Annotated in this window: 52 protein-coding genes and 1 other RNA gene (1 of these 53 cut by a window edge); 35 read left to right on the plus strand and 18 right to left on the minus strand. The window is 68.3% G+C overall.

Going from position 1 to position 56,344, the window contains the following annotated elements:
- The first annotated feature begins 95 nt into the window (after positions 1 to 95).
- Positions 96 to 2,516, plus strand: a complete 2,421-nt coding sequence (locus tag EDC25_RS02925) for a S8 family peptidase (protein ID WP_132577218.1) — start codon at positions 96 to 98, stop codon at positions 2,514 to 2,516.
- Between the two features lie 579 nt (positions 2,517 to 3,095).
- Positions 3,096 to 4,307, plus strand: a complete 1,212-nt coding sequence (locus EDC25_RS02930; protein ID WP_123522768.1) for a pyridoxal-dependent decarboxylase, exosortase A system-associated — start codon at positions 3,096 to 3,098, stop codon at positions 4,305 to 4,307.
- 200 nt (positions 4,308 to 4,507) lie between these two features.
- Here the strand turns inward: EDC25_RS02930 and EDC25_RS02935 are convergent, their stop codons facing one another.
- From EDC25_RS02935 to gloA, 3 genes are read right to left on the minus strand one after another with little or no spacing between them, the layout of a single operon-like run.
- Positions 4,508 to 5,524: an NAD-dependent epimerase gene (locus tag EDC25_RS02935; RefSeq protein ID WP_164484124.1), complete on the minus strand. Its 1,017-nt coding sequence runs from the start codon at positions 5,522 to 5,524 to the stop codon at positions 4,508 to 4,510.
- Positions 5,521 to 6,810, minus strand: coding sequence for a nucleotide sugar dehydrogenase (locus EDC25_RS02940; protein ID WP_279432523.1), 1,290 nt, complete (start codon positions 6,808 to 6,810; stop codon positions 5,521 to 5,523). The genes EDC25_RS02935 and EDC25_RS02940 overlap by 4 nt, the downstream gene beginning before the upstream one ends.
- Positions 6,811 to 6,868: 58 nt before the next feature.
- Entirely contained in the window at positions 6,869 to 7,399 is a 531-nt protein-coding gene (gene gloA / locus EDC25_RS02945) for a lactoylglutathione lyase (RefSeq protein WP_123522761.1), read from the minus strand.
- Between the two features lie 91 nt (positions 7,400 to 7,490).
- On the opposite strand from gloA, the gene pepQ reads away from it, so the two are divergent.
- Entirely contained in the window at positions 7,491 to 8,825 is a 1,335-nt protein-coding gene (gene pepQ / locus EDC25_RS02950) for a Xaa-Pro dipeptidase (RefSeq protein WP_123522760.1), read from the plus strand.
- A gap of 248 nt (positions 8,826 to 9,073) precedes the next feature.
- Here pepQ and EDC25_RS02955 read toward each other — a convergent pair whose 3' ends face one another.
- The gene (locus EDC25_RS02955; RefSeq protein WP_123522759.1) at positions 9,074 to 10,384 is read right to left on the minus strand and encodes an aminopeptidase P N-terminal domain-containing protein; all 1,311 of its coding nucleotides are present in this window, start codon (positions 10,382 to 10,384) and stop codon (positions 9,074 to 9,076) included.
- 3 nt (positions 10,385 to 10,387) lie between these two features.
- Positions 10,388 to 10,939, minus strand: coding sequence for a UPF0149 family protein (locus EDC25_RS02960; protein WP_164484123.1), 552 nt, complete (start codon positions 10,937 to 10,939; stop codon positions 10,388 to 10,390).
- A gap of 150 nt (positions 10,940 to 11,089) precedes the next feature.
- Between EDC25_RS02960 and EDC25_RS02965 the strand changes: the two genes are divergently transcribed.
- From EDC25_RS02965 to EDC25_RS03025, 13 genes are all read left to right on the plus strand, one after another.
- Positions 11,090 to 12,451, plus strand: a complete 1,362-nt coding sequence (locus EDC25_RS02965) for a putative bifunctional diguanylate cyclase/phosphodiesterase (RefSeq protein ID WP_123522757.1) — start codon at positions 11,090 to 11,092, stop codon at positions 12,449 to 12,451.
- 52 nt (positions 12,452 to 12,503) lie between these two features.
- Positions 12,504 to 12,728, plus strand: coding sequence for a TIGR02449 family protein (locus tag EDC25_RS02970; RefSeq protein ID WP_123522756.1), 225 nt, complete (start codon positions 12,504 to 12,506; stop codon positions 12,726 to 12,728).
- Positions 12,725 to 13,027, plus strand: a complete 303-nt coding sequence (locus EDC25_RS02975) for a cell division protein ZapA (protein ID WP_123522755.1) — start codon at positions 12,725 to 12,727, stop codon at positions 13,025 to 13,027. The genes EDC25_RS02970 and EDC25_RS02975 overlap by 4 nt, the downstream gene beginning before the upstream one ends.
- A 101-nt stretch (positions 13,028 to 13,128) precedes the next feature.
- Positions 13,129 to 13,316: non-coding RNA, 6S RNA (ssrS, locus tag EDC25_RS02980), on the plus strand.
- Positions 13,313 to 13,900 (plus strand): 5-formyltetrahydrofolate cyclo-ligase, encoded by a 588-nt coding sequence (locus tag EDC25_RS02985; RefSeq protein ID WP_132577219.1) that lies wholly within the window; start codon positions 13,313 to 13,315, stop codon positions 13,898 to 13,900. Before ssrS ends, EDC25_RS02985 begins: the two co-directional genes overlap by 4 nt.
- 34 nt (positions 13,901 to 13,934) lie before the next feature.
- Complete coding sequence (locus tag EDC25_RS02990; RefSeq protein ID WP_132577220.1) at positions 13,935 to 14,417, plus strand: EVE domain-containing protein; 483 nt, start codon at positions 13,935 to 13,937, stop codon at positions 14,415 to 14,417.
- Positions 14,414 to 15,061, plus strand: a complete 648-nt coding sequence (gene rpiA, locus EDC25_RS02995) for a ribose-5-phosphate isomerase RpiA (RefSeq protein ID WP_123522753.1) — start codon at positions 14,414 to 14,416, stop codon at positions 15,059 to 15,061. Before EDC25_RS02990 ends, rpiA begins: the two co-directional genes overlap by 4 nt.
- Positions 15,062 to 15,288: 227 nt before the next feature.
- Complete coding sequence (gene def / locus EDC25_RS03000; RefSeq protein ID WP_123522752.1) at positions 15,289 to 15,810, plus strand: peptide deformylase; 522 nt, start codon at positions 15,289 to 15,291, stop codon at positions 15,808 to 15,810.
- Between the two features lie 12 nt (positions 15,811 to 15,822).
- Positions 15,823 to 16,758, plus strand: a complete 936-nt coding sequence (fmt, locus tag EDC25_RS03005) for a methionyl-tRNA formyltransferase (RefSeq protein ID WP_240639693.1) — start codon at positions 15,823 to 15,825, stop codon at positions 16,756 to 16,758.
- Positions 16,755 to 18,074, plus strand: a complete 1,320-nt coding sequence (gene rsmB, locus EDC25_RS03010; RefSeq protein WP_123522750.1) for a 16S rRNA (cytosine(967)-C(5))-methyltransferase RsmB — start codon at positions 16,755 to 16,757, stop codon at positions 18,072 to 18,074. Before fmt ends, rsmB begins: the two co-directional genes overlap by 4 nt.
- Before the next feature lie 71 nt (positions 18,075 to 18,145).
- The gene (locus tag EDC25_RS03015) at positions 18,146 to 18,649 is read left to right on the plus strand and encodes a DUF4390 domain-containing protein (protein ID WP_164484122.1); all 504 of its coding nucleotides are present in this window, start codon (positions 18,146 to 18,148) and stop codon (positions 18,647 to 18,649) included.
- The gene (locus tag EDC25_RS03020; protein ID WP_123522748.1) at positions 18,628 to 20,784 is read left to right on the plus strand and encodes a sensor histidine kinase; all 2,157 of its coding nucleotides are present in this window, start codon (positions 18,628 to 18,630) and stop codon (positions 20,782 to 20,784) included. The genes EDC25_RS03015 and EDC25_RS03020 overlap by 22 nt, the downstream gene beginning before the upstream one ends.
- Before the next feature lie 66 nt (positions 20,785 to 20,850).
- On the plus strand, positions 20,851 to 21,714 hold the full coding sequence (locus EDC25_RS03025) for a 2OG-Fe(II) oxygenase (protein WP_123522747.1): 864 nt from the start codon (positions 20,851 to 20,853) through the stop codon (positions 21,712 to 21,714).
- Between the two features lie 60 nt (positions 21,715 to 21,774).
- On the opposite strand, the gene EDC25_RS03030 is transcribed toward EDC25_RS03025, so the two are convergent.
- Positions 21,775 to 22,692, minus strand: coding sequence for a glycosyltransferase (locus EDC25_RS03030; RefSeq protein ID WP_123522746.1), 918 nt, complete (start codon positions 22,690 to 22,692; stop codon positions 21,775 to 21,777).
- Between the two features lie 58 nt (positions 22,693 to 22,750).
- Here EDC25_RS03030 and EDC25_RS03035 point away from each other — a divergent pair, with 58 nt between their 5' ends.
- The 3 genes from EDC25_RS03035 (at position 22,751) to EDC25_RS03045 (ending at position 26,240) form a co-directional block, all read left to right on the plus strand.
- On the plus strand, positions 22,751 to 23,578 hold the full coding sequence (locus EDC25_RS03035) for a glycosyltransferase family 2 protein (RefSeq protein WP_123522745.1): 828 nt from the start codon (positions 22,751 to 22,753) through the stop codon (positions 23,576 to 23,578).
- The gene (locus EDC25_RS03040; RefSeq protein ID WP_123522744.1) at positions 23,575 to 24,669 is read left to right on the plus strand and encodes a hypothetical protein; all 1,095 of its coding nucleotides are present in this window, start codon (positions 23,575 to 23,577) and stop codon (positions 24,667 to 24,669) included. The genes EDC25_RS03035 and EDC25_RS03040 overlap by 4 nt, the downstream gene beginning before the upstream one ends.
- A gap of 182 nt (positions 24,670 to 24,851) precedes the next feature.
- A complete protein-coding gene (locus tag EDC25_RS03045) occupies positions 24,852 to 26,240 on the plus strand; it encodes a sigma-54-dependent transcriptional regulator (protein ID WP_123522743.1) in 1,389 nt (462 codons plus the stop codon).
- Positions 26,241 to 26,271: 31 nt separating this feature from the next.
- On the opposite strand, the gene EDC25_RS03050 is transcribed toward EDC25_RS03045, so the two are convergent.
- Positions 26,272 to 27,198: a lysophospholipid acyltransferase family protein gene (locus EDC25_RS03050; protein ID WP_123522742.1), complete on the minus strand. Its 927-nt coding sequence runs from the start codon at positions 27,196 to 27,198 to the stop codon at positions 26,272 to 26,274.
- A gap of 34 nt (positions 27,199 to 27,232) precedes the next feature.
- On the opposite strand from EDC25_RS03050, the gene dtd reads away from it, so the two are divergent.
- From dtd to EDC25_RS03065, 3 genes are all read left to right on the plus strand, one after another.
- The gene (gene dtd / locus EDC25_RS03055) at positions 27,233 to 27,670 is read left to right on the plus strand and encodes a D-aminoacyl-tRNA deacylase (protein WP_123522741.1); all 438 of its coding nucleotides are present in this window, start codon (positions 27,233 to 27,235) and stop codon (positions 27,668 to 27,670) included.
- Between the two features lie 236 nt (positions 27,671 to 27,906).
- On the plus strand, positions 27,907 to 29,751 hold the full coding sequence (gene rpoD, locus EDC25_RS03060) for an RNA polymerase sigma factor RpoD (RefSeq protein WP_123522740.1): 1,845 nt from the start codon (positions 27,907 to 27,909) through the stop codon (positions 29,749 to 29,751).
- A gap of 297 nt (positions 29,752 to 30,048) precedes the next feature.
- Positions 30,049 to 30,672 carry a superoxide dismutase family protein gene (locus EDC25_RS03065; protein WP_123522739.1) on the plus strand — a complete coding sequence of 208 codons (624 nt, stop codon included), beginning with the start codon at positions 30,049 to 30,051 and terminating at the stop codon, positions 30,670 to 30,672.
- Positions 30,673 to 30,719: 47 nt separating this feature from the next.
- On the opposite strand, the gene dinB is transcribed toward EDC25_RS03065, so the two are convergent.
- The 5 genes from dinB to EDC25_RS03090 all read right to left on the minus strand — a co-directional run bounded on the left by dinB (position 30,720) and on the right by EDC25_RS03090 (position 35,875).
- Positions 30,720 to 31,793, minus strand: coding sequence for a DNA polymerase IV (dinB, locus tag EDC25_RS03070; RefSeq protein ID WP_123522738.1), 1,074 nt, complete (start codon positions 31,791 to 31,793; stop codon positions 30,720 to 30,722).
- A gap of 154 nt (positions 31,794 to 31,947) precedes the next feature.
- On the minus strand, positions 31,948 to 32,181 hold the full coding sequence (locus tag EDC25_RS03075; RefSeq protein WP_123522737.1) for a hypothetical protein: 234 nt from the start codon (positions 32,179 to 32,181) through the stop codon (positions 31,948 to 31,950).
- Positions 32,182 to 32,297: 116 nt separating this feature from the next.
- Complete coding sequence (cysK, locus tag EDC25_RS03080; RefSeq protein WP_132577221.1) at positions 32,298 to 33,263, minus strand: cysteine synthase A; 966 nt, start codon at positions 33,261 to 33,263, stop codon at positions 32,298 to 32,300.
- Positions 33,264 to 33,560: 297 nt separating this feature from the next.
- A complete protein-coding gene (locus EDC25_RS03085) occupies positions 33,561 to 34,556 on the minus strand; it encodes a chorismate transformation FkbO/Hyg5 family protein (RefSeq protein ID WP_243695094.1) in 996 nt (331 codons plus the stop codon).
- Positions 34,556 to 35,875: an NAD(P)/FAD-dependent oxidoreductase gene (locus EDC25_RS03090; RefSeq protein WP_123522736.1), complete on the minus strand. Its 1,320-nt coding sequence runs from the start codon at positions 35,873 to 35,875 to the stop codon at positions 34,556 to 34,558. The genes EDC25_RS03085 and EDC25_RS03090 overlap by 1 nt, the downstream gene beginning before the upstream one ends.
- A gap of 118 nt (positions 35,876 to 35,993) precedes the next feature.
- Here EDC25_RS03090 and EDC25_RS03095 point away from each other — a divergent pair, with 118 nt between their 5' ends.
- The 10 genes from EDC25_RS03095 to EDC25_RS03140 all read left to right on the plus strand — a co-directional run bounded on the left by EDC25_RS03095 (position 35,994) and on the right by EDC25_RS03140 (position 44,355).
- A complete protein-coding gene (locus tag EDC25_RS03095) occupies positions 35,994 to 36,263 on the plus strand; it encodes a phosphopantetheine-binding protein (protein ID WP_123522735.1) in 270 nt (89 codons plus the stop codon).
- Positions 36,264 to 36,286: 23 nt separating this feature from the next.
- Positions 36,287 to 36,952 (plus strand): COG4648 family protein, encoded by a 666-nt coding sequence (locus tag EDC25_RS03100; RefSeq protein WP_123522734.1) that lies wholly within the window; start codon positions 36,287 to 36,289, stop codon positions 36,950 to 36,952.
- Entirely contained in the window at positions 36,927 to 37,214 is a 288-nt protein-coding gene (locus EDC25_RS03105) for an ApeI family dehydratase (protein WP_123522733.1), read from the plus strand. The genes EDC25_RS03100 and EDC25_RS03105 overlap by 26 nt, the downstream gene beginning before the upstream one ends.
- Positions 37,211 to 38,182, plus strand: coding sequence for a lysophospholipid acyltransferase family protein (locus EDC25_RS03110; protein WP_123522732.1), 972 nt, complete (start codon positions 37,211 to 37,213; stop codon positions 38,180 to 38,182). The genes EDC25_RS03105 and EDC25_RS03110 overlap by 4 nt, the downstream gene beginning before the upstream one ends.
- Positions 38,109 to 38,726, plus strand: a complete 618-nt coding sequence (locus EDC25_RS03115; protein WP_132577222.1) for a LolA-related protein — start codon at positions 38,109 to 38,111, stop codon at positions 38,724 to 38,726. Before EDC25_RS03110 ends, EDC25_RS03115 begins: the two co-directional genes overlap by 74 nt.
- Positions 38,723 to 41,041: an MMPL family transporter gene (locus EDC25_RS03120; RefSeq protein ID WP_123522730.1), complete on the plus strand. Its 2,319-nt coding sequence runs from the start codon at positions 38,723 to 38,725 to the stop codon at positions 41,039 to 41,041. The genes EDC25_RS03115 and EDC25_RS03120 overlap by 4 nt, the downstream gene beginning before the upstream one ends.
- Positions 41,034 to 41,471, plus strand: a complete 438-nt coding sequence (locus EDC25_RS03125; protein ID WP_123522729.1) for a hotdog family protein — start codon at positions 41,034 to 41,036, stop codon at positions 41,469 to 41,471. Before EDC25_RS03120 ends, EDC25_RS03125 begins: the two co-directional genes overlap by 8 nt.
- Entirely contained in the window at positions 41,458 to 42,201 is a 744-nt protein-coding gene (gene fabG / locus EDC25_RS03130) for a 3-oxoacyl-ACP reductase FabG (RefSeq protein WP_123522728.1), read from the plus strand. The genes EDC25_RS03125 and fabG overlap by 14 nt, the downstream gene beginning before the upstream one ends.
- Before the next feature lie 454 nt (positions 42,202 to 42,655).
- Positions 42,656 to 43,750, plus strand: coding sequence for a hypothetical protein (locus EDC25_RS03135; RefSeq protein ID WP_123522727.1), 1,095 nt, complete (start codon positions 42,656 to 42,658; stop codon positions 43,748 to 43,750).
- Positions 43,751 to 43,851: 101 nt separating this feature from the next.
- Positions 43,852 to 44,355, plus strand: coding sequence for a hypothetical protein (locus tag EDC25_RS03140; protein ID WP_132577223.1), 504 nt, complete (start codon positions 43,852 to 43,854; stop codon positions 44,353 to 44,355).
- Positions 44,356 to 44,467: 112 nt separating this feature from the next.
- Here EDC25_RS03140 and EDC25_RS03145 read toward each other — a convergent pair whose 3' ends face one another.
- Genes EDC25_RS03145 through EDC25_RS03160 form a run of 4 tightly spaced genes read right to left on the minus strand, consistent with a single transcriptional unit; the run spans position 44,468 to position 48,814 of the window.
- A complete protein-coding gene (locus EDC25_RS03145; RefSeq protein WP_123522725.1) occupies positions 44,468 to 46,033 on the minus strand; it encodes an NAD(P)/FAD-dependent oxidoreductase in 1,566 nt (521 codons plus the stop codon).
- Positions 46,030 to 46,818, minus strand: coding sequence for a glycosyltransferase family 2 protein (locus tag EDC25_RS03150; protein ID WP_123522724.1), 789 nt, complete (start codon positions 46,816 to 46,818; stop codon positions 46,030 to 46,032). Before EDC25_RS03150 ends, EDC25_RS03145 begins: the two co-directional genes overlap by 4 nt.
- A complete protein-coding gene (locus EDC25_RS03155) occupies positions 46,815 to 47,615 on the minus strand; it encodes a beta-ketoacyl synthase chain length factor (protein WP_123522723.1) in 801 nt (266 codons plus the stop codon). The genes EDC25_RS03150 and EDC25_RS03155 overlap by 4 nt, the downstream gene beginning before the upstream one ends.
- The gene (locus tag EDC25_RS03160) at positions 47,612 to 48,814 is read right to left on the minus strand and encodes a beta-ketoacyl-[acyl-carrier-protein] synthase family protein (RefSeq protein ID WP_123522722.1); all 1,203 of its coding nucleotides are present in this window, start codon (positions 48,812 to 48,814) and stop codon (positions 47,612 to 47,614) included. The genes EDC25_RS03155 and EDC25_RS03160 overlap by 4 nt, the downstream gene beginning before the upstream one ends.
- Positions 48,815 to 48,904: 90 nt before the next feature.
- Between EDC25_RS03160 and EDC25_RS03165 the strand changes: the two genes are divergently transcribed.
- Positions 48,905 to 49,588 carry a YdcF family protein gene (locus EDC25_RS03165; protein WP_123522721.1) on the plus strand — a complete coding sequence of 228 codons (684 nt, stop codon included), beginning with the start codon at positions 48,905 to 48,907 and terminating at the stop codon, positions 49,586 to 49,588.
- A 151-nt stretch (positions 49,589 to 49,739) separates the two neighbouring features.
- Here EDC25_RS03165 and EDC25_RS03170 read toward each other — a convergent pair whose 3' ends face one another.
- Entirely contained in the window at positions 49,740 to 50,558 is an 819-nt protein-coding gene (locus EDC25_RS03170; RefSeq protein ID WP_123522720.1) for a glutaminyl-peptide cyclotransferase, read from the minus strand.
- Between the two features lie 236 nt (positions 50,559 to 50,794).
- Here EDC25_RS03170 and EDC25_RS03175 point away from each other — a divergent pair, with 236 nt between their 5' ends.
- Together EDC25_RS03175 and EDC25_RS03180 are read left to right on the plus strand one after the other, a co-directional pair.
- Positions 50,795 to 51,649, plus strand: a complete 855-nt coding sequence (locus tag EDC25_RS03175; protein ID WP_132577224.1) for a hypothetical protein — start codon at positions 50,795 to 50,797, stop codon at positions 51,647 to 51,649.
- A gap of 11 nt (positions 51,650 to 51,660) precedes the next feature.
- Complete coding sequence (locus EDC25_RS03180; RefSeq protein WP_123522719.1) at positions 51,661 to 52,896, plus strand: DUF4785 domain-containing protein; 1,236 nt, start codon at positions 51,661 to 51,663, stop codon at positions 52,894 to 52,896.
- Between the two features lie 1,339 nt (positions 52,897 to 54,235).
- On the opposite strand, the gene EDC25_RS03185 is transcribed toward EDC25_RS03180, so the two are convergent.
- A protein-coding gene (locus EDC25_RS03185) for a proprotein convertase P-domain-containing protein (RefSeq protein WP_132577225.1) crosses the window boundary here: on the minus strand, positions 54,236 to 56,344 show its 3' portion. Its footprint extends 1,593 nt past the window's final position; 2,109 of the gene's 3,702 nt are visible here — the last part of the coding sequence; its start codon lies beyond the right edge, outside the window; it ends in the stop codon at positions 54,236 to 54,238.

The following is a 56,344-nucleotide window of genomic DNA, read 5'->3' on the forward strand; positions in this document are numbered from 1 at the left end:
GCCCACCACGCTCGATCGCGACATCGACTCGCTGCTCCCGCTGCGACAACACTGATCGATTCGCCGCAACAAGGTGTCACCGCCGGACGCTTACGTTGATCTCGTTTTTGGTAACGGCTCTTGGTTCGGCGCAGCCCGCCGAACTTCGCCCAAGGCTCCACGTGCTCCTGTCCACCGATCCAGCAGCCCCGACACCGGATCAGGTCGTTAATGGATGGAACTTCGAAACCAAGTCACCAACGCCAGGCTTGGCGGTAGGAAGTCCGGTTGGTGCGTGGTACCTATTGCCGCTGAGGGCATCCGGAGATTTCAAGGATCTGCTCGAACAGCAGCCCAATACGCCCAGGGCAAGACTGGAGCGATACATCGTTGTCGAGTATCCGGATGATCCCAACGCGGCAGCGGGGATGTTGGCGCTTCAAGCTGATCCCAACATCGAGGCCGTATCAGCGCCGATTTCGTTTCAGTTCTCTTCCGCGACGCTGCAAAGTTTCTCGATTGAGCAATCCGTTCCCCTTGGCGGTGGCACCAACTATGGATGGGGTGGCCTCAATCTTGGGAGAGCGTGGAACTACGCGGGCGGGCATTCGCTCATAGGCGTGATTGATACGGGACTACAGACCAATCATCCCGAGTTGCGCTCATTCACGCCATCGGGATCGTTCACGCTCGGAAACTTCCTTCCGGTTTATTCATTGAACATCGGTGCTTGGCCCGACAGCATTGACACCAATGTCGACGAGCGCGCACCGAGTGTCGTTCAATACCCCAATCCATACTGCCCTATGGATGGCAATGGGCAGGCTCCCATCGATTTCGTGGGTCACGGTACTCACGTATCAGGACTGTTGGCGGCCAACGCTTATGACGGTACAACTGTCGCGGGTGTCTGCAAGAACTGCGGTGTTGCAATGTATCGGATCGTTTATGGTGTCTGTGTCGTTGGCTACGGAGTTCTCGCCGATTTCAACTCGGATGCAGGGGCGGCAGCTTTCACGTTCCTGGGAGACACGGGTGCCCAAGTCATCAGCAACAGCTATGGCTTCAATCCATGGGTGGTTGATTGTTGCACTAATTACGGAAAAAACCCGTTCTGCGAAGCTCTGAACTACATACAGCAACGAGAGATCATTGTTGTGGCCGCGTCGGGCAACAACCGGAACTGGCTTGATTTCCCGGCCTCTGATCCGCGAGTGGTGGCAGCTGGCGGTTTTGACGAAACGTTGCAGCTGTGGGACGAAGATCGGGATCCGCCACCCGCTCATCTTGACGACTGCCCGATGCCGGGGTTCAGCGACCAATGCGGCTCCAATCGGACATTCTCGCTGCTGCAACCCAAGCAGGAGGTCGTCGCCGCGGCTCGACAAGTCTATGGGGCCATCTACACGGGGTTCAACTGGAATATGGATTTTGGTTGCGGCGACAGTTTTGGCCCGGGTGGTACCAGCGATGGCTATGGCAACTGCACAGGCACGTCGATGTCGGCGCCACAGATCGCGGGTGTGCTCGGCTTGTTGCGTTCCATCAATTCGCTCGTAGGTGCGGGCGACCCAGAGAACGCCTTAATCTTCGGCGTGCGCGATGTGCTGTCGTCCACGACCTATCAGGCACAAGCTGGGATCAGCTGGGGCTTTGATTTGGGTTATGGCCGACCGGACGTGGAGGCGGCAGCGAAGCGCATGCTCGGCAAGGTCGCAGGCACTGCCAGCCGGAATCGGGTGACACCGCTGTTCAGCGTCTATGGGAGTGGAGCCAAGGATTACGCGTACACGACATCCCCGCATACGGCAGCCGCGCTGCTGATAAATGGCGTGTCCAACTACGTCACGACCGGCACGGCGGTGCAGGGCTATCCGGCGTTCCCACCGGACCCCTACATACTTCCGTCCGATATGCCACGGGCCAACACGTTCATCATGACCACCGAGTACAAGACCCGCGCCAGCTATCCGGACTTGGTGCCGCTGTACTTGCTGGATAGGGAGCGGAACTATCCCATCGGCTGCAATCCGTCCGTTCCGCCCTGCAACACGAACAACCGTGACTACCTGCTGGCGACCGGCATGGGCGAGGTTGAAGCGCTGCACGCGGCGGGCTATCGCTATCGCGGCATCGAGGGCTACGTCTACCAGCGCTGCACGCCGGAGCCTTCCTGCATTCCGCCAGGCGCGGAGAAGCTGTGGCGGAAGTGCAAGACGGCCGATGATGACTGCGCTGTGTTCCTGGAGAGCCAGCGCACCACCTTTGAGAGCCTGGGTTACACCGCGACAGTGCCGGCGGGTTTCCCGCAGCATATCGGCTACGCCTATCCCAACGTGGATACTGACGGCGACGGGCTGATCGACGGCATGGAATACGTGATCGGCACCAGCCACCTGCATGCGGACAGCGATGGGGACGGTTCACCGGACGCGACGGAGTTCCCGTTGGCGGCCGTGTCCAACAGCGACCCGTGCAATGGTCCGTTGGCGGGCCGCTGCCCGGCGGACACGCTGTTCGACAACGGGTTCCAATAGGAAAAAGCCTGACAACGTGCGTCGTTCGTGACGGTCCGGGATCGGACTGGTCGGAGTGACCACCAGTTTCCGGTGCCGTTCGCCTCGGAGGCGACCCCCACCGGCGTCAGGATAGATGCCGCCCGGATCGGATCGTAAGCTGCCCAGTCGGGTGATCCCATATCAAAATCCGAATACCGCAAAGATATCGAGGGCGGGAAGGGTGAACAGGGTGAGGTTGATCGTCGAGGCCTGGCAGCGGAGACGGCTATCGTAGTGGTGTCCGAACAGCCGCGACCATCCACGCGCCAGGATGCCCGTCGCCAGCACCGGGCCCTGGTGAAGATCGCAGCGCCGCCGCGGTCCCCGTCGACCGGCTTGTCGTTGCCACAGTGTTGCGCACCCGCAGGGTGATGACGTGGGTCAGCCCTCGGCGAGCGCTCAGGGGAAAGGCGCGGCAAGCGATGCGGAAGCGACAGCCAATGCGCGTGACGGTGCGGATTGCGGTGCTAACATCCACTGCCGACGGAACAGGGAACTTCGACGATGCCGCCCGGCGCCACGACGGACGAAAGCCAAGCGATGCCGATGGCCGGACCGATGCGCGAATGGCCCCGCGACGACGACGGCGAATGGTTGCTGGGCGGACGGCCGCTGGCGCAGGTCGTCGCCGAAGTCGGTGGCACGCCCTGCTACCTCTACGACCGCGGGCGCATCGACCAGCGCATCGCAGCGCTGCGGGCCGGTCTGCCGGTGCGGGTGCTGCTGCATTACGCCATCAAGGCCAACCCCATGCCGGCGCTGGTCGCGCACATGGCGCGGCGCGTCGATGGGCTGGATGTCGCGTCGGCCGGCGAACTGCGCGTGGCCCTCGATGCGGGTGGCGCACGCGAGCACATCAGTTTCGCCGGGCCGGGCAAGAGCGAGGCCGAGCTGATCCAGGCGCACGCCGCGGACATCCTCGTGAACCTGGAATCCCGGCGCGAGATCGAACTGCTGGCCCGGCTCGGCGAGCGCAGCGGCCGCGCGGCTCGTGTCGCGGTGCGCGTGAACCTGCCCTTCGAACTGCGCGCCTCCGGCATGAAGATGAGCGGCGGCGCCAAGCCCTTCGGCATCGATGCCGAGGAGGTGCCCGAGGTGCTGGCGAGCATCGCCGGCAGCGGGCTGCGCTTCGAAGGCTTCCACTGCTTTGCCGGTTCGCAGAACCTCAAGGCCGAAGCCATCGTCGAAGCGCAGACGCGCAGTTACGACATGGTGCGCGAATGGCGGGATCTGTTTCCGGCACCGCTGCGCACGCTGAATCTGGGTGGCGGATTCGGCATTCCCTACAGTGATCGCGATGCGCCGCTGGATCTCGCGCCGGTCTTCGAGTCGCTGCATGCACTGGCCGAACGCAGTCGCAGTGATTTCGGCGCGGACAGCCGTCTGGTGATCGAGCTGGGGCGCTACCTGGTCGGCGAGGCGGGCCTGTACGTCTGCCGCGTCATCGATCGCAAGGTGTCGCGCGGCCAGGTGTTCCTGGTCACCGATGGCGGCATGCACCAGCATCTGTCGGCGTCAGGCAATTTCGGCCAGGTCATGCGTCGCAACTATCCGATCGCGGTGAACGGCCGTGCCGGCGACACCTCTGTCGAAAGCGCCTCCGTGGTCGGACCGCTGTGCACGCCGCTGGACCTGCTCGGCGACCGCGTCGATCTGCCCGCCGCGCAGCCGGGCGACCTCATCGTGGTGTTCCAGTCCGGCGCCTACGGTCGCAGTGCCAGTCCGCGCGATTTCCTCGGTCATCCCGACGTGCGCGAAGCGCTGGTCTGATCGCCACCGCCCGCATTGGCGGGCGCAAGGCGGATCGTCACGCCTGGCGTCCGCCGACAGCGCGCCGACGCGAGCGGAGTGGGCCGAGGCTGGCCACGCCGCCGCGCACCGCCGCGAACAACGGGGCGGCTGGGTCCGCGCGCGCACGCGAGTGAGGAGCGGCAACCGGAATGCGTTGCCGGGAGCGCTTTGCGGAACCGTCAGACGCCGTAGTAGCCGCGGTACCACTCGATGAATCGCGCGATGCCGGTTTCCAGCGGCGTGTCCGGCGCATAGCCGGTGTCGGCACGAAGGTCCTCGACATCGGCGTGCGTGTCCGGCACGTCGCCCGGCTGCATCGGCAGCAACTGCTTTTCGACGCGGCGGCCAATGCAGTCTTCCATCACTTCGATGTAGCGCAGCAGCTCGACCGGATGGTCGTTGCCGATGTTGTAGACGCGATACGGCGCCGTCGCCGAACGCCCCGGATGCGGAGGTGCCGCAACGCTGGCCGGGTCCGGCGCCGCCGGTCGGTCGAGCACGCGGATCACGCCTTCGACGATGTCGTCGATGTAGGTGAAATCGCGGCTGTGCCGGCCGTGGTTGAACACCTGCAGCGGTTCGCCGGCGAAGATGCGTCGTGCGAACAGGAACGGACTCATGTCCGGCCGGCCCCAGGGCCCGTACACGGTAAAGAAGCGCAGGCCGGTGGTCGGCAGGCCGAACAGGTGGCTGTAGGTGTGCGCCATCAGCTCGTTGGCCTTCTTGGTGGCCGCGTACAGGCTGACCGGATGGTCGACCGCATCGCGCACCGAGAACGGCAGCTTGGCGTTGGCGCCATACACCGAACTCGACGAGGCGTAGACCAGGTGCGCGACCCCGTGGTGGCGGCAGGCTTCCAGCACGTTGATGAAGCCGACCACGTTGGCGTTGACGTAGGCGCGCGGATTCTCGACCGAGTAGCGCACGCCGGCCTGGGCGGCAAGGTTCACGACATGGGTGGGGTGGAACGTCGCGAACGCCTTCTCCAGCGCATCGCGATCCTCAAGCTGCGCCTGCACGAACCTGAAACCGGCCTGATCGCGCAGCGGCTGCAGACGTGCCAGTTTCAGCGCCGGTTCGTAGTAATCGTTGAGGCTGTCGTAGCCGACCACCGCGTCGCCGCGTTCCAGCAGCCGCGCCGACAGGCGCGCACCGATGAAACCCGCGGCGCCGGTGACCAGGATCGTCGTGTTCACAGCCGGTCGTCCACCGCCTCGCGCGGCAGCAGGTGCTTGACGTCGAACAGCACGCTCTGGGCCTTGCCCAGTGCGCGGATGGCATCGACGCCGGCAGCGAGGAATTCGCCGTGGCCGACGGCGAGCACGATGGCGTCATAGCTGCCGGCCGGGGGCGCGTCGATCAGCACGATGCCGTACTTGGCGCGCGCCTCGTCGGCAGCGACCCAGGGATCGTGGACATCGACGTCGGCGCCGTAGCTGCGCAGCTCCTCGACGACATCGACGATGCGCGTATTGCGCAGGTCGGGGCAGTTTTCCTTGAAAGCCAGGCCAAGAACGAGGACGCGCGCGGTGCCGGGATGGATGCCGCGCCGGGTCATCAGCTTGACCACGCGGCCGGCGACGTGCGCACCCATGCCGTCGTTGATGCGCCGTCCGGACAGGATGACTTCCGGGTGGTAGCCGACCTGCTGCGCCTTGTGCGTCAGGTAATACGGGTCGACGCCGATGCAGTGGCCGCCGACGAGGCCGGGACGGAACGGCTGGAAGTTCCACTTCGTCGCCGCCGCGGCGAGCACGTCGCCGGTGTCGATGCCGAGGCGATGGAAGATCAGCGCCAGTTCGTTGACCAGCGCGATGTTGAGGTCGCGCTGCGTGTTCTCGATGACCTTGGCCGCTTCGGCGACGCGGATGCTCGGCGCCAGGTGCGTGCCGGCGCTGATGATGCGCCGGTACAGCGCATCGACGAACGCCGCCGCTTCCGGCGTCGAACCCGACGTCACCTTGAGGATGTTCTCCAGGCGTCGCGCCGGATCGCCGGGATTGATGCGCTCCGGGCTGTAGCCGGCATGGAAGTCGCGGTTGAGGTGAAGGCCCGATTCGCGCTCGATCACCGGCACGCAGTCGTCCTCAGTGGCGCCGGGGTAGACCGTCGACTCGAAGATCACCACGCCGCCTTCATGCAGCGCGCGTCCGACCGTCGCGCTGGCGGCCAGCAGCGGCCCGAGGTCCGGCCGCTTGGCCTCGTCGATCGGGGTCGGCACGGTGACGATGAACACGTTGCAGCCGGCGAGGTCCGCTTCGCGGGCCGTCAGTGCCAGGTCTGTCGCCGACGCCAGTGCGTCGGCTTCGATTTCGCGGGTCTGGTCGTGTCCCGCCTTGAGCGCCTCGACGCGGTCGGCGTCGATGTCGAAGCCGGTGGTTGGCCAATGGCGTGCGAAGGCGACCGCCAGGGGCAGGCCGACATAGCCCAGGCCGATGACGGCGATACGCAGGTTGTCGAAGGTCGGCAGCGGGGCGGGCATCGATCGGTCCGTTGGCGGCAGCCGCCAGTCTAGCGCGTGCCCGCCGCGCGCCAGAACGTCAGCAGTCCAGCGGCGTCGGCTGGATGATCTCGACCCAGTAACCGTCCGGATCCCTGATGAAGGCCAGCTCGCGCATGCGCCCGTCGCGGAGGCGTTTCTGGAACGGCACGCCGAGCTGTTCGAATCGTTCGCAGGCAGCGACCACGTCCGGCACCGACACGCAGATGTGGCCGAAGCCGCGCGGATCGCTGTTGCCGTCGTGGTACACCGGCCCCGGTTCGTCCTCGGTGCCGTGGTTGTGGGTCAGTTCGAGCACGCCGGGCACCGACTTCATCCAGCGGTGGCGGGCCTGGTCGTCGTCGGGAATCTGCGCCGGGTCGTCAACCAGCACCAGGAAGTACAGGCTGAAGCGTGCTTCCGGGAAATGCCGCACTTCCACCAGCGTGAAGCCGAGCACGCGCGAATAGAAGTCCAGCGAGCGCTGGATGTCCTTGACGCGCAGCATGGTGTGGTTGAACACGAAGCCATGGGTGGCGGCATCGCGGCCGGCGGCCAGGCCGGGCGTGGAGGCGAGATCGGAAAGGGCCATGGTTGCATTGGAAAGCGTGGGAGGGGACGCCAAGATACCAGCGCCGGCGGCCCGGCCTGCGGCCGAAGTGACGGGCTGGCACAATGGTGCGATGAACGCCGATGCCCGCCACGCCACGCTCGCCCAGCTTTATCCGGACCACCTGCGCACGCTGACGGCGCGCGCCGATGCCGCCCTGGACGACTCCGGTTTCGACCGCCTGCTGATCGCCTCCGGTCGCCTCCGCTACGCCTTCCACGACGACAATCCCCTGCCGTTCAAGGTGAACCCGTCGTTCAAGGCCTGGCTGCCGCTGTCCGACCTGACCGATTCCTGGCTGGTCTACGAACCCGGGCGTCGCCCGAAGGTCATCTATTGCCAGCCAGCGGACTACTGGCACCTGCCGCCTTCACCGCCGCAGGGCTATTGGACGGCGCACGTCGACGTGGTCGTCGTTCGCACGCCGGAGGAAGCGGCGCGCCACCTGCCGGCGGCGGAACGCAGCGCGATCATCGGTGAACCGGAATGGGCGCTGGGCGATCATGTTCCGAACAACCCGGCGCTGGTCATCGGCCGGCTGGCCTACGCCCGCGCCGCAAAGACCGCCTACGAACTGGAAGCCATGCGCATGGCCAGCCGGCGCGCCGTGCGCGGCCATCGCGCCGCCGAGCAGGCGTTTCGCGAAGGCCGCTCCGAGCGCGCGATCCACGAGGCCTACCTGCACGCCACCGGCCACAGCGACCTGGACCTGCCCTACGGCAACATCGTCGCCCTGAACGAGCACGCGGCGGTGCTGCACTACCAGCACCAGCGCCATGACCTGCCCGATGCACACCGTTCGTTCCTGATCGACGCCGGCGCACAGGCGATCGGCTACGCCAGTGACATCACGCGCACCCATGGCAATGGCGACGCCACCTTCCAGGCGCTGGTCGACGGCGTCGAACGCGTCCAGCAGGCGCTGTGCGACCGGGTCCGGCCGGGTGTCGACTACCGCGACATCCACCTGGCGGCGCATCTCGGACTGGCGGAAGTGCTGCGTGACCTCGGCGTCGTGCGCATGGACGCCGGGCGGATGGTCGAAACCGGCGTCAGTGCGACCTTCTTCCCGCATGGTATCGGCCACCTGCTCGGCCTGCAGGTCCATGACGTCGCCGGTTTCGCGGCCGGCCCCGATGGCGGCAGCATCGACCGTCCGGCGGGGCACCCCTTCCTGCGCCTGACGCGCGTGCTGGAGGCCGATTTCGTGGTGACGATCGAGCCCGGCCTGTACTTCATCCCGATGCTGCTGGACGGGTTGCGTGCGCGACCGGAAGCGGCCGGGGTCGACTGGACGCTGGTCGAACACCTGTCGCGCTTCGGCGGCGTGCGCATCGAGGACAACGTGCGCGCGGTCGCCGGCGCGGGGCCGGAGAACCTCAGCCGCGATGCCTTCGCCGAGGCCTGAGTCGCGGCGTCCGATGGGCATTGGAGGCGCGGCCGAAGCGCGCGCATTCGGCGCTTCCGCGGCACCGTGCCCGCGACGGCGCCCACGTGTTTGCGGAGAACAAAACCCCGGCGGCGACGCCATCGACGAAGCCGGGGCGGTGCGCCCCCTGCGGAGATGTAGGCCCTCGCCGCTGCGACCACGGCGCGGGCGCCGGTCGCTTCAGCGGCGTGGTGCGAAAGACGGCATCCGTGCGCCGGCGGCGAAGCTCAACCGCTGCCGACCAGCGCCTCGATATCGGCGGCGGCGCCCGGCAGCGCCCGCGTCAGCACCTCCGGTCCTTCACGGCCGACCAGCACGTCATCCTCGATGCGGATGCCGATGCCGCGCCACTTGGCCGCCACTGGTGCGTCCGGCGCGATGTACAGGCCCGGCTCGATGGTACAGACCATGCCGGCCTCCAGTTCGCGCCAGTGGCCGTCGATGCGGTAATCGCCGACATCGTGCACGTCCAGGCCGAGCCAGTGCCCGGTCTTGTGCATGTAGTAGGGCCGGTAACGCTCTTCCTTGAGCGCGGTGCGCAGCGGGCCCTCGATCAGGCCCAGCGCGATCAGTCCTTCCGTCAGCACCTTCACGGCCGCATCGTGCATGGCGGAATAGGGCTGGCCGACGCGGGCGCAGTCGATGGCCGCGGACTGGGCGTCGTGGACGACATCGTAGAGCGCGCGCTGCGCCGGCGAGAAGCGGCCATTAATGGGAAACGTGCGCGTGATGTCGGCGGCGTAGTTGCGGAATTCGGCACCGGCGTCGATGAGCAGCAGCTCGCCGTCGCGCAGTTCCGCCGGGCCGGCGCGGTAATGCAGCACGCAGGCGTTGGCGCCGGCACCGACGATGCATTCGTAGGCCGGTACGCCGTCGCCGCGGCGGAATTCGGCCAGCAGTTCGGCTTCGATGTGGTATTCGCGCAGGCCAGGCCGCGTCGCCGCCATCGCGCGCTGGTGCGCACGCACGGAAATGCGCGCCGCTTCGCGCATCAGCTTCAGCTCGGCGCGCGACTTCAGCAGGCGCATCTCGTTGAGCAGGCTGCCGAGCGCGGAGATCTCGTGCGGCGGCACCGCGCCCCGGCGGGCGTCGGCGCGCACGCGGTTGACCCAGCCGATCAGGCGCTGGTCGAACTCGGCGTCGCGGCCAATGTGGAAGTGGATGCGGCTGCGGCCTTCGATGAGGCCGGGCAGGATGTCGTCGATATCGCCGATCGGATAGGCATCGTCGGCCCCGTATTGTTCAACCGCGCCTTCCAGGCCGGCGCGCGGTCCATCCCAGCGTTCGCGGTCCGGATCGCGTTCACGGCAGAACAGCAGCGTCTCGCCGGCGGCGCGGCCGGGCACCAGCACCAGCACCGCGTCCGGTTCCGGAAAACCGCACAGGTAGTGGAAGTCGCTGTTCTGGCGATATGGATACAGCGTGTCGTTGCTGCGCACGCGCTCGGGCGCCGCGGCGACGATGGCGATGGCGTCGGCGCCGATCATCCGCATCAGCTGCCGGCGGCGCCGGGCGAATTCCGCGACCGGCATGTCCATCGATCAGTGCCGCGTCGCGCTGGTGGCCGTTTCGCCGGGCAGGCCTTCCTGTCGCAGCAGGACCACGGCCACGCGCACGTATTCGAGGATCTCGGCGAACGCGTTCTCGTCTTCCTCTTCCTCACCGGCCTCGTAACCGAACTGGGCGATCCGGCCCAGGTCGCGCAGCGCATCCTTGCCGTCGTCGGACAGCCGGCCGGCCACGGCGGGCGCGCCCAGTCCGTAGCCACCGAGGAAACCGCCGCACCATTGCGACAGCGCGTTCACGCGCTGGGCCATGCCGCTGTCGTCGTCGGGCAGCATCAGCGCGAAGCCGAGCTCGGGATCGTCGAGCTGGTGGATCGTCGAGCGGCGCAGCTTTTCCAGGTCGTCACGGCTGCCGCCATCGAGGCCGGCGGGATCGATGCGCAGCTGGTCGAGCCACTGCCCTGGCGTGGGCTGTCCGCCGGCGCAGAGGAAGCCGCACAGGCTGCCGTGCAGCTCCGCCGCCGTGATGCTGAGCGGCGCGACATGGCGCTGCAGCGAGGGGTAGTCGATGTCGAAGGTTGAAGGCACGTCGGTTGCCGTGAAGTTGATGCGGCCAGTTTAGCCGAGGCGGCCCGGCGCCGCGTTCGGGGTGGTCCACTGGCGCAGCGACGCCGGTTCGCGCACACTCCGTCCAGTGCGGTTGCCAGGGGGGCGGCCGCCCGGGCGGAGAACCCAACGATGGCCGTCAACGGCCCGCTCACGCCATGGTCCGATGACGGCGATGCCGAAGGCAGCCGCAATCCGCCTGCACGGGTGGACCAGTTCCGCGCCGCCGTGCTCGCGGAACGCCGCGACTTCCTCGACCAGCTGCAGCAGTGCTGCGAGAGCCAGCGTAGCCGCGGGCATCGCCTGGCCGTGCTCTGCGTGGACCTGGATCGTTTCAAGCAGATCAACGCTGCCTTCGGCCACGACCTCGGCGACGCCGTGCTGCATGGCGTCGGCCGCCGCCTTGCGTCGATCAGCGACGCTGTCATCGCGTCGCACCTGGCCGGTGATGAATTCGTGCTGGTGGTGCCGGTCGCCGATGCAGCCGCCGCGCTTGCGGTCGCCTGCGCCGTCCGTGACGGCCTGGCTGCGCCACTCCGTCTGGACGACGGCCCGATGGTCCGCGTCCACGGCAGTGTCGGCGTTGCGCTGTTTCCCGATCACGGCGACGACGCCGCGGCCCTGTTCCACCGCGCCGACCTCGCGGCCTATCACGCCAAGACCTCGAGCCCGGATCACTGCGTCCTGTTCTCGGCCGCGCTCGAGCAGGGGCCGCGCGAACGCCAGCGGTTGCTGCTGGCGTTGCACCAGGCGCTCGAGCGCGAGGAGTTCACGCTGGTCCTGCAGCCGAAGGTCGCGCTCGCCGACCGCAGTTACGCCGGCGCCGAGGTGCTGGTGCGCTGGTCAAGTCCGCAGCTCGGCGACGTGCCGCCCGATCTGTTCGTGCCGGTGGCCGAGGATGCCGGGCTGATCCAGGGCATCGGCGACTGGGTGCTGGGGGAGGCCACGCGCGGGCTCGGCAATGGCGACATCGCCGGTGACACGCGGCGACGCATGGCCATCAATGTATCGGCGGCGCAGCTGCAGAACGAGCGGTTCCTCGACCGCTTCCGCAGCCGTCTCGACCAGGCCGGCGTGACCGGCGAGGTCATCGAGGTGGAAGTCACCGAGAGTGCGCTGCTCGCCAGCACCGCCGTCGCCGCCGAACGCCTCGAAGCCCTGCGCCAGCTGGGCGTGACGATCACGCTGGACGACTTCGGTACCGGCTATTCCTCGTTCTCCCACCTCAAGCACCTGCCGATCGACGCGCTGAAGATCGCCCCCGAGTTCATCGCCGACATCGACGGCGACGCCGCCGCGGCGCGGCTGCTGGCCGCCATGGTCGCCATGGCGCGCTCGCTGGAGCTGCGCGTCGTCGCCGAAGGCGTCGAGACCGGGGAGCAGGCCCGGTTCCTCACCGGGCTGGGCTGCACCGAAGGCCAGGGCTACCTGTTCGGGCGGCCGATGGCGCCGCCCGATTTCGCCCGCTGGCTGCGCGACCATGACGTGCGTTGACCGCATGGGTACGCGCTGCCTATGCTTGTCCCGATCCTGACCGGGGGTAGTGATGCCGACTGAACACGATGTCCGCGAACTGATCGATCAGCTCAGCGGACGCCTGGACCAGTTGGCCGTCGTCTGCCAGCGCCTGCGCGAAGAGAACCGCGTGCTGCGCGCCAGCCAGGAAGCCTGGACCACCGAGCGCGCCACCCTGCTGGCCAAGAACGAACAGGCACGCACGCGGGTGGAGGCGATGATCGCGCGCCTGAAGCAGATGGAAGGGCATTCATGAGCGAGAGCGCGCCGAACACCGTCAGCGTCAGCATCCTCGACCGCGATTATCTGGTCGCCTGCCCGCCGGGCGAGCGCGAAGCGCTGCTGGCCGCGGCCCGCCTGCTCGACACCCGTCTGCGCGACATGCGCCAGCACAACCGCAGCGCGACGCTGGAACGCCTGGCGATCATGGTCGCCCTGAACCTCGCGCACGAACAGCAGCAGCACAGTGCCCGTGCCGACGCCGTGTCCGGTGACGTCGGCCAGGAACTCGCGCGTCTGTTGCAGCGCGTCGACCGCGTGCTCGGCGACGACTGATCGTCGTTTTTACGGTCGCCCGGCACCTCGGTCGCGTCTTCCTGAACGCGACGAAGATTCCGCTTCCAACCGCGTTGCACTCGGCCTAGAATCGATGCCGGTATCCTCTGCGGTGCTCGGCAACACACTTCATATTGCCTTGACCCGTTAATGTCGGCCCCCGGGACGGCAACTGGAGTCCGGTGTGCAGGTCCGCCCTGGTAGCGGAAAGCCTTAAGGAACCACGAGCCTTCCCCCCTGTGATACAGGGATCAAGGTCGTCGATGTGTACCGGCACGGCGGAGGATGCCCTTTCTCTTGGATGCCAGCCCCGACAAGACGGCTTTGCGGACGCTGGCACGACAGCGCCGGCGCGCACTGGCGGTCACGCAGCGCATACAGGCGCAGGCGGAAGTCGCCTCGATCCTGCAACAACGCATCGCACGGCACGGCTGGCGCCGCATCGCCGGCTATGCCGCGGTCGCTTCCGAACTGGACCTGTCGCCGCTGTACGCGCAACTCGATGTCGAACTGGCCCTGCCGGCCATCGAAGATGCCGGCCTGATGCAGTTCCGGCGCTGGCAACCCGGCGAACCGCTCGTACCCGGACCGTTTGCCATCGCCCAGCCGGACCGCCTGGCCGTGGTCATCGAACCGCATGCCTTCGATGCCGTGCTGCTGCCGCTGCTCGGCTTCGACGGTCGTGGCGTCCGCCTGGGCAGCGGCGCCGGCTACTACGACCGCTGCTTCGCATTCCGCTGCCGCCAGACCGGGCCGGTGCTGATCGGCGTCGCCTTCGCCGTCCAGCAGTTCGACGCCTTGCCGGTGGATCCCTGGGACGTCCGCCTCGACGCCGTCGTCAGCGAGCGCGGCTGGCAGGACATCAGCGGTTAGACTGTCGCGCCCCGAACGCAGCGATGAGCGGCCCATGAGCAGCAAGCGTGCCCAGCGCTACTGGTTGATGAAGACCGAGCCGGACGGCTTTTCCATTGACGACCTGGCCAGGCGTGGCCGTGAACCCTGGGATGGCGTGCGCAACTACCAGGCGCGCAATTTCATGCGCGACGAGATGAAGCCGGGCGATGGCGTGCTGATCTACCACTCCGCCTGCGCGACGCCCGGCGTCGCCGGCATCGCCGAAGTCGCCAGCGACAGCTATCCCGATCCGACCCAGTTCCGGCGCAACAGCAAGTACTTCGACGAGTCCAGCAGGCCGGACGAACCGCGCTGGTGGCTGGTCGACGTCGGCTTCGTCCGCAAGCTCGACCGGCTGATCGGCCTGGACGAGCTGAAGGCGCTGCCGGCGCTGGAGGATTCACCGCTGGTCAGGCGCGGCAACCGCCTGTCCGTCCTGCCGCTGACCGCGGCGCACTGGCGCGCCATCCTCGCGCAGGAGAAGAAGAACCCATGAACGACGCCGAGAACGGAAAGCGCGCCGCCGCCGAGCGCGCACTGGCGCTGGTCGAACCCGGCAGCGTCGTTGGTGTCGGCACCGGTTCGACGGTGCGCTGGTTCATCGAGGGACTGGCCCGCATGCGCCACGACATCGAGGGCGCGGTGTCCAGCTCCGAAGCCAGCACCGCGTTGCTCAGGGAGCGCGGCATCGCGGTGTACGACCTCAACGGCGTCGGCGAAATACCGCTGTACGTCGATGGCGCCGACGAGTGCGACGGCAGCCGCTGCCTGATCAAGGGCGGCGGCGCCGCGCTGACGCGCGAGAAGATCATCGCCGCGGTCGCCCGCGAATTCGTCTGCATCATCGACCCGGCCAAGCGTGTCGATGTGCTCGGCCGTTTCCCGCTGCCGGTCGAGGTCATCCCGATGGCGCGCAGCCATGTCGCCCGCGAACTGCTCGACCTGGGTGGCCAGCCGGTGTGGCGCGAAGGCGTGGTCACCGACAACGGCAACTGGATTCTCGACGTCCACCACCTGCAGATCACCGATCCGGAGGCGCTGGAAACGGCGATCAACCAGATCGTCGGCGTGGTCACTGTCGGCCTGTTCGCGCGGCGCCGCGCCGACCGCGTCCTGATCGGCGCCGACGGCGAGATCTGAGCCGGCAGCGGGCCTGACAGGCGGGCCGGGCCACGGTCACGGGGCCGCACGCCGCGCCACCCGGGCCTGTCGCCACCGACCGCGGCCAGATGGTTCCGGGGCGCCCGTCCAAGGGCACGTCGCGCCTGAACCGCAGGGCGCGCGGGAACCGCCATAAAGGGCCGGGCTGCTAGACTGCCCTTGAATCGACGGCCACCCGCACCAGATTGCCGTCAGGAGACTTGCCCATGGCCCTGCTCGACATCCTCGAATTCCCCGATCCGCGACTGCGCACCAAGGCCAGGGCGGTGGCGCCGGAGCAGATCGACGACGCCTTCCAGGCGCTGGTTGACAACATGTTCGAGACCATGTACGCGGCGCCGGGCGTCGGCCTGGCGGCGACCCAGGTGGACGTGCACAAGCGTTTCATGGTCATCGACGTCAGCGAAGGCAAGGACCATCCGCTGGTGTTCGTCAACCCTGAAATCGTCGACAAGCAGGGCAGCCAGGTCTACCAGGAAGGCTGCCTGTCGGTACCGGGCATCTACGCCGATGTCGAGCGTGCCGACGCCGTCACCGTGCGTGCGCTGGACCGTCACGGGCAGCCGTTCGAACTGACTGCGGACGGCTTGCTGGCCGTCTGCATACAGCACGAGATCGACCATCTCGACGGCAAGGTCTTCATCGATTACCTGTCGCCGCTGAAGCGCGAGATGGTGCGCAAGCGTCTTGCCAAGGCGCAGCGCGAACGCGCACGCAGCGCCGCCTGAGGCTGTCTCCCGATGAGTGGACGCATGCGGCTGGTGTTCGCCGGCACGCCGGATTTCGCCGTGCCCGGCCTCGAGGCCGCGCTGGCCTCCGGCCACGAAGTCGTCGCGGTTTACACCCAGCCGGACCGGCCGGCCGGCCGCGGTCGCCAGCTGGCTGCCTCGCCGGTGAAGCAGCGCGCGCTCGCCGCCGGCGTTCCCGTGCTGCAGCCGCAGACGCTGCGCGACGCGCAGGCGCAGGCGGAACTGGCGGCGCTCGCGCCCGACCTGATGATCGTCATCGCCTACGGCCTGATCCTGCCGAAGAAGGTGCTGGTGATTCCCCGCCACGGCTGCTGGAATGTGCATGCCTCGCTGCTGCCGCGCTGGCGTGGCGCGGCGCCGATCCAGCGCGCGCTGCTCGCCGGTGATCGCGAAACTGGCGTCTGCCTGATGCAGATGGAAGCCGGGCTAGACACCGGGCCGGTGATCCTCGAAGCCGCGACCCCGATCCACGACGACGACACCGGCCAGACGCTGCACGACCGCCTGTCGGCGCTTGGCGCGCAGGTGCTGGGCGATGGCCTGCAGCGACTGGCGAATGGCCTCCTGCCGGCGGCGCAGGCACAGCCGGCCGACGGCGTCACCTACGCGCACAAACTCGAAAAAAGCGAATCGCAGCTGGACTGGTCGCAGCCGGCGGCGGTGCTCGACCGCACCATCCGCGCCTTCGAGCCCTGGCCGGGCACGCAGGCCGACGTCGCCGGCGAGGCACTGCGCATCTGGCAGGCGCGCCCGCTCGATCAACCGCACGCGGCGGCGCCGGGAACCGTCCTGCGCGCTGGTCGCGACGGCATCGACATCGCCTGCGGCGAAGGCGCGCTGCGCCTGCTCGGCGTCCAGCGCGCCGGCGGCCGCCGCATCGGCGTCGCCGATTACCTCAACGGCCGTCCGACGCTGCTGTCGTCATGAGCGCCTCCGGCCCGCTGCGCGCGCAGGCGGCCCGGGTGCTGGCGCAGGTGCTGGCCGGTCGTTCACTGAAAGCGGTCCTCGGTCCAGCCGAAGCGCGCATCGCCGATCCGCGCGATCGCGGACTGCTGCACGCCATCGTCCTCGCCGGCGTTCGCGGCGCCATCCGTTACCGCGCCCTGCTGGCCATGCTGTTGCAGAAGCCCCTGCCGGCGCGCGCCGCGCCCGTCGAAGCGGCACTGGTCGCCGCCTTCGCGCAGATCGAAACCCTGCAGTTGCCCGCCCATGCCGTGGTGGCCGAAACCGTGGCGGCGATCCGCGCGCTGCGCCTTGAAGCCTTCGCCGGACTGGGCAACGCCGTGCTGCGTCGCTGGCTGCGCGAACGCGACGCGCTGGCCGCGCGCCTCGACGACAATGAACAAGCCTTCTGGCGCCATCCGCAGTGGCTGATCGACGCCCTGCGCCACGACTGGCCAGGTGACTGGCAGCGCATCCTCGAGGCAGGCAACGCCGAGGCGCCGATGTGGTTGCGCGTGAACCGCCGGCTGGGCAGCCGTGACGACTGTCTGGCCCGGCTGCAGGCCGCCGGCCTTCCCGCCACCGCGCATCCGCAACTGCCGGACGCGCTGCGAATGGATCCGCCGCAGCCGGTGACGAAACTGCCGGGTTTCGCCGAAGGCCGTTTCAGCGTCCAGGATGCGTCGGCGCAATACGCGGCGCAGCTGCTCGACCCGCAGGCCGGCCAGCGCGTACTGGACGCCTGCGCTGCGCCGGGTGGCAAGACGTCGCACCTGCTGGAGCGGCGGCCCGATGTCGCATCGGTCCTCGCACTCGACAGCGATCCCTCGCGCCTGGCCCGTATCGGCGAGAACCTCGAACGCCTGCAGCTGCGCGACACGAACGTCGAGCTGCGCAGCGGCGATGCCGGCGATCCGTCGGGATGGTGGGACGGCCGGCCGTTCGATCGCATCCTGCTCGACGCGCCGTGTTCGGCGACCGGCATCGGCCGGCGCCAACCCGATGTCCGTCTGCACCGCCGTGCCGACGACATCGCCGACCTGTCGCGGCAGCAGGCGCGCCTGCTCGATGCGCTCTGGCCTTTGCTGGCGCCGGGCGGGCGCCTACTCTATGCCGTCTGTTCCGTCCTGCGCGCCGAAAGCGAAGCCGTGCTCACACCGTTCCTCGCCCGCCATCCCGAAGCCCGCGTCCTGCCGCTCGCGGTCGAGCGCGCGCGCCGGATGGAGGGCGGGGTCGCACAGTGCCTGCCGGAACCGGAAGGCGGCGACGGATTCGCCTACGCACTGCTGGTGCGCGACTGATGCCCACGTCCCGGCGCGATGATGGGCCGGGCACGCGCCGCCGGTGGTTCCGGCCACGGATGCCTGCGCGGATGACAAGCGGCGGACGTATCGGCGCCCTGCTGTTCACCGCGCTGGCGCTGGTGGCCTGCGGCGGATCCGCTTCCGGAGTGCGCATCGTCGATCTCTACCGCACCGCGGACGGCCAGCTGGAACTGAGCCTGCGACTGGACCTGCCGGCGACGATGGTGCAGGGCCTGTTACGCGGCGTGCCGCTGGGTTTCCAGTGCGAGATGCAGGCGGATGGCCGGCGCAGCACGCAACGGCGTGAATTGCGCTTCCTGCCATTGAGCCGGCAATACCAGCTGCGCGAACCGGCGACCGGTTACAGCCGCAGCTACGACAGCCGGTCGGCGGCACTGGCGGCGCTGGAGCGCTGGCCGTTGCCGCTGGACGGCGACCATGAAGGCGCGGTGCGAGTGCGCGTCCACCTCGACCGCGGACGGTTGCCGTCCCCGCTCGCGCTGTCGGCGGTGTTCGACCGCGACTGGCATCTGGACAGTGGGGTGGTGACGTGGCCAGCCGGGCAACGCTGAGTCGCTGGGGCGCCGGCCTGCTGGTCGCGGCGACCATCATCGCGCTGAGCGTGGCAGGCCTGTTCCTGGCCAACGATGCCACCGTCGGTCGCGCCCGCCTGGGTCCGTACTACCCGGCATTGCTGGTGCTGGCCGCCGTGCTGGCGCTGGCGCTCGGGACGATCATCGCGTTGCAGGTCCTGCGCCTGCTGCGTGCGGTGCGGGCGCGACAACCGGGCGCGCGCCTGAATGCGAGGCTGCTCTGGCTGCTGCTCGCCATCGGCGTGCTGCCCTCGCTGATCCTGTTCGTGTTCGCGCTGAATTTCCTGTTCGGCACCGTGGACAGCCGCTTCGCGGCACCCGTGACCAGCGCACTCGACGACGCCCTCGAGGTTGGCCGGCTGTACCTGGAAGAACGGCGCGCCGATGCCGAGGAAGCGACTGCCGGCATTGCCCGGCGACTGTCGCGGCTGCCGCCGGCGGACTGGCAGCAGGAACTGGACAACGTCATCGACGAAGTGGCGGCGCTGCAGGTCGGCGTGCTGGCCGCCGATGGCTCGGTTCGCGCATCGGCCAGCGCCGATCCGGACTGGCTGCGTCCGGAGACGCCGCCTGAGCAGCTGCGCCTGCGGCTCAGCACGGATGGCCACGTCGCCGTCGTCGAGAGCCGCGGGGATGCGCTGGTGCTGCGCGCGCTGGCCCGCGTCGATGTCGGTGCGCTGCTCGCCGTCGGCGATGTCGTGCAGGCGGTGTTTCCGGTGCCACCGCGTTATGCGCCACTCGCGCACCGCATCGACCGCGCCGTTGCCGAGTACCGCCAGCTCGACTTCCTGCGCGGCGCGCTCAAGGTCAGCATGGCGATCATCCTCGGCCTGGTGCTGATGCTGGTGCTGCTGGCCGCGCTGCTGCTGGCGCTGCGTGGATCGCGCCGACTGGTGACGCCGGTGGCGCACCTGGCCGAGGCGACGGCGGCGATCGGCCGCGGGGAATACCGCTCCTTGCCCACACCCTCGCGCGACGACGAACTCGGCGACCTGGTCATCGCCTTCAACCGGATGAGCGGCGAACTGGACCATGCGCGCGCCGACATCCTTGGCAAGCAGGCCTTGCTGGAAGCGCAGCGCGCCTATCTCGACGCCGTTCTCGCACACATTTCAAGCGCGGTGATCGGCCTGGATGGAAGCGGCCGCGTCCGCCTGCTCAACGCCGCGGCGGAGCAGCTGCTCGGCGTGAACGGCCATGACGTGATCGGTGCCGAGCTGGCGGTGCTGGGTGGGCGCTACCCCGCGCTGCAGCCGTTCACCCGGCGCATCGGCGAACGCCGCCGCGACGCCGGCGACTGGCATGAGGAAGTCAGGCTCGACGAAGCCGTGCCGCCACGCGCGCTGCTGCTGCGCGGGCGGGCACTGGTGGAGCCCGATGGCGGGCGCGGCCAGCTCGTCGTGTTCGATGATGCCGGCGCGCTCGGCCGCGGGCAGCGTGAAGCCGCCTGGGCGGAAGTCGCCCGTCGCCTCGCGCATGAAATCAAGAATCCGCTGACGCCGATACAGCTCGCCGCCGAGCGGTTGCGCCGACGCTATCTGGGGCGGCTGCCGCCCGATGATGCCGACGTGCTCGAGCGCGCGACCGGCACCATCGTGTCCCAGGTCGAGTCGCTGAAGACGCTGGTCAATGCCTTTTCCGACTACGCCCGCCCGCAGCCGCCGCGGCGCGTCGGCATCGGTCTGAACGCGCTCGTCGGCGACGTGCTGGCGCTGTACGGCCAGGATGCGCGCCTTCATGTCGAGCTGGCGCTGGCGCCGGGCGAGATCATGGTCGAGGCCGATCCCGACCGCCTGCGCCAGGTGCTGCACAACCTGATCAAGAACGCGATCGAGGCCATGGCGGAACTGCCTGCGCCCCGCCTGTCCGTCGGCACGGCGGTCGTCGCCGTGGACGATGGCCGACAGGCCATGGTGGAAGTGCGCGATCATGGTCCCGGCTTGCCGGCCGACTTCGACATCGCTGCGCTGGAGCCGTACCGCAGTAGCAAACCCCGCGGTTCCGGGCTCGGCCTGGTGATCGTCCAGCGCATCATGGCCGAGCACGGCGGCCGCCTGGAAGCCGGCAATGCCGAGGGCGGCGGCGCCTATCTCCGGCTGTGGCTGCCTGCCTGACCGCGGGATCGTCGCGCGCCGCGCCAGGTCCTACACTTGCCGCCAGGTGATTGGGGACCTTTGAACATGATCCATCTGGGCAGCGTGCTGTCGCCGTCGCATTACGCCGGGCAGCCCTTTCCGCATTTCGTCGTGCCCGATGCGTTGCCGGCATCCGTGTATTCGACACTGGCGGCGGCGCTGCCTGACGACGTGCGCATCCGCCAGGGCGGCGAGCCGGGTGACAACCGGCGCTTCAGCTGGTCGGCGCGGCATACGCTGGTGGACGGCGAGCTTGATCCTGCGTGGCGGTCCTTCATCGCCGCCAATGTGTCGCAGGATTTCCTCGATGCGGTACTTGCCGCATTCGCGCCGGCGATCCGGCAGCGGTATCCGTGGCTGGAAGATCGCCTCGGGCCGATCTCCGGCTGGCGTGCCGGCGTGCGTCGTCGCGATGACTTCAGCACCGCCGACGTCCTGCTCGACGCGCAGGTCTGCCTGAATTCGCCCGTGCTCGCCGGCGCCTCTGCGGTGCGCGGCCCGCACGTCGACAAACCCGACAAGCTGTTCGCCGGGCTGCTCTACATGCGTCCCGACGATGACACCGAGACCGTCGGTGGCGAACTGCAGTTGCAGCGCTACCGCCATTCCTCCGCCCGCTTCGATGGCAGCCAGCTGGATCCCGGTGATGTCGAAACCGTCCGCCAGGTGCCCTACGCCGGCAATACACTGGTGATGTTCCTGAACGGCATCGACGCGATCCATGCGGTGACGCCGCGGCAGCCGGTGGCGCGCAGTCGTTATTTCCTCAACATCGTCGGCGAAGTGCCGGTACCGCTGTTCGACCTGAAGTCCCGCCAGCGTCGTTTCCGACAGCTGCGTCGCCTGGCCACGCGCATCGGTGACGCGCTGCACGGCCGACGCAGGGATTCCGGGCAGTTGCGCGACTGAGGTCCGGATCTCGGCGAACCGCCGCACGCGAATCCCGCGCGCCGGCCGCAGGGCGGCGCCTCAACCGCCGTGACGCAGCCGGTGCCGCAGGCGATACCAGAACGCCAGCCAGGGCCGGCGCCGGATGGCTTCGTCGCGACGGCGCGCCGCATCGGCCTTCTTGCGTTCGGCGAAGCGTCGCAGCAGACGGCCGTTGGGCACGAAACCCTTTGCCCGGTCCCAGGCAAGGAGACTGGCGGGATCGGATTTCGCCGGCCTGTCCGACAGGCCGAGCTCGCGCAGGATCGACGGCCGCAGGTAGCCTTCGGCGATCTCGATGTCCAGCTCGTCAGGGGTGATCTCTCCACTGTCGAGCAGCGCACGCACCTGCTTCACCCAAAGCCCGCCATGTGGATGGCAGGGATACACCCAGGGCTGGGTGCGGATTTCGGTGTAGTGCAGGTTGCAGGTCGTGCCCGGGCGATAGATGTCCAGGTCGTTCCAGCCGTTCGGCAGGCCGTCACCGATCTCCTGCGGCGACAACAGGGGTGTCAGCGCCATCAGCGGGTTGTAGCCGTAGCTGACGCCAAGGCCGCCGACAATCGCGGCGACGTCCCAGTCCAGGCGCGAGCAGTCCAGCATCATCACCGCCGCCTGCTTGCCCTTGCCGGGGTCGGCGCCCTGTTCGATCAGCACCTTCGCCGGTCCGAATGCGATGTCGAACAACGGTGCGATGTCGGCGAACACCAGCATGTCCGAGTCCATGTACAGGGCGCGACCCTGGAAACCGGCCAGGGCCGGGATCGCGAAGCGCGCGAACGAGAACTCGGTGTACGGCGCGAAGCGCGGCTCGGCAACCGGCGGCGCCAGCGAGTTGTCGATGGTGCGGATTTCTACCGGGCGGCTGGCGTACTGGCGGATCGAGGCGGCCAGTACCTTGAACGGCAGTTGCTGGCTGCGGTCGGCACCGCAGAAGATGCGGATCGGGGTCGTGGACATGCGCGGGAGTATATCCGCCGGTCATGCGGCCGTTGGTGGCCGAAGATACAATGCCGCCATGGCGACCAGCGTGATCCTGTCCACCTACAACCAGCCGGAATGGCTGGAGAAATGCCTGCTCGGTTACGCCGCGCAGGACCGCCTCGATTTCGAGGTGGTGATCGCCGACGACGGCTCGCGGGACGATACCCGGGCGCTGCTTGACGCCATGCGTCCGCGACTCCCGTTCGACCTCGTCCATGTCTGGCAGGAGGATGCCGGTTTCCGGAAATGCCGGGCGCTGAACCTGGCCGTCCTCGCGGCATCGGGCGATTACCTGCTGTTCTCCGACGGCGACTGCATCCCGCGGCCCGACTTCGTGTCGGTACACCTGCGCGAACGCGAGCCGGGCCGGTTCCTGTCTGGCGGTTACTGCAAGCTGCCGCGTGCGCTCAGCCTGGCGATCAGCAGCGACGACATCGCCAGCGGCCGCGCCACCGACGCGGCATGGCTGCGTGCCAGCGGCATGAAGCGTCGCACGCTCAAGATCGCCCGCCATCCGCTGTGGCGGCAGCGCGTGCTCAATGCGCTGACACCGACCCGGCCGCGCTGGCATGGCCACAATGCGTCCGCCTGGAAGAGCGACATCGTGCGCGTCAACGGCTTCGACGAACGACTGAGCTACGGCGCCGAAGACCTCGAATTCGGCGACCGCCTGGTGAACGCCGGCGTGCGCGGCAAGCAGATCCGTTTTTCCGCGGTCTGCGTCCACCTCGACCATGACCGCGGCTACGTGCAGCCCGGCATGCGCGACGCCAACGAAGCCCTGCGCGCGGTCACCATCCGCGAACGCCTGGTCTGGGCGGTGCACGGCCTCGACGGCCACCGCGGACCGCCCGTCCGGTGACGGCGCGGCTGTTCATCGCGTCGACCCCGATGATCGCGCTGGCCTGCGCCGGCGCCGCACTGGCCCACCCCGGACGATCCCGTCTGCTGCTCATCGAGGATTTCGATCTGGCGGGGCGGTTGCAGGATCTGCTCGAAGGCTGGCGTGACAATCCCTTCGAAGCGATCATGCGCCTCCCCGGCCGCCACACCGAGCATGTGATGGGTGCGCGCGATGGCGGCAGCGGCGTCCGCCATTTCCTGCACCGCCTGAGGGTGAAGCGCGCGCTTCGCCGGCAGACGCTGACGGAAATCGAAAAGATCGACGCCAGTCTTCGCCCCGACGAGGTGTGGCTGGGCAATGACCGCAAGCCGGAAACGCAGCTGGCCCTGCATCGAGCCAGCCAGCGTGCGCGGCAGCCGGTCGGGCGCTATCTCGACGATGGCCTCTACAGCTACCTCGGCGATGTCCGCCAGCGGCCTCTGGTCCGGCGCATCGATGCCTTCGTCAAGCGCCTGGGGTACGGACGCTGGTGGCAGCGCGCCGACCATGCCGGCACGACGTCCTGGATCCGCGAGGCCTGGCTGGTGTTCATCGACGAGGAGACGCCTTATCCGCCGCACCTGCGTCGCGCCCTGCCGCGGCACTGGTACGACGGCAGGCCCATCTGCCGGCTGGGCCTGCAGGCCGCACGTGCCTTCGGACTCGATCGGCGCGCACTGTCGAAAGTCGGCCTGGTCCTGGTGCTGCCGCATTCCAACCAGCTGCGCGCGAATCACGGGTTGCTCCAGCGCCTGCGCGATCGCGTCCGGGATGAGTGCGGCCGGGGCCGTCAGGTCGCGGTGAAATACCATCCGCGCGAAATCGATCCCGATCCCGCCGGCCTGCTGCGCGACGGCACGGTCCGCGCACTGCCCACGCTGCTGCCCCTGGAGTTGATCCTGCCGTTGTTGCCGCCCGGCGTTGCCCTGCTCGGGGAAGGCTCGACGGCATTGCTGGCGGCGCGCTGGCTGCGGCCCGACCTTGCGGTGGCCGACCTTGGCTTCAGCCAGGACGGTTACGCGGCCAGGGCGCGCGAGCTGTTCGCGCGCCACGGCATCCATCGCGAGTAGCGCGACCGCACACCTGTCCGGGGCCGGCCAACAGTCCGCGGCGTGGCAAGGCGGCGCCGATACAGGTCGAGATCGTCAATTCGAGTACTTGCCCACGTTGGGTATGGAAGGCGCCAGCCTGTGTGGCGGGTCGCCAGCGCGGCCGCTATGCTGCGCTGTCGTTTTTTCGCAACGGAGCGTCCATGTCGCCGGGCTACATCCTGGTTGTCGATGATGAAGCCGATATCCGGCGGCTGATCGAGGAAATCCTCGTTGACGAGGGTTACCGCGTCATCACCGCCGACGGCGCCGATGCGGCGCGCGCCTGTGTGCGCCGTGAGCGCCCCAGCCTGGTGCTGCTGGACATCTGGATGCCCGGCGAGGACGGACTGAGCCTGCTGAAGAGCTGGGCGGAACCGGGGCTGACGTTCCCGGTCGTCATCATGTCCGGGCACGGCACCATCGAGACCGCGGTCGAGGCGACGCGCCTCGGCGCCTGGGACTTCATCGAGAAACCGATTTCGCTGGCCAAGCTCCTGCTCACCATCGAGCGGGCGCTGGAAGCCAGCCAGTTGCGGCAGGAGAACGCCGGCCTGCGTGCCTTGGCCGCGTGGCCCAACGAGCCGGTCGGCGGCAGCGTCGTCATGCAGACGCTGCGCCAGCAGCTGGACAGGCTGTCCGGCCATCCGGCGCCGCTGCTGCTGCAGGGCGAGTCGGGCACCGGCAAGGAAGGCCTGGCCCGCTGGCTGCATGGCCGTGGCCCGCGGCGGGCCGGCCCGTTCGTGGTGGTGACGCCGACCGGGCTGACCGGCGAAGAGCGCCGGGTCGCGCTGCTCGGCAGCGAAAGCGGCGATTCGGTGCAGGCCGGCCTGATCGAACGCGCGCACGGCGGCACACTTTTCCTGGACGAGTTCATCGGGCTGGATGGCGACAGCCAGGCCTTGCTGGCCGATACGCTGGCGCGCGGGGAGCTGGTGCGCGTTGGTGGCAAGGCGCCGGTGCGCTTCGACGTGCGGGTGGTCGCCGCGACCAGCCAGCGCGCCCAGGACTGCCTGGAGCAGGGCTCACTGCGCGAGGACCTGTACTTCCTGCTCAACGTGGTGCCGGTGGCGGTGCCGGCGCTGCGCGAACGCAGCGAGGATCTGCCGGACCTGCTCGCCTACCTTGGCGATTTCTTCGCGCACCGCGACCGCCTGCCGTACCGGCGCTTTGGTGTCGCGGTGCAGAATCGCCTGCGCCAGCACGACTGGCCGGGCAACCTGCGCGAGTTGCGCAACCTGGTGCAGCGCCTGCTGCTGCTGGGGGGCGGCGACGAGATCGGGCTGGGTGAAGTCGAGCCGGCGCTGGCGCGTGTTGCCGACGCGCCACGCAGCGCGCCGGCGGGCGACGGGCCGGTATTCGATTTCGGCAAGCCGCTGCGCGAGGCGCGCGAGGACTTCGAGCGCGTGTACCTGGAACACCGCCTGCGCGAAGCGGGTGGCAGCGTCGGCAAGCTCGCGCGCCTGTGCGGCCTGGAGCGCACGCACCTGTATCGCAAGCTCAAGGACCTGGGTATCCAGGCCGGCCGCGATACGGCCGACGCCGGACCCTAGTCCGGCCGGGTCGTTACCGCTACTGCCGCCGTCAGGCGTTGCGTCGGCGCCGGGTGTTGGCACCGTAGCGCGGCGCCTCGCCCGGAGGTCGCCGGCTGAAGCGCTTGTAGGTCCACGCATACTGCGCCGGCGCCCGGCGCACCATTGCTTCGATGGTCGCGTTCATGGCGGCGGTGGCGCGGACGGGATCCTCCTCGTACAGGCCTTCCGGCGCCGGCACGAACCGGATCCGGAACCCCGCGCTGCCGGGCAGCCTCTCCGCGCAACCGAATACGGCGACGCAGCGCTGCGCGATGCGCGGCGCCAGCGTCATGGTCAGCGCCTCGACGCCGAAGAACGGTGCGAACACGCCTTCGCCGATCTTCGGCTGCTGGTCGGGCAGGATGCCGATCAGGTCGCCGGCCGCCAGTCGCCGGATGAGGGTGCGCGGCGCCTGCTTGTCGGCGCGGATCAGGTCCATGCCCAGGGCGCCGCGACTGCGCACGATGGCGGCTTCGACGGCGGCACTGGACGGCGGCCGGTAGAGCACCGCGCCCGGCCCGGTGCCCGCCAGATAGAGGTTCAGCAGCTCCCAGGCGCCCAGGTGCGGCGCCAGCACCAGCACGCCGCGGCCTTGGGCGCGCGCCTGCACCAGCAGTTCGCCGCCCTCGACCTCGCGGATCCATTGCAGGGCGCGTCGTGGCCGGGTCCAGATCCGGAACGCTTCCAGCATGCTGCGGCCCGATTCTCGCATCGTTTCCTCGGCCAGCGCCCGTCGCTGCGCGTCATCCAGTTCCGGAAAGCACATCTCGAGGTTGCGCAGGGTTATGTGCCAGGCCCGGCCGCGCTGGCGTCCGCCCAGCCATCCGCCCAGCCGGTGCAGCCAGCGCAGCGGCAGGCTGCCGATCAGCCAGAACGCGATGTAGGCGAGGCGACCGCCCAGGCCTGGAGCGGAAGCGGATGGGGATTTCGTGGACACTGTGGGATGCGGAAGCCGTGGAGCGTAAACAGCGATGATCAGCCTGATCCAGCGGGTGGAACAAGCACGGGTGGTGGTGGAAGGCGACACGGTGGGCGAAATCGGCGCCGGCCTGCTGGCGCTGGTGGCGGTGCAGCCTGGCGATGATGAAGATACACCGGCGCGGATGCTGGACCGGCTGCTGCGCTACCGGGTGTTCGCCGACGAGGCCGGCCGCATGAACCGCTCGCTGGCCGATACCGGCGGTGGCCTGCTGCTGGTGTCGCAGTTCACGCTGGCCGCCGATACGCGCAGCGGGCTGCGACCGAGTTTCTCGACGGCGGCACCGCCGGAACAGGCGCAGCGGTTGTTCGAGGTGCTGGTGTCGCAGGCCCGGGCGCGGCATGCGCAGGTGGCGACGGGCCGTTTCGGCGCCGACATGCGCGTCCATCTGGTCAACAGCGGGCCGGTCACGTTCTGGCTGGAAGTCTGAACCGATGGGCCGCTGTCCGGCTTGGTTTCGGGGCCGCCGGGCCCCACTTTGGCCGGTGTCCAGGGCCGCTGGCCGCATTTGTCGGCGTCAAGTGACCTCAACGGCCCTTTTTCTTCGTCTATGAAGATGAATGCCTGCCGTTGCTGGTCCGGATGCCATAGCGGTTGACTGGAAAATACCTGACCGGCCCCATAAACTATGGGGTTCTTTTCGCCCGCCGTTCGCGCGAGGAATTCATGGAGCAGAACGATCAGCCGACCGACTTCAAGTCCTTGATCATCAAGGGCAAGGAGCAGGGCTTCCTGACTTATGCCGAAGTCAACGACCATCTGCCGGATGACATCGTCGATCCCGAGCAGATCGAAGACATCATCGGCATGATCAACGACATGGGCATCGAGGTGCATGAAGAAGCACCCGTCGATGCCCTGCTGACCGGCGGATCCTCGTCGGTTGACGACGACGTCACCGAGGAGGCCGTCCAGGCCCTGTCGGTGACCGACGCCGAGGTGGGTCGCACGACCGACCCGGTGCGCATGTACATGCGCGAGATGGGTACCGTCGAGCTGCTGACGCGCGAAGGCGAAATCGCCATCGCCAAGCGCATCGAGGAAGGCCTGAACCAGGTGCAGAACGCCCTGGCGAACTTCCCGTGGTCGATCCAGTTGCTGCTGGAAGCCTATGACCAGCACCGCGAAGGCCGCCGTCGCATGAGCGAGGTGGTCGCCGGCTTCGCCGACCTGGAAGCGGCTGCCGAGCTGGCCGCCGCTGAAGCCGCAGCCGCCGCGGAGGAGCTGGGCGAAGACGCCGAGGACGTGGTCGAGGAGGACGAGGACGACACCGCCGACGAATCCGAGCCGGTGAGCGGCCCGGATCCCGCCGAGGTCGCCCGTCGCATGGAGCTGCTGCGCGAGCACTACAACAAGTTCCAGGCCGGGCACGCCAAGCACGGCGCCGAGCATCGCGCCACCGTCAAGGCGCGTGACGCCATGGCGGAAGAGTTCCTCAAGCTGAAGCTGCCGGCCGTCATCATCGACGAGCAGGTCAAGAAGCTGCGCGACGTCGTCAACCGCGTCCGTGCCCACGAGCGCCGCATCCACGACATCCTCGTGCATCGCGTGAAGATGCCGCGCAAGGATTTCCTGCGCATCTTCCCGACCAACGAGACCAATCCCGATTTCGTCGACAGCCTGCTGCGCAAGCGCCAGAAGTGGGCGCCGACGCTGCGCGAATACAAGGACGACGTGCTGTCGGAGCAGGACGGCCTGCTGATGACGGAGAAGTCGCTGTACCTGACCATCCCCGAGCTGAAGGAAATCAACCGGGCGATGTCGATCGGCGAAGCGAAGGCGCGCAAGGCCAAGAAGGAAATGGTCGAGGCCAACCTGCGTCTGGTCATCTCCATTGCCAAGAAGTACACCAACCGCGGACTGCAGTTCCTCGACCTGATCCAGGAAGGCAACATCGGCCTGATGAAGGCGGTTGACAAGTTCGAATACCGCCGCGGCTACAAGTTCTCGACCTATGCGACCTGGTGGATCCGCCAGGCCATCACCCGTTCGATCGCCGACCAGGCGCGCACCATCCGCATCCCGGTGCACATGATCGAGACGATCAACAAGCTCAACCGCATTTCCCGCCAGATGTTGCAGGAAATGGGCCGCGAACCGACGCCGGAAGAGCTGGCCGAAAAGATGGAGATGCCGGAGGACAAGATCCGCAAGGTGATGAAGATCGCCAAGGAGCCGATCTCCATGGAGACCCCGATCGGTGACGACGAGGACTCGCACCTGGGCGACTTCATCGAGGACACCAACGTCGAGTCGCCGCTGGAGAATGCCACCGAGACCGGCCTGCGCGAAACCGTGCACGACGTGCTGGGCAGCCTGACGCCGCGCGAGGCCAAGGTGCTGCGCATGCGCTTCGGCATCGACATGAACACCGACCATACCCTCGAAGAGGTCGGCAAGCAGTTCGATGTCACCCGCGAGCGCATCCGCCAGATCGAGGCCAAGGCGCTGCGCAAGCTGCGCCATCCCAGCCGCTCCGAACAGCTGCGCAGCTTCCTTGACGTCGACTGATCCTGTCCAGGAACGGTCCGACACGGAAAACCCCGCCTTGCGCGGGGTTTTCCGTCTGCGGCATCGGCGGCCGTGAGCAAGCGTGGGCATCCGGGTATCCGGTCGCCTGGGCCGCCGCCCACGTTGCCGAACAGCCCCCACGTTGCGGTGGATCGCGTTGCATGTACCGGGTGCGCGTGGCAGGGTAATCGCCAATGATCCGGACGTGTCCCGGGCGGGCCTCCGCGTCGCCGCGTCGTGGCCGTTACGCCTGCCGTTCTGTCAAACTACGATCAAATTCCTACTTGGAGTCATCCGATGCGTATTGCTGTTCTGCTCCCGTTGTCCCTCGCCAGTCTTGGACTTGCCGGGACGTTGTCCGCGCAGCAGGTGCCGGCGGAAAAGCCGCAGATCAACCGCGTCACCGTCGAACTGGCATCGGCCAGCGGGCAGCGCGCGACCGGCACGATCGTCCTGTCGCCGGACAACCACGGCCTGCATCTGACCGGCACCGTGCGTGGCCTGAAGGCGAACAGCGAACACGGCTTCCACGTCCATGAAAACGGCGACTGCAGTGCCGCCGACGCCAGCAGCGCCGGCGCGCACTTCAACCCGGCAGGCAGTGACCACGGCCGCCACGGCCAGGGCGCGCATCACGCCGGCGACCTGCCCAACATCAAGGCCAATGCCCAGGGCGAGGCGACGGTCGACCTTCATGTAACCGGGCTCACGCTGGGTGATGGCGGCCGTTTCGACATCCTCGATCGCGCCCTGGTCGTCCACGCCGACGCCGACGACTACACCTCCCAGCCGGCCGGCAACGCCGGCAGCCGCATCGCCTGTGGCGTGATCACCCGTCCGGAGCCGCCGCAGCTGCCGGCGCCGCCGGCGACCGAAGGCGAGGAAGCAGCGGAAACCACCGCGGACACGCCGGCCAACTGAGGTCGCCGCCCGATCGGGCGCCGGACCGGCAGCAAGCGGCCCGGCGTCTAGGAGGCCGGTTGCGCGAACAGATCCGACTGGGCGATCACTTCGTCCGGGTCGGCGAAATTGGCCAGGCCGACGCCGGCCAGCCGGTAGCGCGTCGATGCCGGCAGGTCCACCCGGTCGCGCAGGTCCAGCGCGATGCGGACCACGGCCTCCAGGCTGACAGGCGGACTCGCCGGCGTCAGGCTGCGCGTCAGGACGCGGAAGTCGGCCGTCTTCAGTTTCAGGACTACCGTGCGTGCGATGCGCGACTCGCGCCGGCCTGCCGTCCAGGTTTTCTCCGCCAGCCGGCGCAGATGCGGCTCCAGCGCCGTCAACGGCAGGTCATCGGCAAACGTGTCTTCGCTGGACACGGACAAGGTCGGCCGTTGCGGTTGTACCGCATTGTGGTCAATGCCGCGTGACAGTTCGTGCAGGCGGCGGCCCCAGCGCCCGAACCGTTGTTGCAGCGCTTCCAGCCCGGCCGCGCGCAACTCTCCCACGGTGCGGATGCCGAGCTTCGCCAGGCGGTCCTGCATCACCTTGCCGACCCCGGGCAGGCGTTCCACCGGCAGCGGGACCAGGAAGCTCTCGACGCGCGCAGGCCGCAGCACGAACAGGCCATCGGGCTTGTTCCAGTCCGAGGCGATCTTGGCGAGGAACTTGTTTGGCGCGACGCCGGCCGAGGCGGTCAGCGACAGTTCCCCGCGCACCGCTGTGCGGATGGCTTCGGCGACGGCCGTCGCCGTCGGCAGGCCGCCACGATGCTGGCTGACATCCAGGTAGGCCTCGTCCAGGGACAGCGGTTCGACCAGTGGCGTGTAACGCTCCATGATCGCGCGTACCTGTCTCGACACCGCCTTGTAGCGCGTGAAATCCGGTGGCACGAACACCGCATCCGGACAGAGCCGTTCGGCGCGCACGGCCGGCATCGCCGAGCGCACGCCGAAGCGCCGCGCTTCATAGCTGGCCGCGCACACCACCGAGCGGCGCCCGCGCCAGGCCACGACCACGGGACGCCCGCGCAGCGCTGGATCATCGCGCTGCTCGACCGAGGCGTAGAACGCATCCATGTCGATGTGGACGATCCGGCGCATTGTTTCCGTGGCGGCAGCTTGCGCCGGTGGAATCACCGGCGCGGCGTCGTTTTACCACGGCCGCGGCGGGGGCTTGAGCCGCGGCGGCCCGATGCGCTGTGCCTGCAGGTGGTTCCACGGACGGATCCGGACACCGGATCCCCGCTGCGCGCGGTCAGTGGCCGGGAAGCAGCGAGGTCCCGCGTTGAACGCGCTGCCTGCGTCCGCGTGTCGCGGCGCGCCGCTGACGTGACGGCCCGCGCGTGGCGATTTCGGATTGCAGCTCGCGCAGCGCCCAGCGCAGGTCGGGATCGTCCGGCGTCATTGCCAGTTCGCGATGCAGGCGGAGGGCGAAGTCCTGCGCCTGCATCCGGCGCAGTTCACTGCGAAGCGTGTCGAGAACATTCATGGCGGCGTCCACGGGCTAACCTGCCCGCGGCAAGCCTGCGCCCGCCGTCGGCCGGCGGCTATCGGAAAATTCCGGTTCCGCCGGCGGAATTCCGCCGCGGGCCGGAGGCGGTCGGCTCAACCGCTCTCCAGCGATGCCAGCCACTCGTCGTCCGAGCCGTCGTTGACGCCCTCGAACAGGAAGGTGGACAGGTAGCGCTCGCCGGTGTCGGGCAGCATCGCCAGCAGGACGGAGCCGGCCTCGGCGCGCTCGGCGATCTGCAGGGCGGCCGCCACGGTGGCCCCGGCGGAGATGCCGACGAACAGGCCTTCCTCGGCAGCGAGGCGACGCGCTGTATCGCGCGCAAGGGTCTCGTCGATGGCCAGGTTCTCGTCGAAGATCGAGCGGTCGAGCACAGCGGGCACGAAATCGGGCGTCCAGCCCTGGATCTTGTGCGGCGACCAGCCCTGGCCGGCCAGCAGCGCGGCCTGGACCGGCTCGCAGGTGGCGATGCGCAGGTCCGGGCGCGCGGCCTTGAGCACGCGGCCGGCACCGCTGAGCGTGCCGCCGGTGCCCCAGCCGCTGATGAACCAGTCAAGGCGCCGGCCGGCGAAATCGCGCAGGATCTCCGGACCGGTGGTCGCGGCGTGGAAGTCCGGGTTGGCCGTGTTCTCGAACTGCCGGGCCAGGAACCAGCCGTGCCTCTTCGCCAGCTCTTCGGCCTTGCGGACCATGCCGGAGCCGCGCTCCGCGGCCGGGGTCAGGATGACGCGGGCGCCATAGGCACGCATCAGCTTGCGACGCTCGATCGAGAAGGATTCCGCCATCGTTGCCACGAAGCGGTAGCCGCGGGCCGCACAGAGCATGGCCAGCGCGATGCCGGTATTGCCGCTGGTCGCTTCGATGACGGTGTCGCCCGGTTTCAGCAGGCCCTTGCGCTCGGCATCGAGGATGATCGCCAGTGCCAGGCGATCCTTGACCGAGGCGCCGGGATTGAAGGATTCGACTTTCGCGTAGAGGTCGACATGCGCGGGGCCGATCCGGTTCAGGCGCACGATCGGGGTATTGCCGATGGTCGAGGTGATATCGTCGTGAAGGCTCATGCGGGGCTCCGTGCAGGCGGGAGGAAAGAGCCCGGATCAGCGATCGGGCCGATGCTGGCCGGGTGTTGCCGTTGGCACGATCAAAGCGTCCGGCAACCGCCACAGCCTAGCGGCAGTCGCGCCCGCCGTGCATGAGGACGCGTCGGGTGTCAAGCGACGTCGGGATGGCCGCCAGCAGCGGGGCGCGTCGCCGGCCCTGGGTGGCGGGTCGGTAGGAAGTCGAATGGTGCCGGCCTTCCGGGGTTCGACCACAGGCCGACACCGCCGGAGGGCGCGAAGCTCAGGCCGCCAAGCGCATCAGGCGCCAGAAAAGCTGCCGTCGATCTCGAGCAGCAGCTCGCTGCGGCAGATGTCACCCTGCAGGAACACCACCTGCTCGGGCAGCAGCCCGGCGCTGTCGAGGACGGCGCGCAACACCGGCGCATCCTCGCGATGGCGGACGTAGGCCTTGAGGCAGGCGCCACGGCCGCGAAGACGGTCGCCCAGTCCTGCCGTCTGCACAAGCGTGTCGAGGTTGCGCAGCGTTTCCGCTGACTGCGCGGCAGCGTCGCCGACATGCGCGGTGGCATGGCCGACGACGCTCGCCGTGCCCGAGATCAGCAGCGTCGGCGGCTGCGTGTCCACACGCATGGCGCGCGCGAAACTCGGCGGCACCGGGCCGTACTGGCGCGGATAGCGGTAGGCACTCACCTGGCGCGGGTTCTCGACCGGATGGGCGGACCGGCGCGCGGCAAGCGCGTAGACGAACAGGTCGCCGTCCTTCACCAGATGGCCGATGGCGGTCGCCGCCGGCAGCCGTTCCGCCGGCCAGGCGCCCATGCCGCGGGTGCGACCGATGGAAAAACGGCGGTAGCGCTCGGCGTCGCCATCACCCTCGTTGATCGCGGCCAGGTAGTTCCAGGCCCGAAGCAGGTGCGGATAGTCGTGCCGGCGCACGCCTTCCAGCAGGCGACGGTAGGCATAGTCGGCCGCACCTTCGGGTCCGTCGTGCCGCGACTCGTCGACGCGCATCGACAGGAACAGGTAACCGCCGCCTTCCGACCACGCCATGTCGCCATCGCGGCCGTGGCTGACCTCGCCCTCGACACGCCACACCTCGCGGGGCGCGACGCTGCCGTCGAGGGTATCCAGCGGCACCACGACTTCACGCGGATCAGCGCCCGCGGCGTGCGATCCGAAGCCGATGACAGCCAGCACGTCATGGCCGGACACGGGCACGGACGCGGGCGCGGTTTCATAGCCGACCTTCAAGGTCGGTGCGCATCCGGATGGGAAAGCCTGCACGACCGCCATCAGTGGCGGTCCTGGGCGGTGTTGCCGCCACTGAACTCGACGCGCGCCTGGCGCCGGCGGTGGCGCAGGTCGCGCACATGTCGCGGCAGGTTCATCAGGCCGGCGACGGCGAAGACCATCTTGAACAGGTGCAGTTTGCGGCGTACGCGGCCGCCATCGTAGACGTCGCCGGCCAGCAGCGAGATCACGCCGCGATCCAGGTCCCAGGGTGGGCTGTCGTGCGCGAACAGCTGGCGCAACGTGTTGGAATTGAAGCGGTAGACGAACCAGGCGAAGGTCCGCAGGCCGCGGTTCACCCGTCGCGCATACGCCCGCTGCAGTGCCGACTCGCGGCCCGGCTCACGCAGCACGGTGTCCACCAGCTTCGCCGCGCGCGCGCCGCTGTCCATCGCCAGGTGCACGCCGGAAGAGAAGATGGGGTCGAGGAAGGCGTAGGCGTCGCCGGCCATGATCCAGTGCCGGCCGCAGGTCGCGGTGCACTGGTAGCTGTAGTTGCCGGTAACGTGGGTCGGCGAGCACCGGGTCGCCGCTCGCATGCGTTGCGCCGCCTCCGGAATCCGCTGCAGCGTCTCGAGCAGGAATTGCCCGGCGTCGCCGCGACGCTGCTTGAGATACTCGGGCCAGCACACGCAGCCCACGCTCATCACGTCATCGGGCAGCGGGATCATCCAGGCCCAGCCGAACTCGAAGCGGTAGATGCTGATGTTGCCGGCATCCTCGCCCTGTCGACGTTCGACGCCGTGGAAGTGCGCGAAGATGGCCGCGCTCTGGTGTTTCGGATTCTTCCGCTTGATCTTCAGGGCGTTGCCCATGAAGGTCTCGCGACCGCTGGCATCGACCAGGTAGCGGGCACGGATTTCCAACGTGCCGTGCTCGCCCGTGGCAAAGGCGCGGACGCCATCGGGCAGCAGCTCGACGTTGTCGATGCGCAGGCCTTCACGACTGTCAGCGCCACTTTCGCGCGCATGCCGGAACAGCATCGCGTCGAAGTCCTCGCGCTTGACCTGGAAGGCATAAGGCGGGGTATCGCCGAGCGCGCGCCGGAAGCGGAACACGTTCGGCTGCGAGCCGGCACCCGGGAAATCGGCGCCCAGTTTCAGTACGCCCAGTTCGCGCACCTTGTCGAGCACGCCGAGCTCCTCAAGCAGCGGCACGTTGGCCGGCAGCAGCGATTCGCCGATGTGGAAGCGCGGGTGCCGGTCCATTTCCGCCTGCAGCACATGCCAGCCGCGACGCGCGAGCAGGGTGGCGGCGGTCGATCCGGCGGGGCCGCCGCCGATCACCAGCACATCGCACTTCTCTTCGACTGCCTCCTGCATTGCCAGTGCTGCCGGGGTCCTTGAGGGGTGCGTATGATACACTTCCAGCGCTGTATCCCGCCTCGCGGACGCCGGGGTCGGAACCCACATCCACGATCCGGAAGGACCCGAGTCAGCCATGAGCCAGACCCTTCAAGCCGAGCAGGAACTTGCCGCACTGATCGTCGAAGCGCTGAACCTGGAGGGCGTCGCGCCGGATTCGATCGACCCGGAAGCGCCGCTGTTCGGTGATGGCCTTGGGCTTGATTCGATCGACGCGCTCGAGCTGGCGCTGGCGATCTCCAAGCGATACGGCTTCCAGCTGCGCTCGGACAATCCGGACAACAAGCAGATCTTCTCCTCGCTGCGCGCGCTCTCCGCGCACGTCGAGCAGCACCGCACCGCCTGACCCCGCACGCCAACGGCATCGCCATGCGTGCCCTGGCGGTCCTCGCACCGGTTCTCTATTTCCTTCTTGCGCATGCCGCCACGCTGACCGGCCTGGCTTCGCTGCGCGCGGCGGCCGTGGCCGTGCTGGTCGTCCTGCTGCTTGCCATGCTGCGCGGGCGCTGGCCCCTGCAGATCGCCTTGCTGGCGGCGCTGGCGGGCTGCCTGTGGCTGGCGCCGCAACCGATGCAGCTGCTCATGTATGCGCCGCCGGTGCTGGTTCCGCTGGTGATGTCGGCGCTGGTGGCGCGCTCGCTGTTGCCCGGACGACAGCCGCTGATCGAGCGCTTCGTCTGGCACATGCACGGCCGCCCGGACCGGCTGAGCAACGAGCACATCCGCTACACGCGCGCGGTCACCGTGTACTGGTGCGGCGTGTTCATCGCGATGGCGACCGTCAACCTCGCGCTGGCGCTGTTCGCGCCGCCGGCGCTGTGGTCCTGGATCGCGAACATCGCCACCTACGCCATGCCGCTGCTGGCCATGCTCGCCGAATACGCCTGGCGCAAGCGCGTGTTTCCGGTGCAGCAGTACCGTGATGTCTTCGATTACCTGGGCCGGATCATCCGTCTGGGCCCGACATTTGCCGGCGAGTTCGTCCGCGATGCCCGCCGCGAGGATGCCCATGCGCCACCATCGCTTCACCCTTGAGCCGGACGCCGCCTGCCTTGCTGGCCATTTCCCGGGACGCCCGATCATTCCTGGCGTCGTGCTCCTGGATGCCGCCATCGCCGCTTTCGACCTGCGCGGCCCGCTACGCATCGTGCAGGCGAAATTCCTGAAACCCTGTGCACCTTCGACGGCCATCGACATGTATCTGGAGGAAGCGCCAGGTGGGCGCCTCGACCTGCGCATGGAGGACGAGGGGCAGACCGTCCTGCTGGCACGCATGCAGTCAGGCGCCGCGGGATGAGTGATCCGCACTGGACCCAGCGCCCGGAAGGCGGCGGACGCTTCGCGATCTGGCTGATCCGCGGCATCGTGCTGCGCCTGGGACGGCCGCTCGGCCGCCTGCTGCTGTATCCGATCACGGCCTACTTCCTGGTGCGGCGCAGCTCGGAGCGGCGCGCGTCGCTGGCCTACCTGCGTCGGGCCCTCGGCCGCAAGCCGACGCTGCTGGATGGTGCGCGGCATGTCCATTGTTTCGCGGCGACGATCCTGGACCGCCCGCTGCTGCTGACCGACCGGCTCGACCGTTTCGATATCCGCGTGCACGGCGTCGAGACCGTGCACGAATGCATGGCGATGGGGAAGGGCGTGCTGCTGCTCGGCGCCCACCTGGGCAGCTTCGAAGTGCTGCGCGTGCTGAGCCTGCAACGACCCGATGCGCGCGTCGCCGTGCTGCTGGAGCGCAGCCAGAACCCGGCGATGACGCAGTTGCTGGAAGAATTGAATCCGCGACTGGCCGCCTCGGTGATCGACCTTGGCATGCCGTCCACCGAACTGATGCTGCGCATCAAGGAAGAAGCCGAGCAGGGCGCCCTGATCGGCGTGCTGGGCGATCGCCGGCGTGCCGGCGAGCCGGGCGTGCCGGTACCGTTCCTGGGCGAACAGGCGTGGTTTCCGGTGGCGCCCTACCTGATGGCCTCCGTGCTCAAGCTGCCGGTCTGCCTGTGCTTCGGCCTGTACCGCGGCGGGCGCCGCTACGACCTGCATTTCGAGCTGTTCGCCGAGCGCATCGACCTGCCGCGCGGCGACCGCCGGGCGGCGTTGCAGGACCATGTTCAGCGCTACGCCAGCCGCTTGCAGCATTATGTCCGCGAGGCACCGTACAACTGGTTCAACTTCTACGATTTCTGGATCGATGATGCGCCCAGTCTTTCTTATCGCCGCACTGCTGTTGCTGTCGACGCCGGCGCCAGCGCCGGCCGCCGACCTTGATGCCCTGCTGGCCGCGCTGCGGCAGCCGCCGCCGCTGAGCCAGCCGTTCCAGGAAGTCCGTTTCCGGCGCGCGCTGAAGGCGCCACTGGTGACGTCCGGCACGCTGGCCTGGCTGGGCGGTCTGGAGTTCGAGCGGCGCATCGAAACGCCCTATCGGGAAACGGGCGTGGTCAGCGGCCGCACGCTGGTCGTGCGTCGCGACCGGGGTGCCGAACGCATCATTCCGCTGGCGCGCGCGCCGGAACTGCAAGTGCTTTTCGGTGGCCTGTCGGCGCTCTTCGGTGGTGATGTCCAGGCGCTGCGCGAGGCCTTCGAGATCGAGCTCGAAGGCGGGGAGACCTGGCGGCTGCTGTTGCGGCCCCGGCAGCCGGCGCTGCAGGCGCGCGTGGCACAACTCGAGCTGCGCGGCAGTGGCGGTGAAGCGCGCTGCCTGGTGCTCCAGCAGGAAGGCGCCGACACGCTGACCGTCTTCACCGACCAGCCATTGGACCTGGCCGCGGGCGACTTCGCGGCCGTCGTCGACGGCCAATGCCCGCAGCCATGAAGGCGCGCGATGCGGCGCTGGCCGCGATCGTCGCGCTGCTGCTGCTGGGTGCGTGGGCGGCGTCGGGACTGCGCCTGGGCAGCGACCTGGCGCGCTTCATGCCGGACGCACGGGATGCCGACCAGCGCCTGCTGCGCGGTGAGCTGGGCAGTGGCCCGGCCAGCCGCATCCTGCTGCTGGCCATCGCTGCCGGCGACGAAGCGCGCGCGGCGGGTCTGAGCCGCGAGCTGGCAGCGCGCCTGCGCACGGATCCGGCTTTCGCCCAGGTGCTCAACGGCGAGATCGACGAAAGCGCCATGCTCGCGACCCTGATGCCGCTGCGTTTCAGCCACAGTCCTGGCATGGACGTGGCGCGGTTCGACGTCGATGGCCTGTACGAGGTACTGCTGGAACGGCTCGCCGATCTGGGCGGTGCCGGCGGCGAGGCCTTCGATACCCTGCTGGCGCACGATCCGCATTTCCTGACCCTGGCGCTTGCGGAAAGCTGGCAGCCGCTGCAGGAGCCGACGCTGCGCGATGGCGTCTGGTTCACCGGCAACGGCGAGGCCCTGCTGCTGGTGCAGACGGAGGCGGCCGGATTCGATCCGCAGGCGCAGGCCGCTGCCATCGCGACCATCCGGTCGACCTTCGAGACATTGGCCGGCAATGACGCGACGCTGCTGCTCACCGGAGCGGGGAGCTTCAGTGCACGCATGAGCGAACGCGTCGCCGCCGAAGCGGGGCTGCTCGGCGGCATCGCGCTGGTGAGCCTGGTCGCCATGCTGCTGCTGGCCTACCGTTCGGCGCTGTTCTTGCTGGCGTCGGCCGTGCCCATGGCCTGTGCGGCCGCCGCCGGGGTGATCGCGTTGCGTCTGGGTTTCGACGAGGCGCACGGCATCACCCTGGCCTTTGCTTTCACGCTGATCGGCGTTGCCCAGGACTATCCCGTCCACCTGTTGAGCCACCTGCACCCCGGTGTCCCGCCAGCGGTGGCGGCACGCCGCCTTTGGCCGGCGCTGCGCCTGGGCGTGGCCAGCACCGCGGTCGCCTACGCCAGCCTGTTTTCCGGCCAGGCCGAAGGCCTGGCGCAACTGGCGGTTTTCACCATTGCCGGCCTCCTCGCCGCCGCCCTCGTCAGCCGCTACCTGCTGCCGCAGGTGCTGCCTATGCCGCGACGCGATGTGCTGCACGGTCCCGGTTTCCGGCGCTGGGCGCAGCGCCTGGACGGCATCGACGGCGGCCTCTGGCCACTGCTGCCGGTGCTGCTGCTGGCCGGGGTGGCACTGATCGCGGGTGGACAGCGCAACTGGTGGAACAACGACCTGTCCAGCCTGACGCCGCTGCCGCAGGAATGGCTGCTCGAAGACATGCGCCTGCGTGCGGAGCTGGCCAGTCCCGACGCCCGCCACCTGCTGCTGCTGAGTGCGGCCGATCGCGAGGGCGTGCTGCGCCTGAGCGAGTCGCTTGCGCCGCGCTTCGACACGCTGGTCGAGGAGGGCGTGCTGGCCGACCACAGCCTGCCGTCGCGCTACCAGCCCAGTCGGCAGGTGCAGTCCTGGCGGCTGTCGAAACTGCCGACGCCCGAGGTCCTGCGCGCGGCCCTGGCTGACGCATCGGAAGCCAGCGGCTTCGATGCCGCGTTCTTCGAGCCGATGGTGCAGGACGTCGCCGCCGCGCAGGCGCCGGATGCTGCGGCGCGCATCGCGGCGGCGCAGGCCGACGGTCCGGCCGGCATGCGACTGGCCGCGATGTTCCGCGAACACCAGGGCCGCAGCGTCGCGCTGGTGCAACTGTCCGGGTTGCAGGATCCGCAGGCGCTGGAGGCGGCGCTCGACGGCCGGCCCGACGCCCGCATCCTCGACCTCAAAGCGGTCGCCGAAGGCATGGTGGCCGATTACCGCAGCCGCGTCGTCTCCGGCCTCGGCATCGCCGCGGCGGCGCTGCTCGTGCTGCTGTGTGCCTGCCTGCGGCCGCGCCGCGCCATTCGCGTTCTGCCGCCGGTTCTACTGGGTCTGGTGGCGACCCTTGCCGTCCTCAGGCTGGCCGGTGTCGAGCTCACCCTGTTCCACCTGATCGCCTTGATGCTCGCTGCGGGCCTGGGCATGGATTACGCGCTGTTCTTCAATCATGCCGACAGCGCCGGGTCGCGGGCGCGGACCCTGCATGCCGTGCTGATCTCGGCGGCGTCGACGCTGCTGGTATTCGGCCTGCTCGGTGCGTCGTCCATTCCCGTGCTGCGCGCGATCGGCTCGACGGTCGCGATCGGCGTGGCGGCGCAATTCCTGCTCGCGCTGTGCATGAGCGGCGCCGCGCAGCGGAGGACAGCCGATGATTGAACGCAGCGAATGGCTCCACCTGATTCCCCACCAGGGACGCATGGCGCTGGTGGACCGTGTCCTGCACTTCGACAACGAAGGTCTCGATGCGGAGAGCGACAACCACCGTGATCCATCGCATCCGCTGCGTCGCGACGGCGTGCTGCGTGCGGTCCACCTGTGCGAATACGGCGCGCAGGCCATGGCGGTGCATGGCGCGCTGGTGGCACGCGCAAGCGGCGCCACGGCCCTGCCCGGCCTGCTGGTCGCCCTGCGCGCCGTGGAACTGGCCGTGGAGCGCATCGACCACCTGCCCGGCACGCTGCAGATCCAGGCGGTGCGCGTGACCACCGATTCCAGCGCCTGGCTGTACCGCTTCAGCGTCAGGCATGAAGGCGAAGAGCTGGCACGGGGCCAGGCCATGGTGATGCTCGACAATGGCGACACATGATCCGAAGCCGCAACGGCGGGCACTTGTAACCGGTGGCAGTGGCGATCTGGGCCAGGCCATCTGCCGCGCGCTTGCGGCGGATGGCTGTGCGGTGATCGTCCATGCCAGTACCCGTCCGGAACGGGCCGAGGCGCTGGCGGCATCAATCGATGAATCGGGTGGTTGCGCTGAGGTCGCCGTGTTCGATGTCACCGACGCCGGGACGGCGCAGGCGGCGATCGACGGCCTGCTCGAAGCAGGGCCAATAGACATCGTGGTGAACAATGCCGGCATCCACGACGACGCGCCCATGGCCGGCATGGGCGATGACCAATGGCGCCGCGTCATCGACGTCAGCCTCAATGGCTTCTTCCACGTCACCCGCCCGCTGTTGCTGCCGATGGCGAGGCGGCGTTTCGGCCGCATCATCAATGTGTCCTCGGTGGCGGCGGTGACGGGCAACCGCGGCCAGGCCAATTACGCCGCCGCGAAAGCCGGCCTGCATGGCGCGACGCTGACGCTGGCGCGTGAAATGGGCAGTCGCGGCATCACCGCCAACGTCGTCGCGCCGGGCATCATCGAGGGTCGCATGACCGCGGGCCTTTTCACGCCTGAACTCGTGCGTCAACTCGTCCCGGCCGCCCGCACGGGGCGCCCGGAGGAGGTTGCGGCGCTGGTCCGTTTCCTTGCCTCGCCGGAGGCGGGCTACATCAACGGGCAGGTCATCGGCGTCAACGGCGGCATGGCCTGAGCCTATCCGGGGGCGGCGCCCGTAGCTGCCGCCGTCACGAAAAGCGTGGACGGGCTCGCCCTTCGCGTCCACGCGCGCGAACGGCCCCGGGATAAACGGCTTCTTGTCCCTTTCCTGCGCGTGTTCGCTGTTCCGCTGGACGCAAACAGACCTTCACGCCCAGAATTCGAAAAAACCGCGGGCGCGTGGGACAACGGCCCTGTTCGAACGTCCCATATTGAATGGGTGCGTTATAATAATTGCAAAAATTACGCACAATAACCTACGTGAATGTTGACAATGTTGCGTGAGCATCTGATAGGGTAAAGCTGTCGTCGTGCAGCGCAATAGAAGTGTGTCCGGCAGCGGCGACGGGATTGGAGCCGGCAGCCGCACCCTGGACGGTCGCCGTCTCCGTGTTGGGCGTGGATCCAACCGCGCCCGCGAACTACGCAGGACTTACGGAGCGACAACAATGAAAAAGAACGCAGAAACGGGTCTGAATGCCCGTGCCAAGCGGAAAGGATGCGGCGTCCTCGCAAGAACCCTGGCTGCAGCTGGCCTGTCGCTCGCGATCGGTGCGGCTTTCGCCGACCCGGTCACGGTTCCGAATGGCGACTTCAGTGACCCCGGAAACACCGGCACGGTCGGTGGTGGGCTCCTCGGGGGTTCCGGCGTGAACGCGCTGATCGGCAATGGCCCCTGGCGCGGCACCTACTGGGGTATCGCCGATCTGCTCGCGCCGCCGTCCCTGGCCATCAACCACAATACCCAGACCGCAACGATTGGCGGCATCGCCGGCGTCAACCTGCTGGGCCTGGTCAACAACGGCGGATACTTCACGCAGACCCTGGCGCAGAACTGGGAGCTCGGACGTTTCTACGTCCTCAGCGCCGACGTCGACGCCGGCGAACTGCTGAACCTCGACCTCCTGGGCGACTCCGGCGTCGGCATCGCCTTCCGCTCCGGCAACGATGTGCTGGCCTCCTCCACGAGCGCACTGGGCCACCTGCTCGACCTCGATCTGGTGGGTAGCGATATGTACCGCGTTCGCCTGGGCTATTTCGCCGATCTCAACGCGACCGGCCCGATCAACATCAAGATGGGCTACGAGCCGCAGGGCGTGGCGTCTGTGGACCTGCTTTCCGACGTGACCTTCCGCAATGTCGGCCTGGAAGTCCGTGACATCGGTGATCCGGCGGCCTTCGAAATCCTGACCCACGGCGACCTGTTGCAGGCCGAGGTCGGCCAGCCGTTCTCGGGCAACCTGATCGTGCTGGTGCGCGACGACGATGGTGACGGAGTCCCGGGCTATACGGTGACCTTCACCGCCCCCACGACCGGCGCCAGCGCGGTCCTGACCTCGCCGACTGGTGGAACCGGTACCACGGTGACCGCCGTCACCGACATCGACGGCCTTGCCATGGTGAGCGCACAGGCCAACAGCGAGGCCGGTTGCTACCGCGTGACGGTCGAAGGCGTTGGCATCCCCGAGGTCGCCACGTTCTACCTGCGCAACTACAGCAATGCGCCGGGCGTGAACTCGATCTTCTGCAACGGCTACCAGTAATTCGATCCTGGACGGCGCCGCCGGAAGCGGCGGCGCGTCCTGCCCGGCACGCCCTTTGTGGCATCATCGACATTCACTCAATGTCGATTCGGGAGGATCGAGTGACCCATTCTGCAGCGAAGCTTGTCGCCGTGGCCCTGCTGGGCCAATGCCTGACCGTGTCGGCGCAACCGGTGGTGATCGCGGATACGGTGCCCTACGCCGAGGACGCCGATGTGCAACGCAAGATCCGCGAGGAGTGCGTCGAGCTGAACCGGGATTTCGCGCAGTACATCCGCGAGTACGCGGCGGACAAGCGCATCGACGTCACGTTCGGCGACAACCGTTCCGGCTCGGGCACCGAGCTGCGCGTGGAGATCACGCATGCCGTCAGCCACGGCAACGCCTGGATAGGCCATCAGAAGGGGGCCGCGGCCCGCGGTGCGCTGTTCCGCGATGGCGAGCGCATCGCCACCGTCAGGGCGCGGCGATTCTCCATGGGCGGCGCCTTCGCCGGCTTCAAGGGTTCCTGCTCTGTGCTCGGCCGGACCGTGAAGGCGATGGGCCGTGACATCGCCTACTGGCTGGAAAATCCGCTCGACGGCGCCGAGCTCGGCGACTACTGAACCCTCATCCGCAACGGGTCACGCGGCCGTCTCGCGGCGGCCGCCGACCCTCCGCGGTGTGCGAGGCAAACGTGTACCCGGGCGAGTGGCCGCGTCCAGGCGGCCGTCCTGCTCATGTGTTCTCGAACAGCTGGCGGTCGAACAGGTCCAGCGCCTGCGCCGGCAAGGGTCCGCGGCCGGCGCGGGCGCGCAGTGTGTCGGCCAGCTGCTGGAGTTGCGCGATGTTCCGGCGCAGGCGGGCGCGGGTCTCCTCGGCGGAGAGGCTGTCGAGCATCTCGCGGTTCAACTGCGCAAACCACTCAAGGCGCCCCTGGTCCAGCATGTGGGCACGATCGGGTTTGTCGCCATCGCGGTGCCAGTCACGCATCAACGCCTGCATCCGCGTGTTCAGCTGCTGCGCCTGTTCCAGCTCCGGCGCCAGCTCGCTGAACAGCGCCAGGTCGGTCAGCCGGCCCTGGAACACGATCTGGCACAGCACGCCCCAGTAATAGCTGTAATCCCAGATCACCTTCATCGGCATCACCACGGGGTCGCCGAACAGCGGGTACTGGTCCTGGTAGAGCGCCAGCGTGTTGCGATAGAAGGAAAAGTACAGCTGCTCATAGATGCGCGCGTGGCCATCGACAGGGTCGCCGGCACGGTCCTGCGCGACCAGTTCGGTGATGTAGGTGTTGGCGATGCAGATGAAGTCGCTGCCCGGCGAATAGAACGGATCCAGGAACAGCCCGGCCTCGCCGGTGAGCGCCCATCGGTCGCCGGAAAACACCTGCTTGCAGCCGTAGGAGAAGTGTCGGAAGAACAGGAAGTCCAGCAGCTTGTCGCGCGTGCGCTCGCAGTGGTCCGCGATCAGCGGCTGGAACTCGCGCAGCCAGTCCAGCGCCTTGTCGAAGGTGTTCATGCGATCCAGCGGATGCATCTTCGCATCGCAGACGATGCCGACCGAATGTGCGCCGGAGGAGAGCGGAATCAGCCAGACCCAGTAGCCCGGACCGACCATGTGGTTGGTGGATCGCCAGCGCTCCGGCGGTGTGCACTGTCCACGCCAGCCGTCATTGCCGGTCCAGTCGTCGATCAGCAGGTGCTCGTCGATGCGCCACCACACGGCATTGGCGTCATGGTCGTTCGGTTGCGCCAGATCCAGCTTGCGCTTGATCAGCCCGGCGCGGCCGGTGGCGTCGATCAGCCAGCGGCAGCGCAGGTGGTGGCGAACGCCGTCATGTTCGTATGTGAGGGCGTGGTCGCCCTCACCGTCGGCCAATTCGAAGCCGCGCACCTTCGCGCGGTCCATGAACTCGATGCCGCGCCGCCGCGCCTCCTCGCCCAGGAAGTTCTCGAAGATGCCGCGGTCGATCTGGTAGCTGGGCGTCGGGAAGATGCTGCGCACGCCCAGTTCGGTGACGGCGTCGATGTCGCGGCGGTATTCCGACCAGAAGAAACGGAAGCCGAACTTGCGGATGTGGTCGCGTTCGAGATGCTGGCGAAGGCCGAGCGTTTCGGAGAAATAGCGGGCGCCGATCTCGACGGTGGATTCACCGACCTTGTGTGCCGCGGCGGGAAGCGGATGTGGCTTGCGTTCCAGGACGAGGATGTCGATGTCGGGGAAGCGCTGGCGAAGCTGGAGCGCGAGGGTCAGGCCGGCGAGGCCGCCCCCCATGATGACGACTTCACGCTGGATCATGTGGGCGGCGCCTGTGGCTGCAGGAAGGGCGGTTGCGGATCGACGATCAGCGCCGGCTCGCGACGCACGCGACGGAAGTTGCCGATCATGAAACCGGCGCGGACGATGCGCCAGACGACCCGTGAAGCGATGCGCGTGAAGTCGGGCAGCGAGCGGAAATGGCTGCGGCGGAATTCACTGTGGTAGCGCGACGCGATCGGAACCGACACCATGCGTGCCTTACGGCGCCGGCTGGCCTCGATGAGGATGTCGGTTTCGAAGACGAATCCTTCGCCGGCGCTGTCCGCCAGTTCCATCACCGCGCGCGGGTAGTAGCGCTGGCCACTCTGGGTATCGACGACGCGCTGGCCGCAGGCCCAGCTGATGCCCCAGTCGGCGAAGTTGTTGGCGCGCCGGCGGTAGGCCGGCTGCTGCTCGCGATTGATCAGGCGTGCGCCGATGACGATATGGCCGGGATACAGGGCGGCCGCCGCCAGCAGGCGCGGGATGTCCGTGGCGACATGCTGGCCATCGCCGTCCATGGTCACCACGGCATCGAATCCCTGCGCGAGTGCATGGCGGAATCCGGCGCGCAGCGCCTCGCCCTTGCCGCGTGGCGTATCGTGCCGGATGACGGTGACGCCGGGCAGGTCGGCAACCTGGTCGGCGGTGCCATCGCTGGAACCGTCATCGACCAGGATCAGGTCCGGCAGTTCGGTCAGCGCCGACTCGACCACGCCGCGAATGGCCGCACGCTCATTCAGGGCAGGAACGAGCACGGCGACGCGCGGCACGGATGGGGTCATGGAGTCAGTTCCAGGTGCAGTTCAAGTCCGCTCGACAGCTGCAGGGAAAAGGTGCCCGGCACGCCACTGGCGACAGAGGCCAGCAAAGGGATCGATCCGGCGGCGATCGGATTGGCGCTGCAAAGGTGGGCAATGCCCGAAGCCGTGCCGGCCATATCGCCGGCGGACGCGACCGCGTTCCGCGGGCGCGCCTCGATGCGCAGGATCGGGCCTTCGGAGGCTGCGGCGTCCAGCACCAGCGCGCAGCCGAACGAGCGCGACACCGAGGCGATGTCGCCGACCGGGCCGGCGCCGGCGCTGTCGTAGGCGGCCAGCACCACCGGTGCGCGTGCGTCGACCGCCTGGCAGGCCGCTTCCAGCAGTCCGGCCGCGAAGGTCTCGCGCGACGCCGCGATCGATGTCGTCGGCGCCATCGCACCGGTGGCGATGCTCCAGTAACCCGAAGGTGCGTTGTGCACGGAGTTGTGGAAGCGGATCGGCGACATCGTCGACGGATCATCGCGCAGCGTCGCGCACATGTAGTCGTTGATCGACAGGTCGCCGTAGATCGAGGCGAAGACACTCGGCAGCGTCGCCGCGTCGACACCGGCCTCCATGCACGCCTGTTCGGCAACGGCCAGCGCCAGGAGCACGCTTTCCGGCGCGCGCCGCCGCTCGTTGGCGGGCATCAGCGTCGGCGCCGGACGGCCATCGCCGGAGGCCGGCCAGTCGCCATTCGCCAGCAGCGTGCGGGCCAGCGACCAGTCGGCGACGCCCGGCGACCACACGCCGATTCCGCGAATGCGCAGCGTCGTCATTCGGCACTCCTCTGGAAGACCAGGCTGGCGTTGTTGCCGCCGAAGCCGAATGAATTGCTGAGCGCCGTGCGGATCGCCGCGTGCCGGCCTTCGCGCAGGAACTGGGGACCGCAGGCCGGATCGGGCTCCTCGCAGTTCAGCGTCGCCGGCAGATAGCCATGCTCCAGCGCCAGCAGGCACAGCGTCGCCTCGATGGCGCCGGCCGCGCCCAGCGTGTGGCCGGTCCAGCCCTTGGTGGAACTGGCCGCCGTCGTTGCCGGGAACCAGCCGGACACCAGCGTCGCCTCGACCTGGTCGTTGAGCCGGCTGGCGGTGCCGTGCAAGTTGATGTAGTCGATGTCCGCCACCGACAGGCCGGCGCGTTGAAGGGCCGCCTCGATGGCACGACGGGCGCCGGCGCCTTCCGGGTGCGGCGCGGACATGTGGTGGGCATCGGCGCTTTCGCCATGGCCGGTCAGCCGCAGGTCGGGTGCGCCGTCGTTGCCGCACTCGACCGTGTCACGGACCAGGATCGCGAACGCGGCGGCTTCACCGATGCTGATGCCATCGCGGCGCTGGTCGAACGGACGGCAGGGCCGCGGCGACGTCAGCTCCAGCGAGGCGAAGCCATGCAGCGTGCTGCCGCACAGTGTGTCGCAGCCGCCGACGAGGACGGCATCGCAGAGATCCTGTTCGATCCAGCGGGCGGCGGCGGCCCAGGCCTCGGCACCGGACGAGCATGCCGTCGAGATCGTCATTACCGGGCCATCCCAACCCGTGGCCCGCTGCACGAAAGCCGAAAGCGAATGCGGCTGGTGGATCTGCCGGCTGCGCGTCGTATCCGGGAACCGGCCACGTCCGTCGAGCTCGAGATAGGCCTGCTCGGTGTCGCCGATGCTCGATGTGCTGGTTCCCAGGGCGATACCGAGTCGGTGTGCCGGCAGTCGCCCGCGCAGGTCGCGCAGGATTTCCAGCAGGCCATCCTGGTTCAGGGCCAGCCAGGCCAGGCGATTGTTGCGGCAGTCCCAGTCGATCCACCGCGGCGGCAGTGCCGCCGATTCGAGCCCGTCGACACGGCCGATGCAGGTGGCCAGCGGCGCACGCGTGAAGTCGTTCTCGCGCAGCCCGGAGCGCCCCTCGGTCAATGCGCGATAATGCGCATCGCGGCCCTGACCCAGGCAGCTGGTCGCTGTGTGCGTAAGAACCTTCAGTGGCGTCAAGGGCGGTGCTCCGGCGAAAGTCGGGGATTATAGAAGCACCTCGACGGTGAATCGCCGTCCGTCCAGCCCGAGGAACCGAGGAGATCCCCTTTGCTGGCCAATCCCCGCTGGCGCAATGGCGCACCGTGGCGCGATCCGGACGTCCTCCACGTTCTTGCCGTCGGTGCCTTGGCGACGCTGCTCACGGCCGGCGTGCTGTACCTGTGGTTCCTGTGGCGGACGTGGTCGCTTGCGCGTCGCGCACCGTGCGAGCCGGGTGGGGCCGCGAGCATCGTCGTGTTCGGCAAGCAGCTTCGTGAAGGGCGCCCGGACCGGGAATTCCGCTGGCGCCTGCGCCGGGCGCTGGCTCTGCTGCGCCGGCATCCGCAGATCGCGGTGCTGCTGACCGGTGGCCACAGTGCGGGAGACGCCCATCCCAGCGAGGCGGAAGTGGCGCGGCAATGGTTGCTGTCGCGCCATCCCGACGCTGCTCCGCGCGTGCATGTCGAAACCCGCTCGCGCGACACTGTCGACAACCTGCGCGAGGTGCGCGCGCTGCTGCCGGCCGGACCGGTGGCCTTGCTGAGCAGCCGCTACCACCTTGCGCGCTGTGCTGTGCTCGCGCAAAGCCTCGGCATGGATGTGCGCCTGTGCGCGGCCGAACCGGCGCTGCGCCTGTCACCGGCGACGGCGGCGCGCATGGCACTGGAAGCCGGCTATCACCTGCTGTTCGTGGTTGGTCGTCGCTGGGCGCTGCTGATCGGCCATCGGCGAATGCTGTCGCGCGTCAGCTAGTCGGGCCGGAACTTCCCGGGCGCGTTGCCGACCGCGACCTTCCATGTCGCATGAAGGTACGCCCGTCGCGGCAGGCCTGTTGGCACCCGGTCCTGCGCATCCGCGAACACGCGGCCAGGAGGGCGGATGCGGAAGTGCCTGGGTGGCCACGTCAGTTCGCTGCGCCCTCTGTTGCCGGCGGCGCGGCCGCTGCTTCGATCACGCGGATCTCGAACACGGTCGGCCAGAGTTTGCCCGTCACGAACAGGCGTTTGCCCCTGGCATCCCACGCGATCCCGTTGAGCACATCGACGCGCCCGCGCTCCCCGGTGGGCAGCAGGCCGCCCAGATCCAGCCTGGCGTTCACATCGCCGGTCTGCGGATCGATGCGCACGACCCATTGCGTCGGCCAGACATTGGCGAACAGCTGTCCTTCGACCATCTCCAGTTCGTTCAGCCCGCGCAGCGGCTGTCCTTCGTAACGTACTTCGAGGCGACCGGTTTCCCGCAGCGTCTCCGGATCGAGAAAGCGCAGTGAAGGCGTGCCGTCGCTCATGATCAGGCGCTGGCCATCCTGCGTCAGGCCCCAGCCTTCGCCTTCGTAGCCGAAGCTGCGCCTCGGCTCCAGCGTATCGAGGTCATAGACGAAGCCGGTGCCGCTCTGCCAGGTCAGTTGCACCAGCGTGTCGTTCCAGTCCGCCAGGCCTTCGCCGAAATACTGGTTCTCCAGCGACCGTTGCCGGATCACCGCGCCGGTCTCGAGCACGACCTTGCGCACGCTTGAGCGGCCATTGAGCCCGGTGCTTTCGTAGAGGAAGCCGTCGCGAAACACCAGGCCCTGGGTGAACGCGGCGCGGTCATGCGGAAAGGTGTTCACCACTTCGTAGCGGAGATCGACGACCTTGGGTGGCGCGCTGCCACCTTCGGCCGCTGCCAATGGCGCGGCGACGGAGAGGGTCAGCACGAAAGCGGCAAGGGATCGGAATGGCATGACAGGATTCGCGGCGTCGATTGGAGGTCGAGTCTAGCGTCGGCGCCGATCTTGCGCTGCGTCATGGCTTTGTCCGGGCACCGTGGTAGCGTCCGTACGCCGGCGTCTGGAGGGGGTCGGTGCGCCGACAGGGAGGACGTCGGAGGCGAGCGGTCAGGGAGAGATCGCCGATCAGGGACGGATCCGGGTGCCTGGCGCAGGCCGGGCGGACATGTCCACTTTCCGAGGGAGTTTCCATGCTTCGACTGCTTCGCGTCGCGCTGCTGATGCTTGCGCTGTCACCGCTGGCCGCCATGGCCAATACCGGTGTCGCCTTCGTGCACGGCACCGGACACCAGACCAATGCCCTGGCCGACTACTGGACCAGTGCCTTTGTCAATTCCGTCCGCCAGGGTCTGCCGAACCAGGCCAATTACGTCGTCGTGAACTGCGACTTCACCCGTTACATGTGGGAAAGCGGTGCCGCGGGTTGCCTGGCCGGCCAGCTGCACAGTTTCGTCACCAGCCGCAACATCACCGACCTGGTGGTGATCACGCATTCCAACGGCGGCAACGTGATGCGCTGGATCCTCTCCAACCCGACCTACGACAGCCGCTATCCGACGATCATCTCGCGTATCCGCTGGGTCAATGCACTGGCGCCGTCGAGCGCCGGCACGCCGCTGGCGGATGCGGTGATCTCGGGCAACGTGTTCGAGTCGGCGCTGGGCTGGCTTCTGGGCTACAAGAGTGACGCCGTGCGCATGCAGCAGGTCAGCTGGATGGCGCAATACAACGCCAACAACCTGCATGGCACCAGCGGTCGTCCGTCGTTGCCGCGTGGATTCTGGAACGTTGTCGGGACGGACGTGGCGTCGGGCATCTTCAGCAGCCAGGCCTATTGCGCCGGCTACATGCAGAGCGTCGGGCTGGAGATCACCCAGAACTGGCTCGCCAGCTGCTCTGACGGTTTCCTCAACTGCACCAGCCAGCGCGCCGCGGGTTCGCTGTGGTTCAACGACACCTCGGTCACCGGCGGCCGTTTCCTCAACCACAACCAGAGCCGCCGTGACTGCTTCGGCCTGGATGTCATCCTGCGCAACGATCTGTGAGGACGAACGCCATGACCGCAAACAACCGTTCGTTCCGTTTCAACGTCCTCGCCGCCACGCTGGCGCTGGCATTCGCATCCGCGGCTGGCGCCCAGCAGGCCGCACGCCTGCAGCCGGCTCAATCCGGCGACCTGGTACCCACCCGGGTCGTTGAATCGGGCCGGATCGCCGCACCCGACCTGGAGCGCGCGCCGGTCCAGTTCTTCCATCCGCTGTCCGCCGACGAAACGGTGTCGGCCTACCACGAACCCTTCAAGGCCGAGAGTCGCGAGTACTGGCAGCAGGTCGATGGCGGCCAGCTGCGAGACGGCTATGCGCTGGCCCTGACTTCGCCCGGTGCGGTGGTGATGATCAGCCCGGGCGTCGAAGCCCACCCGCTGCAACGTCAGCAGCTGACGGTGTCCAGCGGCGGCCGCGTCTTCAATGCCGACACCGCGACCGAGACGCTGGCCGACGCCGATGCCCTGCGCCAGGCCGGCCTGGACGTCAATGCCGGCACGATCGCCTTCAAGCTGCGTCCCGGCCACGAGGGTGATGCCCGTGTCCATGTCGCGGGCGCCGAGGGACGCTATGTCCTGCATGTGCTGGAACCGCAGAGCCGCAATGTCCTGCTCGCGCAGGCGGGTGTCGATGTCGTTCACGCAGGCGGCGAGCTGGAGGTGCGCGTCGCCCTGGAGGGCGGTGCCGCCATCGACGCCATCAGCGGCCTGCTGGTGTCACCGGACGGCGTGGCCTATGACCTGCAGTTCGCCGCAGCTGACCGCAAGGCACCGTCCGAACGCGTCGGCACGTTACGCACGCCGGCCCGTATCGCGGCGGTACCGGGCCTGTGGGACGTGCGTGCGACGGTCGCCGGCAATGACGGGCAGCGCGCCTTCCAGCGTGACGTGCGTACGGCGGTGGCAGTGGTCGCCCCGACCGCGCGGCTGGCCGGCGATGCCACGGTTCAGGTGATGCGCACCGGCGGCATGGACACGCGCTTCGGCGTCGAGGTCGGTACCGCCGGCCGCTACGAGGTCCGTGCGGTGATGTATGCCACCAGCGCGAAGCATGGCGGCATGGTGCCGGTCGGCGTTTCCTACTCGGCCGCGTGGCTGGAGCCGGGTGCGCAGGCGCTGGCACTGAACTGGCCGGCCAGTATCCTGGCCGAGTATTCGGCGCCCTACGCCATCCGCGACCTGCGCCTGACCGACCAGGGCGGGGTGGCGACGCTGGAACGCCGCGCCGAGGCGCTGCACATCGAGTGATCCCATCCTTCGTACACGCACGCAGGGCCCGCGCCATTCCGGCGCGGGCCTTTCCATTACGGGCGTCTTCGACCTGCGGTGCCAGCGCTCCGGGCGGCAGACGTGATGGAAGGGTGGATGTCCGGTTCCGTTCCGAATCGGTCCCGGCCAGGGCAATGCAGTGGACGCGCTCGCGTCGTTGCGCGGCGTCACGTAGCAGCCCGGCCACGGTTCCCAAGGCGGCCGAGCGCATGGTCGCGCCGGACACGCACTGGCGCCCGTGGCGTTTTCGAGGGAGCACCGCGCCGCGCTGCACTCCACCAACCCGCCGGAAGGGTTCCACGGCAAGATCAAGCGGCGGACGGAGGGGGGTCGAACCTCCCCCAGGGAAGTGGCAGTCGTCCCGCCTGCTGGGTCGCTGCCGCTCGGGCAAACCGATGAGTGGACCATTCAGCGTTGCTCAAGACGCTGAAAACCCTGCGGCCGCCGTCGGCGACACTTCCACCGTCATCTCGCCAACCTTGGCCCGCTGATCAAGGCTGGCCCCTGTCCGTGCGATGACCGGCTGTTACGCCACAGACCCGGTGATGATCGTGGACTGCGAGAAGACCAATGACGAAGCGTCGGTGCCCGACGTGACGTCGCCTTTGAAGCGCGCGTCCATTGTGGGCGCTGGCCAGCACGCGATGCGGCACAGCCGCGCCTCCGGACAGGGTGGCCGGCCGGCCTGGAAGTCCGCCGCTCCGACCAGTCCAGGCCGGAAACGTGTGCATGGCAGCGCGCGTCTGCGATGTGGTCGACGCGGGCGGGGAGATCGGCATGCCAGCTCCCGGAATCCGGCGCACATTCCGGTATGACCGGACAGCAATTGCTGTCACTTTTGAATGGGGCCCGCGGCGAGGGGTCCTGCAACCGCAGTACCCGGGAGCGTTGCAGCCGTTGTAGACGGCACCGCTTCACCGGCAGCGCCTTCAGTGGCAGGTCCCCTGCCGGCGCAAGATCGTCGCATGCACCTGTTGGCACCTGTTGGCACCTGTTGGCACCTGTTGCATCGGTGCAGGCTGTACATCGTCGGGCTGTGTGATCGAGGTGCTCGCCACGACCGGCGTACGCCTCGATGCCCCGCATTCGGCTCCACGTGATATTCCGCCCGGCCTCCAACGCCTGGATCGTCTTTCGGCCCGGTATGAACGCTCCGTCGGGTTCCTCAAACAGGGCGCCAGCGTGACGGGATGGAGAGGCGGCTCGTCGGTGACCAGCGAAGGACCATGAAAAAGGCGGGGCCTGGGCCCCGCCTGTGAAGTTGAAGCTGATTCCGGTGGATCGCACCACGAGGGTGCGATCCGCCCGGGACCACGACTCAGGGAATCGTGATCGGGTTACCTGCGGAGTTGTAGACGTAACGGGTGATCGTGGCCGGGAAGCCATTGGGCCCGGTCGTCTGCAGCTCGACATAGCCGTAATTGAACTGGCCAGTGGACTCGTTGCGGAAGTACAGGCCGACATAGCCGGTCGCCCCACCGATCCAGTTCTGGGTGTTGGCCTGTCCCGACGAGGTGAGGGGCGAGGACGGGCCGATTTCCGTCCCGGAAGCCAGCACCGCCACCTGCCCGCTTGAAGGACCGTCGGCTACCGAGCTCTGGTCGGCGACTTCATCGGCGAACACGTAGAAATACATGACGCCGGCGGTACCGGGGTAGATATTGAAATCTGCCCCGCTGTTCGCGGCATAGGGACCGAAGAAGCCGGTCACCAGGTTGAGCATCATGTCCTGGCCAGGACCGACGACCAGATTCACGGGACCGCTGTCCACGATGTCCGGATCCACGGTGGCGCAGTCGGGCAGGCCCGCGGCGCACTCGAAGCCGTTCGCGAAGATGAAGTCCGTCTTGCCTTCCAGTTCGGTGGTGATGGTGACCGAGTCGTTGCTGCTGTCCGGATCGATCTGGTCACCGCTGACGGTGGCCGTGGTGCTGATCGTCCCGGCGCTTGCCGCTCCGCTGACAGCGGTGATCAGCTCAAGGCCCGGTGCCATGCTGACCGACGGGAGGCTGCCACTGAGGTCGCAGGTAACGGTGCTGCCTGCGGCCGAGCAGTTCCAGGCGCTGCCCCGGGGTGCATCGCCCTCGTCCCTGTGAGAGTTCACGATGTTGCTGGAGACGTAGGTCAGTTCCGGGGGCAGCTCGAATTCGACCGAGACGCCGGTTGCGGTGTCCGGACCGAAGTTGGCGACGGTTGCAAGCAGGCTCAGGTCGCCGCCGATGGTTGCCGGATCAGGCATGTCGGTCACGACCAGGGCGAGGTCGGCGGTGCCGGCAGGACCACTGCCTTCACCCGGCAGCAGGCACCAGCTGTTCAGCGTGCCGGTGTCGCCCCCTGCATTGTCGCTGACGTTCAGCGTCCACGTGCCGGCCAGGGACTGGCCGTTGAAGGCGGACAGCGGCTGCGCCGGACGGTACTCGGCGGCCGGGAAGGCCGGGGTCGCGTTCTGGCAGTCGGTCTGGACGGACAGGGTCGCGGCGTCGCTCAGCGTGGTGGTGATGTCACCACCGGAGCAGCCGTAGGCGCTGGCCGGAACGCCCGGACGGTTGTACAGGTCGATCGTGGTGCTGCCCTTCGTCAGGGTGACCTTCACGTCGCCGACCCAGGTGTGCGAGATGTCGAGCTTCACGCGCAGGTCATCGACCGTGCCCGTGTCGCTGACTGTCAGCGCATTGTTGAGGCCGGCCGGAGAGCTGTCCGGAATGGCGGCGTTGACGATGCTGCACAGTTCGGTCGAGGTGGTGAACATGAACACGGCCGAATTGGTGCCGGAGCCGCAGGCATTGTTCGCGCGCACACGCCAGTAATAGGCCGTGCCCGAGTCCAGACCGGCGGACACCGTGGCGGTGTTCGTGGCGACCGTGGTCGTGAACACGATGTTGCTGAAGCTGGCGCTGTCGGCAATCTCCAGCGTGTAGTCGATCGCATCGGCGACCGCGCTCCAGGCGAAGGTCGTCGAGCCGGCGGACACACCGGTGGCGGCGTCGGCCGGCGTCGTCAGCGTCGTCGCGGCGGGGGCCGCCGTGGCCACGCTCAGGTTGATGTCGGCGCTGCTCGGCGGCAGGGCACCGGAGGTGCCGACAATCTGGAACGTGTGGTTGCCCGCCGGCGTGCCGGCGCCAACCGAGATGTTGGCGACGCTGTTGCCGGTCGGAACGACCGGATTGACCGTGAAGTTGCCCGTGACGCCGGCCGGCTCACCCTGCAGGGCGAGCGTGACCGGATCGCTGAACGCGTTGAACGCGGTGACCGTGACGTTGATCGGGTCCAGCGTGTCCGGCGCGCAGATGGCGTGGTTGCTCGGGGCCGCACTGACGCCGAAGCCGTCACCCAGGCAGGCGTCGAACTTGAAGCTGGCGATGCGGGTCTGCCACTGGCCGTTGGTGGGGTTGTACTGGTGGGTGTACCAGAAGGTGCAGTCGTCGAC

It is taken from the genome of Pseudofulvimonas gallinarii, from assembly GCF_004343305.1.
Classification (GTDB): domain Bacteria; phylum Pseudomonadota; class Gammaproteobacteria; order Xanthomonadales; family UBA2363; genus Pseudofulvimonas; species Pseudofulvimonas gallinarii.

Bases quoted from the DNA above. Each gene is read 5' to 3' on its own strand.
- dtd (WP_123522741.1), top strand. From the start codon at position 27,233: ATGATCAGCCTGATCCAGCGGGTGGAACAAGCACGGGTGGTGGTGGAA.
- EDC25_RS03175 (WP_132577224.1), top strand. From the start codon at position 50,795: ATGCTTCGACTGCTTCGCGTCGCGCTGCTGATGCTTGCGCTGTCACCG.
- EDC25_RS03030 (WP_123522746.1), bottom strand. From the start codon at position 22,692: ATGTCCACGACCCCGATCCGCATCTTCTGCGGTGCCGACCGCAGCCAG.
- EDC25_RS03105 (WP_123522733.1), top strand. From the start codon at position 36,927: ATGCGCCACCATCGCTTCACCCTTGAGCCGGACGCCGCCTGCCTTGCT.
- EDC25_RS03135 (WP_123522727.1), top strand. From the start codon at position 42,656: ATGAAAAAGAACGCAGAAACGGGTCTGAATGCCCGTGCCAAGCGGAAA.
- fmt (WP_240639693.1), top strand. From the start codon at position 15,823: ATGAGTGGACGCATGCGGCTGGTGTTCGCCGGCACGCCGGATTTCGCC.
- cysK (WP_132577221.1), bottom strand. From the start codon at position 33,263: ATGAGCCTTCACGACGATATCACCTCGACCATCGGCAATACCCCGATC.
- gloA (WP_123522761.1), bottom strand. From the start codon at position 7,399: ATGGCCCTTTCCGATCTCGCCTCCACGCCCGGCCTGGCCGCCGGCCGC.
- rpiA (WP_123522753.1), top strand. From the start codon at position 14,414: ATGAACGACGCCGAGAACGGAAAGCGCGCCGCCGCCGAGCGCGCACTG.
- EDC25_RS03170 (WP_123522720.1), bottom strand. From the start codon at position 50,558: ATGCCATTCCGATCCCTTGCCGCTTTCGTGCTGACCCTCTCCGTCGCC.
- rsmB (WP_123522750.1), top strand. From the start codon at position 16,755: ATGAGCGCCTCCGGCCCGCTGCGCGCGCAGGCGGCCCGGGTGCTGGCG.
- EDC25_RS03045 (WP_123522743.1), top strand. From the start codon at position 24,852: ATGTCGCCGGGCTACATCCTGGTTGTCGATGATGAAGCCGATATCCGG.
- dinB (WP_123522738.1), bottom strand. From the start codon at position 31,793: ATGCGCCGGATCGTCCACATCGACATGGATGCGTTCTACGCCTCGGTC.
- EDC25_RS02990 (WP_132577220.1), top strand. From the start codon at position 13,935: ATGAGCAGCAAGCGTGCCCAGCGCTACTGGTTGATGAAGACCGAGCCG.
- EDC25_RS03015 (WP_164484122.1), top strand. From the start codon at position 18,146: ATGACAAGCGGCGGACGTATCGGCGCCCTGCTGTTCACCGCGCTGGCG.
- EDC25_RS03125 (WP_123522729.1), top strand. From the start codon at position 41,034: ATGATTGAACGCAGCGAATGGCTCCACCTGATTCCCCACCAGGGACGC.
- EDC25_RS03100 (WP_123522734.1), top strand. From the start codon at position 36,287: ATGCGTGCCCTGGCGGTCCTCGCACCGGTTCTCTATTTCCTTCTTGCG.
- EDC25_RS03150 (WP_123522724.1), bottom strand. From the start codon at position 46,818: ATGACCCCATCCGTGCCGCGCGTCGCCGTGCTCGTTCCTGCCCTGAAT.
- rpoD (WP_123522740.1), top strand. From the start codon at position 27,907: ATGGAGCAGAACGATCAGCCGACCGACTTCAAGTCCTTGATCATCAAG.
- EDC25_RS03025 (WP_123522747.1), top strand. From the start codon at position 20,851: ATGATCCATCTGGGCAGCGTGCTGTCGCCGTCGCATTACGCCGGGCAG.
- EDC25_RS02970 (WP_123522756.1), top strand. From the start codon at position 12,504: ATGCCGACTGAACACGATGTCCGCGAACTGATCGATCAGCTCAGCGGA.
- EDC25_RS03115 (WP_132577222.1), top strand. From the start codon at position 38,109: ATGCGCCCAGTCTTTCTTATCGCCGCACTGCTGTTGCTGTCGACGCCG.
- EDC25_RS03180 (WP_123522719.1), top strand. From the start codon at position 51,661: ATGACCGCAAACAACCGTTCGTTCCGTTTCAACGTCCTCGCCGCCACG.
- EDC25_RS03035 (WP_123522745.1), top strand. From the start codon at position 22,751: ATGGCGACCAGCGTGATCCTGTCCACCTACAACCAGCCGGAATGGCTG.
- def (WP_123522752.1), top strand. From the start codon at position 15,289: ATGGCCCTGCTCGACATCCTCGAATTCCCCGATCCGCGACTGCGCACC.
- pepQ (WP_123522760.1), top strand. From the start codon at position 7,491: ATGAACGCCGATGCCCGCCACGCCACGCTCGCCCAGCTTTATCCGGAC.
- EDC25_RS03085 (WP_243695094.1), bottom strand. From the start codon at position 34,556: ATGGCGGTCGTGCAGGCTTTCCCATCCGGATGCGCACCGACCTTGAAG.
- EDC25_RS02930 (WP_123522768.1), top strand. From the start codon at position 3,096: ATGCGCGAATGGCCCCGCGACGACGACGGCGAATGGTTGCTGGGCGGA.
- EDC25_RS03155 (WP_123522723.1), bottom strand. From the start codon at position 47,615: ATGACGACGCTGCGCATTCGCGGAATCGGCGTGTGGTCGCCGGGCGTC.
- EDC25_RS03145 (WP_123522725.1), bottom strand. From the start codon at position 46,033: ATGATCCAGCGTGAAGTCGTCATCATGGGGGGCGGCCTCGCCGGCCTG.
- EDC25_RS03095 (WP_123522735.1), top strand. From the start codon at position 35,994: ATGAGCCAGACCCTTCAAGCCGAGCAGGAACTTGCCGCACTGATCGTC.
- EDC25_RS02975 (WP_123522755.1), top strand. From the start codon at position 12,725: ATGAGCGAGAGCGCGCCGAACACCGTCAGCGTCAGCATCCTCGACCGC.
- EDC25_RS02985 (WP_132577219.1), top strand. From the start codon at position 13,313: ATGCCCTTTCTCTTGGATGCCAGCCCCGACAAGACGGCTTTGCGGACG.
- fabG (WP_123522728.1), top strand. From the start codon at position 41,458: ATGGCGACACATGATCCGAAGCCGCAACGGCGGGCACTTGTAACCGGT.
- EDC25_RS02940 (WP_279432523.1), bottom strand. From the start codon at position 6,810: ATGCCCGCCCCGCTGCCGACCTTCGACAACCTGCGTATCGCCGTCATC.
- EDC25_RS03090 (WP_123522736.1), bottom strand. From the start codon at position 35,875: ATGCAGGAGGCAGTCGAAGAGAAGTGCGATGTGCTGGTGATCGGCGGC.
- EDC25_RS03065 (WP_123522739.1), top strand. From the start codon at position 30,049: ATGCGTATTGCTGTTCTGCTCCCGTTGTCCCTCGCCAGTCTTGGACTT.
- EDC25_RS02965 (WP_123522757.1), top strand. From the start codon at position 11,090: ATGGCCGTCAACGGCCCGCTCACGCCATGGTCCGATGACGGCGATGCC.
- EDC25_RS02955 (WP_123522759.1), bottom strand. From the start codon at position 10,384: ATGGACATGCCGGTCGCGGAATTCGCCCGGCGCCGCCGGCAGCTGATG.
- EDC25_RS03075 (WP_123522737.1), bottom strand. From the start codon at position 32,181: ATGAATGTTCTCGACACGCTTCGCAGTGAACTGCGCCGGATGCAGGCG.
- EDC25_RS03110 (WP_123522732.1), top strand. From the start codon at position 37,211: ATGAGTGATCCGCACTGGACCCAGCGCCCGGAAGGCGGCGGACGCTTC.
- EDC25_RS03120 (WP_123522730.1), top strand. From the start codon at position 38,723: ATGAAGGCGCGCGATGCGGCGCTGGCCGCGATCGTCGCGCTGCTGCTG.